The sequence below is a fragment of the Acidobacteriota bacterium genome, from assembly GCA_018001935.1.
GTDB lineage: Bacteria > Acidobacteriota > JAAYUB01 > JAAYUB01 > JAAYUB01 > JAGNHB01.
In genome coordinates this window covers 7,501-64,442 of sequence record JAGNHB010000028.1, presented here as the reverse complement: position 1 = coordinate 64,442, position 56,942 = coordinate 7,501, and the positions used below count along the sequence as shown (strand labels likewise).

The 56,942-nt window shown below is 67.2% G+C and carries 41 protein-coding genes; 28 read left to right on the top strand and 13 right to left on the bottom strand.

Features of this window, described 5'->3' with window-relative positions; translation table 11 throughout:
* Nucleotides 1-184, top strand: a 184-nt coding sequence (locus KA419_11960; GenBank protein MBP7866651.1) for a hypothetical protein, incomplete at its 5' end; no start/stop codon positions are given.
* A gap of 894 nt (nt 185-1,078) precedes the next feature.
* Here KA419_11960 and KA419_11955 read toward each other — a convergent pair.
* On the bottom strand, nt 1,079-1,471 hold the full coding sequence (locus KA419_11955; GenBank protein MBP7866650.1) for a GxxExxY protein: 393 nt from the start codon (nt 1,469-1,471) through the stop codon (nt 1,079-1,081).
* A gap of 1,029 nt (nt 1,472-2,500) precedes the next feature.
* On the opposite strand from KA419_11955, the gene nuoF reads away from it, so the two are divergent.
* The 13 genes from nuoF (at nt 2,501) to KA419_11890 (ending at nt 19,603) form a co-directional block, all read left to right on the top strand.
* Nucleotides 2,501-3,772, top strand: a complete 1,272-nt coding sequence (gene nuoF / locus KA419_11950) for an NADH-quinone oxidoreductase subunit NuoF (protein MBP7866649.1) — start codon at nt 2,501-2,503, stop codon at nt 3,770-3,772.
* Nucleotides 3,773-3,809: 37 nt separating this feature from the next.
* A complete protein-coding gene (locus tag KA419_11945; GenBank protein ID MBP7866648.1) occupies nt 3,810-4,430 on the top strand; it encodes a UbiX family flavin prenyltransferase in 621 nt (206 codons plus the stop codon).
* Nucleotides 4,427-5,353 carry a putative 4-hydroxybenzoate polyprenyltransferase gene (gene ubiA / locus KA419_11940; protein ID MBP7866647.1) on the top strand — a complete coding sequence of 309 codons (927 nt, stop codon included), beginning with the start codon at nt 4,427-4,429 and terminating at the stop codon, nt 5,351-5,353. The genes KA419_11945 and ubiA overlap by 4 nt, the downstream gene beginning before the upstream one ends.
* 538 nt (nt 5,354-5,891) lie before the next feature.
* Nucleotides 5,892-6,986 carry an aminofutalosine synthase MqnE gene (gene mqnE, locus KA419_11935; protein MBP7866646.1) on the top strand — a complete coding sequence of 365 codons (1,095 nt, stop codon included), beginning with the start codon at nt 5,892-5,894 and terminating at the stop codon, nt 6,984-6,986.
* Between the two features lie 542 nt (nt 6,987-7,528).
* Nucleotides 7,529-8,569, top strand: coding sequence for a homoserine dehydrogenase (locus KA419_11930; protein ID MBP7866645.1), 1,041 nt, complete (start codon nt 7,529-7,531; stop codon nt 8,567-8,569).
* A 100-nt stretch (nt 8,570-8,669) separates the two neighbouring features.
* The gene (bamA, locus tag KA419_11925; GenBank protein MBP7866644.1) at nt 8,670-11,255 is read left to right on the top strand and encodes an outer membrane protein assembly factor BamA; all 2,586 of its coding nucleotides are present in this window, start codon (nt 8,670-8,672) and stop codon (nt 11,253-11,255) included.
* A 27-nt stretch (nt 11,256-11,282) separates the two neighbouring features.
* Nucleotides 11,283-11,831, top strand: coding sequence for an OmpH family outer membrane protein (locus KA419_11920; protein ID MBP7866643.1), 549 nt, complete (start codon nt 11,283-11,285; stop codon nt 11,829-11,831).
* Between the two features lie 69 nt (nt 11,832-11,900).
* A complete protein-coding gene (gene fabZ, locus KA419_11915) occupies nt 11,901-12,356 on the top strand; it encodes a 3-hydroxyacyl-ACP dehydratase FabZ (GenBank protein ID MBP7866642.1) in 456 nt (151 codons plus the stop codon).
* Nucleotides 12,353-13,144 carry an acyl-ACP--UDP-N-acetylglucosamine O-acyltransferase gene (gene lpxA / locus KA419_11910; protein MBP7866641.1) on the top strand — a complete coding sequence of 264 codons (792 nt, stop codon included), beginning with the start codon at nt 12,353-12,355 and terminating at the stop codon, nt 13,142-13,144. The genes fabZ and lpxA overlap by 4 nt, the downstream gene beginning before the upstream one ends.
* The gene (lpxI, locus tag KA419_11905; GenBank protein MBP7866640.1) at nt 13,141-13,980 is read left to right on the top strand and encodes a UDP-2,3-diacylglucosamine diphosphatase LpxI; all 840 of its coding nucleotides are present in this window, start codon (nt 13,141-13,143) and stop codon (nt 13,978-13,980) included. The genes lpxA and lpxI overlap by 4 nt, the downstream gene beginning before the upstream one ends.
* Nucleotides 13,981-14,432: 452 nt before the next feature.
* The gene (locus KA419_11900) at nt 14,433-15,071 is read left to right on the top strand and encodes a hypothetical protein (GenBank protein ID MBP7866639.1); all 639 of its coding nucleotides are present in this window, start codon (nt 14,433-14,435) and stop codon (nt 15,069-15,071) included.
* 1,084 nt (nt 15,072-16,155) lie between these two features.
* On the top strand, nt 16,156-18,240 hold the full coding sequence (locus tag KA419_11895; protein ID MBP7866638.1) for an oligopeptide transporter, OPT family: 2,085 nt from the start codon (nt 16,156-16,158) through the stop codon (nt 18,238-18,240).
* 13 nt (nt 18,241-18,253) lie between these two features.
* Nucleotides 18,254-19,603, top strand: a complete 1,350-nt coding sequence (locus KA419_11890) for a rhomboid family intramembrane serine protease (protein ID MBP7866637.1) — start codon at nt 18,254-18,256, stop codon at nt 19,601-19,603.
* Nucleotides 19,604-20,851: 1,248 nt separating this feature from the next.
* On the opposite strand, the gene glgX is transcribed toward KA419_11890, so the two are convergent.
* Nucleotides 20,852-23,008 (bottom strand): glycogen debranching protein GlgX, encoded by a 2,157-nt coding sequence (gene glgX, locus KA419_11885; GenBank protein MBP7866636.1) that lies wholly within the window; start codon nt 23,006-23,008, stop codon nt 20,852-20,854.
* Between the two features lie 158 nt (nt 23,009-23,166).
* Between glgX and KA419_11880 the strand changes: the two genes are divergently transcribed.
* The 3 genes from KA419_11880 to KA419_11870 all read left to right on the top strand — a co-directional run bounded on the left by KA419_11880 (nt 23,167) and on the right by KA419_11870 (nt 25,138).
* Nucleotides 23,167-24,252: a linear amide C-N hydrolase gene (locus tag KA419_11880; GenBank protein MBP7866635.1), complete on the top strand. Its 1,086-nt coding sequence runs from the start codon at nt 23,167-23,169 to the stop codon at nt 24,250-24,252.
* Between the two features lie 243 nt (nt 24,253-24,495).
* Nucleotides 24,496-24,744: an AbrB/MazE/SpoVT family DNA-binding domain-containing protein gene (locus tag KA419_11875; GenBank protein MBP7866634.1), complete on the top strand. Its 249-nt coding sequence runs from the start codon at nt 24,496-24,498 to the stop codon at nt 24,742-24,744.
* Entirely contained in the window at nt 24,719-25,138 is a 420-nt protein-coding gene (locus KA419_11870) for a type II toxin-antitoxin system VapC family toxin (protein ID MBP7866633.1), read from the top strand. The genes KA419_11875 and KA419_11870 overlap by 26 nt, the downstream gene beginning before the upstream one ends.
* 126 nt (nt 25,139-25,264) lie before the next feature.
* Here the strand turns inward: KA419_11870 and KA419_11865 are convergent, their stop codons facing one another.
* From KA419_11865 to KA419_11835, 7 genes are all read right to left on the bottom strand, one after another.
* Nucleotides 25,265-26,299, bottom strand: coding sequence for a radical SAM protein (locus tag KA419_11865; protein MBP7866632.1), 1,035 nt, complete (start codon nt 26,297-26,299; stop codon nt 25,265-25,267).
* A complete protein-coding gene (locus KA419_11860) occupies nt 26,296-26,931 on the bottom strand; it encodes a hypothetical protein (protein MBP7866631.1) in 636 nt (211 codons plus the stop codon). The genes KA419_11865 and KA419_11860 overlap by 4 nt, the downstream gene beginning before the upstream one ends.
* A 267-nt stretch (nt 26,932-27,198) precedes the next feature.
* A complete protein-coding gene (locus KA419_11855) occupies nt 27,199-28,986 on the bottom strand; it encodes a glycosyltransferase family 39 protein (protein MBP7866630.1) in 1,788 nt (595 codons plus the stop codon).
* A gap of 131 nt (nt 28,987-29,117) precedes the next feature.
* On the bottom strand, nt 29,118-29,696 hold the full coding sequence (locus KA419_11850; GenBank protein MBP7866629.1) for a MarR family transcriptional regulator: 579 nt from the start codon (nt 29,694-29,696) through the stop codon (nt 29,118-29,120).
* 78 nt (nt 29,697-29,774) lie between these two features.
* A complete protein-coding gene (locus KA419_11845) occupies nt 29,775-31,235 on the bottom strand; it encodes an efflux transporter outer membrane subunit (GenBank protein ID MBP7866628.1) in 1,461 nt (486 codons plus the stop codon).
* Complete coding sequence (locus KA419_11840) at nt 31,228-34,416, bottom strand: efflux RND transporter permease subunit (protein MBP7866627.1); 3,189 nt, start codon at nt 34,414-34,416, stop codon at nt 31,228-31,230. Before KA419_11840 ends, KA419_11845 begins: the two co-directional genes overlap by 8 nt.
* A gap of 9 nt (nt 34,417-34,425) precedes the next feature.
* Entirely contained in the window at nt 34,426-35,670 is a 1,245-nt protein-coding gene (locus KA419_11835; protein ID MBP7866626.1) for an efflux RND transporter periplasmic adaptor subunit, read from the bottom strand.
* A gap of 410 nt (nt 35,671-36,080) precedes the next feature.
* On the opposite strand from KA419_11835, the gene KA419_11830 reads away from it, so the two are divergent.
* The 3 genes from KA419_11830 to KA419_11820 all read left to right on the top strand — a co-directional run bounded on the left by KA419_11830 (nt 36,081) and on the right by KA419_11820 (nt 40,829).
* Nucleotides 36,081-38,492, top strand: coding sequence for a DUF4922 domain-containing protein (locus KA419_11830; GenBank protein ID MBP7866625.1), 2,412 nt, complete (start codon nt 36,081-36,083; stop codon nt 38,490-38,492).
* A 308-nt stretch (nt 38,493-38,800) separates the two neighbouring features.
* Nucleotides 38,801-40,198 (top strand): radical SAM protein, encoded by a 1,398-nt coding sequence (locus tag KA419_11825; protein MBP7866624.1) that lies wholly within the window; start codon nt 38,801-38,803, stop codon nt 40,196-40,198.
* Between the two features lie 16 nt (nt 40,199-40,214).
* Nucleotides 40,215-40,829, top strand: a complete 615-nt coding sequence (locus KA419_11820) for a hypothetical protein (GenBank protein MBP7866623.1) — start codon at nt 40,215-40,217, stop codon at nt 40,827-40,829.
* 320 nt (nt 40,830-41,149) lie between these two features.
* Here KA419_11820 and KA419_11815 read toward each other — a convergent pair whose 3' ends face one another.
* The 3 genes from KA419_11815 to KA419_11805 form a co-directional block, all read right to left on the bottom strand.
* Nucleotides 41,150-42,619, bottom strand: a complete 1,470-nt coding sequence (locus KA419_11815) for a nuclear transport factor 2 family protein (protein ID MBP7866622.1) — start codon at nt 42,617-42,619, stop codon at nt 41,150-41,152.
* 527 nt (nt 42,620-43,146) lie between these two features.
* Entirely contained in the window at nt 43,147-44,367 is a 1,221-nt protein-coding gene (thrC, locus tag KA419_11810; protein ID MBP7866621.1) for a threonine synthase, read from the bottom strand.
* On the bottom strand, nt 44,352-44,882 hold the full coding sequence (locus KA419_11805) for a DUF721 domain-containing protein (GenBank protein ID MBP7866620.1): 531 nt from the start codon (nt 44,880-44,882) through the stop codon (nt 44,352-44,354). The genes thrC and KA419_11805 overlap by 16 nt, the downstream gene beginning before the upstream one ends.
* A 173-nt stretch (nt 44,883-45,055) precedes the next feature.
* On the opposite strand from KA419_11805, the gene maf reads away from it, so the two are divergent.
* The 8 genes from maf to KA419_11765 all read left to right on the top strand — a co-directional run bounded on the left by maf (nt 45,056) and on the right by KA419_11765 (nt 55,550).
* The gene (gene maf / locus KA419_11800; GenBank protein MBP7866619.1) at nt 45,056-45,649 is read left to right on the top strand and encodes a septum formation protein Maf; all 594 of its coding nucleotides are present in this window, start codon (nt 45,056-45,058) and stop codon (nt 45,647-45,649) included.
* Nucleotides 45,650-45,662: 13 nt separating this feature from the next.
* Complete coding sequence (locus KA419_11795) at nt 45,663-47,696, top strand: tetratricopeptide repeat protein (protein MBP7866618.1); 2,034 nt, start codon at nt 45,663-45,665, stop codon at nt 47,694-47,696.
* Nucleotides 47,693-48,361 (top strand): alpha/beta hydrolase, encoded by a 669-nt coding sequence (locus tag KA419_11790; protein ID MBP7866617.1) that lies wholly within the window; start codon nt 47,693-47,695, stop codon nt 48,359-48,361. Before KA419_11795 ends, KA419_11790 begins: the two co-directional genes overlap by 4 nt.
* Before the next feature lie 182 nt (nt 48,362-48,543).
* A complete protein-coding gene (gene queG / locus KA419_11785; protein ID MBP7866616.1) occupies nt 48,544-49,587 on the top strand; it encodes a tRNA epoxyqueuosine(34) reductase QueG in 1,044 nt (347 codons plus the stop codon).
* Between the two features lie 130 nt (nt 49,588-49,717).
* Nucleotides 49,718-50,434, top strand: a complete 717-nt coding sequence (locus KA419_11780) for a lipid-binding SYLF domain-containing protein (protein MBP7866615.1) — start codon at nt 49,718-49,720, stop codon at nt 50,432-50,434.
* Nucleotides 50,431-51,108: a hypothetical protein gene (locus KA419_11775; protein ID MBP7866614.1), complete on the top strand. Its 678-nt coding sequence runs from the start codon at nt 50,431-50,433 to the stop codon at nt 51,106-51,108. The genes KA419_11780 and KA419_11775 overlap by 4 nt, the downstream gene beginning before the upstream one ends.
* An 82-nt stretch (nt 51,109-51,190) precedes the next feature.
* Nucleotides 51,191-51,907, top strand: coding sequence for a hypothetical protein (locus KA419_11770; GenBank protein ID MBP7866613.1), 717 nt, complete (start codon nt 51,191-51,193; stop codon nt 51,905-51,907).
* Nucleotides 51,908-53,327: 1,420 nt separating this feature from the next.
* The gene (locus KA419_11765; protein MBP7866612.1) at nt 53,328-55,550 is read left to right on the top strand and encodes a protein kinase; all 2,223 of its coding nucleotides are present in this window, start codon (nt 53,328-53,330) and stop codon (nt 55,548-55,550) included.
* 253 nt (nt 55,551-55,803) lie between these two features.
* Here the strand turns inward: KA419_11765 and KA419_11760 are convergent, their stop codons facing one another.
* Nucleotides 55,804-56,079 carry a hypothetical protein gene (locus KA419_11760; GenBank protein MBP7866611.1) on the bottom strand — a complete coding sequence of 92 codons (276 nt, stop codon included), beginning with the start codon at nt 56,077-56,079 and terminating at the stop codon, nt 55,804-55,806.
* Nucleotides 56,080-56,942 lie beyond the last annotated feature (863 nt).

Below are 56,942 nucleotides of genomic sequence, written 5' to 3'. Positions count from 1 at the left end.
TCCCGGTGAGACGAGTTCCCTTCTCGCTCCTGCGAAATCCTCTCTCTCTGCCCGGCCGATTGAAAACCAGTCGCTGGCCTCACCCAAAACCGCTGTTTTTGGCCTCATCCCTGACCGGCGCGAACATCCCGTGGGGCGGCCCGGGCTTCCCGTTCCCCTTGGCGACCTTGGTGCCTTTGCGTGAACCGGTCCGGATTGGTCACGCCAAGGCGCAAAGCTCGCCAAGGAAGACGAAATTTTTTTGCAAATATAGCATCGCCCAAGGGTTGCCGATCCCCTCCCCGGATTCTCCGTGTGCTCAGTGCCCTGGTGAGAGCCCTTCCGGAAGGGCTCACACGGAGGCACGGGGGCACAGAGGTGCGGAGAGGACGCTCTTTCGTCATCCCGTGCGGCGGCCCGGGTTTCCCGTTCCCCTTGGCGGGCTTGGCGCCTTTGCGTGAACCGGTCCGGATTGGTCACGCCAAGGCGCAAAGCTCGCCAAGGAAGACGAAATTTTTTTTGCAAATATTGCATCGCCCATGGGTTGCCGATCCCCTCCCCGGGTTCTCCGTGTGCTCAGTGCCCTGGCGAGAGCCCTTCCGGAAGGGCTCACACGGAGGCACAGAGGTGCGGAGAGGACGCTCTTTCGTCATCCCGTGCGGCGGCCCGGGCTTCCCGTTCCCCTTGGCGACCTTGGCGCCTTTGCGAGATCCAATCCGGATCGGTCTCGCCAAGGCGCAAAGCTCGCCAAGGAAGACGACATTCGTCTGCAAATAAATCATCGCCCAAGGGTTGCCGATCCTCTCTCCGGATTCTCCGTGTGCTCATTGCCCTGGTGAGAGCCCTTCCGGAAGGGTTCACACGGAGGCACGGGGGCACGGAGAAAACGCTCCTTCATCATCCGATGCGGCGGCCCGGGCTTCCCGTTCCCCTTGGCGACCTTGGCGCCTTTGCGAGATCCAATCCGGATCGGTCTCGCCAAGGCGCAAAGCTCGCAAAGAGGGACGCGGGACCAATCAACCTCCTCCGAATGAGGAGCTGTGTTCACCGTTTTACATCAGATTGTTTCACGTGTCTTTCCCATCCGCCGGCACTCTCTTCAGGCGATCTGATCCGGGAGACCGTTGACGATCCGCGTGATCCCGTCCCGCATGAGTTCATTGCCGAAATTGAGGAGGAAGCCGAGTCTCAAGCCGGTCAGCTTCAAATAGGTCAAGACCTGTTTCAAGTATACGTTGTGGAGTGTCTCCACCGACTTGAGTTCGACAATCACCCGGTCGCCCACCAGAAGGTCGATGCGAAAACCCTCGTCGAAGACAAGACCGTCAAAGCGGATGGGCACGGGAATCTGACGGGCGAGCTTTAACCCGAAGCCTTGAAGTCGATGCGCCAGGATCACCTCGTAGACCCTCTCCAGCAACCCGGGTCCCAGTTCCTGGTGGAGTTTTACGGCGGTGTCGACGATGATTTTCCCGATGTCGTTCTCGCTCATGGCCAAGCCCTCCTTCCCTGATTTTCGGTTACGCCCCATTTCCGAAACGAAACGGGAGTTTGCCTTCACCTTTACTAACGTTCTCACTGGACCTTTTTCGAGATTATTTTCGGGGTTTTGTCGGATTTTTTTGAGCTGTTCCAGACTGTCTCTCGCGAAGGCACGGGGGCGCGGAGAAGACGCTCTTTCGTCATCCCGTGCGGCGGCCCGGGCTTCCCGTTCCCCTTGGCGACCTTGGCGCCTTTGCGTGAACCGGTCCGGATTGGTCACGCCAAGGCGCAAAGCTCGCCAAGGAAGACGAAATTTTTTTGCAAATATAGCATCGCCCATGGGTTGCCGATCCCCTCCCCGGGTTCTCCGTGTGCTCAGTGCCCTGGCGAGAGCCCTTCCGGAAGGGCTCTCACGGAGGCACGGGGGCACGGAGAAAACGCTCCTTCATCATCCGATGCGGCGGCCCGGGCTTCCCGTTCCCCTTGGCGACCTTGGCGCCTTTGCGTGAACCGGTCCGGATTGATCACGCCAAGGCGCAAAGCTCGCCAAGGAAGACGACATTCGTCTGCAAATAAGCATCGCCCAAGGGTTGCCGATCCCCTCACCGGGCTCTCCGTGTGCTCAGTGCCCTGGCGAGAGCCCTTCCGGAAGGGCTCACACGGAGGCACGGAGAAGACGCTCTTCCGTCATCCCGTGCGGCGGCCCGGGCTTCCCGTTCCCCTTGGCGACCTTGGCGCCTTTGCGTGAACCGGTCCGGATTGGTCACGCCAAGGCGCAAAGCTCGCCAAGGAAGACGGAATCCGCCTGTGGATAAGGCATCATCCATGGGTTTCCGATCTTGTCTCCTCATTCTCCGTGCGTTCAGTGCCTTGGCGAGAGCCCTCCCGGATGGCTCTCACGGAGGCACGGAGGCACGGGGAGGGCGCGCTTCCGATCCTGATTTATACCCGCACATTCTCTATTGAACGTGCTACAATCAAGTTTTGCGAGCGTGATGCCCTTGGCGGGAGCACGACGACGGCGGGAGGGTGCAAGAACATGAGCGAACCGGTGAAAGTGTTGTCGAGACGCTTCGACCTGGAAGGGTCCCACACCCTGGCCGTGTACGAGTCGACCGGCGGGTACGCGGCCCTGCGGAAGGCCCTCCTCACCCTGACGCCGGAGCAGGTCACCGAAGAGGTGAAGAAGTCCGCGCTCCGGGGCCGGGGCGGGGCCGGTTTCCCGACCGGCCTGAAGTGGAGCTTCATCCCGAAGGGCGCCGACAAGCCGGTCTTCCTCTGCGTCAACGCCGACGAGAGCGAACCCGGCACCTTCAAGGACCGCCACCTGATGGAGAAGGACCCGCACCTCCTCCTCGAGGGCACCCTCCTCGCCGCCTACGCCATCGGGGCCCGGCAGGCCTACATCTACATCCGGGGCGAGTACACCCCCCACGCCGCCGCCCTGCGCTCCGCCATCGGCGAGGCCCGCGGGAAGGGTTACCTGGGGAAGGGGATCCTGGGGACGGGTTTCGATCTCGAGCTGGACGTTTACCGGGGGGCCGGGGCCTACATCTGCGGGGAGGAGACGGCCCTGCTGGAATCCCTGGAGGGGAAGAAGGGCTACCCCCGCCTCAAGCCGCCCTTCCCGGCCAACGTCGGCCTCTACGGCGGCCCCACCATCATCAACAACGTGGAGACCCTGGCCAACGTCCCCGACATCGTCACCCACGGCGGCGAGTGGTTCGCCTCCCTCGGGGTTCCGAAGAACGGCGGGACGCGGCTGTTCGGCGTCAGCGGCCACGTGAACCGGCCCGGGATCTACGAGCGCCCCTTGGGCTACCCCCTTCTCAAGCTCATCCGGGAAGATGCCGGGGGGGTCCTCGGCGGCCTGGCGCTCAAGGCTGTCATCCCCGGCGGGTCGTCCGTCCCCGTCCTCCGGGCGGAGGAGTGCGACATCGCCCTCGACTTCGAGAGCGTGGCCGCGGCAGGGTCCATGCTGGGCTCGGCGGGGGTCGTCGTGATGCACGAGAAGACGTGCATGGTGTCCGCGCTCCAGCGCCTGGCGCACTTCTACAAGGACGAGTCGTGCGGCCAGTGTTCGCCCTGCCGGGAAGGCACCGGGTGGATGCTGAAGGTCCTGGACCGGATCCTGGCCGGCCGGGGACGGCCGGAGGACCCGGACCTCCTGGCCGACATCGCCGACGGTATCCTGGGGAACACCATCTGCCCGCTCGGCGACGCCGCCGCCATGCCTGTCGAGTCCTTCGTCCGAAAGTTCCGCGACGAGTTCGACGCCCTGATCAACCGCGGGGCGCGTACCGGCGCCTGAGCCCGCCGGCTGAGCACCCCACCGGCAATTTCACGGGATGAACACCACCTCCACCCGCCCCGGCACCCGATGGATCGACGTCGCCCTCACGGGGGCGAGCGGGGCCGCTTACGGGGTGCGCCTGCTCCAGCGCCTGGACGCGGAACCCTCGGTCGAGCGGGTCCGGGTGATGGTGTCCACGGCCGGTGCCGACGTCTGCCGGATGGAGACCGGGATTGCCCTGGCCGGCCCGGGGTCGTTGCCCGCGATGGGGCTGGCCAAGGCGGAGTGGGTGAGCGTCGATGACGTCGCCGCCGCTGCCGCCAGCGGGACCGGCGCCGCTTCCGCCATGGCGATCGTGCCCTGCAGCATGTCCACCCTCGGCGCCCTGGCTTCCGGGGCGGGCCGGAACCTCATCCACCGGGCGGCGGACGTCATGCTCAAGGAGCGCCGCCCCCTGGTGGTGGTCCCGCGGGAGACGCCCCTCAACGAGATCCACCTCCGGAACATGCTCCGGCTCCACCGGGCCGGCGCCGTGATCCTGCCGGCCTCCCCCGCGTTCTACACGCGTCCGGGGCGGGTCGAGGACCTGGTCGACCACCTCGTTTCCCGCATCCTCTCCGTTTTGGGATTCGACATCCCCCCCGGGCACCGATGGAACGGCCCCCCGTCGAGATGAAACCGGAGGGCGGCCTCCCGGGCCCGCCCCGCCCCGCCGGCTTTTTCCGCCGGGTGGGCGTGGTGCTCGACATGATCCGGTTCGAGCACACGCTTTTCGCGCTCCCCTTCGCCTTCCTGGGGGCCCTCCTGGCCCTGCGGGGGCTCCCGCCCCGCCCGCCCGGCCAGTGGGCGTGGCCGCCCCCCTCCACGTGGCTGTGGATCCTCGCCGCGATGGTCTTCGCCCGGAGCGCCGCCATGGCGTTCAATCGTCTCGTGGACGAGCGCCTGGACCGGATGAACCCGCGAACCCGGGACCGTGCGCTCCCCGCCGGCCTCCTGGGGCGGACCTTCGTGGGGGGGTTCACCTTCCTCTGCTGCGTCGGTTTCCTCGTCTCCGCGGGCATGCTCAACCGGCTGTGCGCCCTCCTCTCGCTCCCCGCGCTGGTGGTGATCCTGTTCTACTCCTTCACCAAGCGGTTCACGGTGCTGTCCCACTTCGTGCTCGGGTACGCTCTCAGCATCGCCCCCGAGGGGAGCTGGATCGCCGTGACGGGGCAGTTTTCGGTGCCCGTCATCATCGTCTGCCTGATCGTCGTGACGTGGACCGCGGGGTTCGACATCCTCTACGCCTGCCAGGATGCCGCGTTCGACGCGCGGGAGCGGCTTCACTCCATCCCCGGGCGCCTGGGGGTGCCCCGGTCCCTGCGCCTCTCCTTTCTCCTTCACCTGCTCACCATCCTGTGCCTGGGGGTGTTCCACGTCATGTTCCGGCTGTCGTGGGTTGCGGCGGGCGGGATGGCCCTCCTCGCCGCGCTCCTGGTCTGGGAGCACCGCCTGGTGGCCCCCGGCGACCTCAGCCGGGTCAACCGGGCGTTTTTCAACGTCAACGCCCTCTTCAGCACCGGGCTGTTCCTGGTGGTGCTGGCCGACGTCACGGTGTAGGTAGGCTGTAGGCTGTAGGCTGTAGGTCCGGAGGGATCCCCGTCGGTATCGGTATCGGTATCGGTATCGCAGTCGCAATCGCAGTCGCAGTCGCAATCGCAGTCGCAGTCGCAATCGCAGCCGCAATCGCAGCCGCAGCCGCAATCGCAGTCGCAATCGCAGTCGCAATCGCAGCCGCAGCCGCAATCGCAGCCGGGATCGGCGGCCCCCCTGGCGACGGCAGCCCGCAGCCCTCGATCTTCTCCCTTCCTGTGTGGAGTGCGGCGCGCAGGCTTCCGGAGCGCCGCTTTGCGCCTTTGAGAGATCACGATCCGGTTTCTTTGCGATCTTGTCGCCTTGGCGAGCGCCGATCCGGATCCTGATCTCGCAAAGACGCAAAGATCGCAAAGAAAACCGTGTCGCCAAGGGGGCGGCCACGAGGTTAAAATGCTCATCGCCGGGGAGGAAAATCCGGGGTTGACACGCGGCGGATCTCCGCATACGCTTCGGGACGACGCCCCGGGCCTTCCGCGGGGACGCCGAAAAGGGAGGTGGGCCGATGAGCGCGGTGGCATGGGGCGCAGGCGAGTTGTCCGACATCGCCGAAAAAGTGGAGCAGGGGAGACGCTTGTCCTTCGAGGACGGTGTGCGCCTGTTCCGGTCGAAGGACCTCCTGACCCTCGGGCACCTGGCCAACCGGGTCCGGGAGCGGCTGAACGGCAACCATGCCTACTTCATCGTGAACCGGCACGTCAACCCCACCAACGTCTGCGTCAACGCGTGCCGGTTTTGCGCCTACCAGCGGCCCGCGGGGCACCCCGAGGCCTTCACCCTCTCCATCGAAGAGGTCCTCGACCGCGTCGACGCCGTGATGCACCCCGGCATCACGGAACTGCACGTGGTGGGCGGCCTCAACCCCGCGCTTCCCTACGCCTACTACCTCGACCTGGTCCGGAGCCTCTCGGAGCGCTACCCGGGCGTGCACCTCCAGGCGTTCACCATGGTGGAGATCGACCACATTGCGGCGGTCGGGGGGCGGACCGTGGAGGAGGCCCTGGAGGACCTCAAGGCGGCGGGCCTGGGCTCCCTGCCGGGCGGGGGGGCGGAGGTCTTCGCCCCGAACGTCCGCGAACTCCTGTGCGAGAAGAAGATCCCGGCGGAACGCTGGCTGGGCATCGCCCGGGCCGCGCACCGGATCGGCCTCCGGAGCAACGCCACCATGCTCTACGGGCACGTGGAGACCCCCGAGGAACGCGTGGATCACCTGATCCGCCTGCGGGAACTCCAGGACGAGACGGGGGGGTTTTTGGCCTTCATCCCCCTGGCCTTCCACCCGGAGAACACGGAGGTCGAGGGGGCGTCCACGACGGGGTGCGACGACCTCCGCACCCTGGCCGTCGCCCGGCTCATGCTCGACAACTTCCCGCACGTCAAGTCGTTCTGGATCATGGTGGGTCCAACCATGTCGCAGGTTTCGCTCCACTTCGGCGCCGACGACGTGGACGGGACGGTGGAGGAGGAACGGATCACCCACAGCGCCGGGGCGAAAACACCCCAGGGGCTGACCCGCTCCCAGATCGTCCGGTTGATCCGGGACGCCGGCCGGGTCCCCCTGGAGCGGGACACCCTCTACAACGTGGTTTCCCGCCCCTGAACTTTCCCCCTCCTCCCGGTATCCAATCGGGGTCGGTATCGGTATCGGAATCGGAATCGGTATCGCAATCGGTATCGCAATCGGTATCGCCCTCGCCTTCGCCGTCGAACCTCTCCGCGGGGGCGGGGAAGGGTCGGAGTGAGGGCGATTGCGGCAGCGGCCCCGAGATCGAGAGCGATGGCGATACCGGTGGCGTCTGCGGCAGCGATACCGATAGCGGCAAGTTCTGACTGATTTCAGGGAAAACTCGGCGACGATATCCCGTCAGGGGTTCAAGGTGGGAGATCCGTCAAGGCGCCATTCGGCATCATTGTGCGCTCCGGTTCTGAAAGCAGTCAGCACTTACCGATACCGATTGCGATACCGATACCGATACCGATACTCATCGCGGGGGGAGACTTGGGGAGAGAGGGAGGGAACCGCGACATTTTCCGGTGCATTTCGGGAGGGGGGAGAGTAGAATATGCCGGCGCGCCCAGGGACGTCCCGGGAGGATTCGCCGGGAACGGGGCGCACGCCGAATCGAGGGCCAAGGAATCGCCATGGACGTGAAAATTGCGTTGATCGGCGGCGGGTACGTGGGGCAGGGTTTCCTCTCCGTGCTCCGGAAGAAGCGGGAACTGATCCGGAGCCGGTACGGGATCTCCTTCGAACTCGTGTCCATCTGCGACCGGCTGAGCGGTTCCATCCTGTCCCCGACCGGTCTCCGGATCCACGAGGTGCTCCCGCTCCTGGAAGACGGCCAGGGGCTGCTGGAGTACAGCCCGGCCGACCAAACCTGCATCAAGGGCCTGGACGTGCTGGCGGGGATCGAGCTCAGCCAGGCCGACGTCATCGTGGAGTGCACCTACTCCGATCTCACCACCGGGGAGCCCGCCACCACCTACATCCGGAAGGCGCTCTCGGGCCACAAGCACGTGGTCACCTGCAACAAGGGCCCCGTGGCGCTTCACTTCAACGCCCTCCGGGAACTGGCGCGGTCCAGCGGGGTCCAGTTCCGTTTCGAGGGGGCGGTGATGAGCGGGACCCCCGTCATCAGCATGCTCTCCACCAATTTCCGGGTGGACACGGTCCTGGAGGTCCGGGGGATCCTCAACGTCACGACGAATTACATCCTCCAGAGCATGGAGCGCGGCAAGCACCTCGAGGACGTCCTGAAGGAGACCCGGGAGAAGGGCATGGCCGAGATGAACCCGGACCTGGACATCGACGGGTACGACTCCATGGCCAAGCTTCTCATCCTCATGAACGTCATGACGGGGGGCGAGATGCAGCCCGGCAACATCCGGCGCGAGGGGATCCGCAACGTCACGCTTCGGGACATCGAGTCGGCCCTGGAGAAAGACCTGCGCTACCGGATGGTCGCCCACGCCTGGCGGGACGAGGACGGTTCCTGGAAGGGGCACGTGGGGCCCTTCAAACTGAGCCTGAAGGACCCTCTCTACGCCGTGAAGAGCACCCGCAACGCCCTGCACATCCGGACCGAGGACCGGGGCGAGATCTACCTCGAGGGCCCCGGGACCGGCAAGCTCGAGACCGGCGCCACCCTGCTGTGCGACCTCACCTCCATCTTCATCCCCTGAGCCTTCCATCGCTGCCCGAAAAAATGATGAAATTCACCGGCACTGATGTTATAATGGCGAACTTTCGTGGACTCGAGTCACGAAATCCGACGGAGACTTCATGAACCACAAGACCATCTTCCGGATATTCGCGGCGATCGCGGGGTTGGCGTTCTGCTCGATCCCGTTGCCGGCCGCGGCGCAGTCCATCGAAAAAATCGAGATCCGAGGCAACCACCGCATCCCGCAGGACACCATCCTCTACTACATCATGAGCCGCGAGGGGGACGTCTACGAGGACGAAAAGGTCCGGCAGGATTTCCAGGCCCTTTACAAGACGGGTCTCTTCAAGAACGTCAAAGTCGACGTCACCGACGGCCAGACCGGGAAGGTGGTGACCTTCATCGTGGAGGAAAAGCCCATCATCCGCTCCATCGAGTACGAGGGGGTGAAGTCCTTCAAGAAGTCCGACATCCTCGACAAGTTCAACGAGGCGAAGCTGGGGTTGACGGTGGACTCCCCCTACGAGCCGACCAAGACCCGGAAGGCCGAGCGGATCATCAAGAACCTGCTGATCCTCAACGGGCGGCCCCTGGGCACCGTCACCGCGGTGGTGGAGGAGATCCCCCCCAACTCCGTCAAGCTGGTGTTCCAGATCCAGGAAGGGGAGAAGGTCCGGATCGGGAGGATCCTTTTCGAGGGGAACACGGTCTTCAAGTCCAAGGAACTCCGCAAGTCCCTCAAGCTCAACAAGGAGCGGGGGATCATCAGCATCTTCAAGGGCACGGACAAGTACCACCACGACAAGCTGATCTACGACCTCGAGGAGAACACGAAGTCGCTTTACCAGGAGCACGGCTACCTCAACATGAAGTACGGCGAGCCCCAGGTGAAGATCGTCGAGGGCCCGCGGGGCTTCATCCCCCTTCTGCGGAAGACCAAGAAACAGTTCTACATCACCATCCCCGTCGACGAGGGCCCGCAGTACAAGCTGGGCAGCATGACCTTCGAGGGGAACACCCTGTTCAAGAGCGAGCAGCTGACCGCCAACATCGGTCTCAAGCCGGGCGCCACGGCCAACTACAAGGCCGTGAAGGACGGCATGCAGAACATCAAGAAGCTCTACGGGATCTACGGGTACATCGACTTCGACATCACCCCCAACATCAAGATCGACGAGGCGAAGCAGTCGGTGGACATCCACTTCACCGTGGAGCAGGGCCGCCAGTACCGCGTCAACCAGATCGAGTTCTTCGGGAACACCCGGACCCGCGACAAGGTCCTCCGGCGCGAGTTCCAGCTGGTGGAGCAGGAAGTCTTCTCCCAGCAGCTGCTCGACCTGAGCATCCAGCGGATCAACCAGCTGGGCTTCTTCGAGAAGATCGAGGAGAAGGACTACGAGATCAAGCGCAACCCCGAGGAGGCCAGGGTCGACATCATCGTGACCGTCAAGGAGAAGGGGCAGCAGTCCATCGGCCTGACAGGCGGCCTCAGCGGCTACCAGGGGAGTTTCATCGGGCTGAACTACAGCACCAACAACTTCCTCGGGTACGGTGACCGCATCGGGTTCGACGCCATCTTCGGCACCAAGATGCTGAACTTCTCCTTCTCCTTCACCAACCCCTATTTCCTGGACACGAACAGCCTCTTCGGGTTCTCGGTGTACAACACCAAGACGCGCTTCGACGTGGACGACTACACCTACTACACCACCATGGACTCGACCCAGCTCTTCGTCCGGAAGACCCGGGGGTTCAACGTCACCTTCGGCCGGCCGCTGTCGCTGTTCTGGCGGTACTTCATCACCTACGAGTTCCAGAACATCTCCTTCCCCATCGACGAGATCAACGAGGAGTACCGCTACCTGGTCGAGGCCCAGATCTTCGGCATCAACCCGGGCATGACCCCGGAGGAAGCCCTCCAGGGCCTGCTCCGGTCCCAGATCACGGCACGCCTCAGCTACAACTCCACCGACGACTTCTTCTTCCCCACCCGGGGGAAGGAGATCGACCTGTCCTGGTCCCTGAGCGGGAGCATTTTAGGCGGCGACTTCAACCTGATCAACTCGCGCGTCGAGGCGAAATGGTTCATGCGCGACAAGTGGCTCTCCAAGGGAAGGCACGTGTTGGGGATGCACTTCATGGGCGAGTACATCCACCCCTTCGGGAAGACCATCGCGGCGCCCTTCTTCGAGCGGTACTACCTCGGCGGGGAAAACGACATGCGCGGGTTCGACCTGCGCTCCGTCTCCCCGTACGCCATGATGTCCTACCTGAAGAAGGACGCCCAGGGCAACCCCCTCATCGACTTCGACACCGGGCTCCCGCTCCGGTACGACTCCATCCAGCCCATCGGGGGCGACCTCGCGCTGCTGGGCCAGGTGGAGTACCGCATCCCGATCGCCGGCCCCATCCACGTGGCCCTGTTCGGGGACGTCGGGCTCTCGACCGTCATCAAGAAGGACAAGCTCGGGTTCTCGACGGACACCAACATCTACCTGATCGAGTCCACCAACAACAAGTGGCGCGCTTCGGTGGGGGCGGAGATCCAGTTCATGCTCCCCATGATCAACGCGCCGTTCCGCCTGATCTTCGCCTACAACCCGGTGCGGATTTCCCAGTGGTTCTACACCAAGGACTTCCCGCTGGGGATCGAGTACAAGGAACCCAAGCGGAACATCCAGTTCACGATCGGAAAGAGCTTCTGATAAAAATCACTCAAGGAGTATGAGGATATGAGTCACAAACGCGTTCTTTTCATGGTTTGCCTCGGCGCGGCGTTGACCCTGGGCGTGGTGGCCCAGCAGGGCAAGATCGGCTTCGTGGACTCCACCAAGGCCATCCTGACCTGTGACGAGGGCAAGGCCGAGTACGAGAAGATCAACCTCTGGCTCAAGAAGCAGGACGAGCAGATCCAGGACCTCCAGAAGCGGCTCGGCGAGAAGCAGAACCAGTTCCAGACCCAGCAGAGCATGCTGTCCGACGAGAAGAAGGAAGAACTCCTCAAGGACATGGATCGCCTCGACACCGAGATCAAGCGGCGGACCGAGGACGTGAAGAAGGAGTACGCCCGCAAGCTGGACGAGTTCGGGGCCGCCATCACCAAGAAGATGACGCCGCTCTTCAGCGAATTCGCGAAGACCAACAACTACTCGCTGATCCTCTACCTCAACCCCCAGGTCATCGCGTACTACAACCTGGAAGCCGACATCACCGACGAACTCATCAAGCGCTTCAACCAGTCGTACCCGTACACGGCCAAGCCCTCCGAAGACAGCAAGTAGCGGAAACGAACCCGGAACACCGGACTTGCCCCCCCCAGGGGCAGGTCCGGCTTTTTTAGGGAACAGATCATGGAAAACCAGAACATACCCGACGTCCGGGGGATCATGGAGTTGCTGCCCCACCGTTACCCCATGCTCCTGGTGGACAAGGTCCTGGAAATGGAGCCGGGGGTCCGGATCAAGGCGATCAAGAACGTCTCCTTCAACGAGCCGTTCTTCCAGGGGCACTTCCCGGGCGCCCCCGTCATGCCCGGCGTCCTGATCATCGAAGCCATGGCCCAGGCGGGCGGCATCCTGGCTTTCGCCTCCAAGGGCGACGAAGCCCGGCGGAAACTCGTCTACTTCATGGGGATCGACGGGGCCCGTTTCCGCCGCCCGGTGGTCCCCGGGGACCAGTTGGTGATGGAGTGCAAGGTCCTCAAGCTCAAGACGCGGTTCTGCCAGATCGAGGCGAAGTCCTGGGTGGACGGCGAGCTGGCGGCCGAGGCCGTCCTGATGTCCACCATCATGGAGAGAGAGGGATGACCGAGGTACACCCCACCACCCTCGTCTCCGGCGAGGTGGACATCGCGGAGGGCGTCCGGGTCGGGCCCTTCACCGAGATCATGGGTCCCGTCCGCATCGGCGAGGGGACCTGCATCGACGGACACTGCCGCATCGAGGGCCCCGTCGAGATCGGGAAACACAACCGGATCCACGCCTTCTGCTCCCTCGGCACGCCGCCCCAGGACCTGAAGTACGGCGGTGAGCCAACTCGCCTGGTCATCGGCGACCACAACACCATCCGCGAGTTCTCCACCTTCAACCGCGGCACCGTCGGGGGCGGCGGCATCACCACGGTGGGGAGCCGCTGCCTGTTCATGGCCTACTCCCACGTGGCCCACGACTGCCACGTGGAGGACTTCGTCATCTTCGCCAACGCCGGGACCCTGGCCGGGCACGTCCACGTCGGCCACCACGCCACCATCGGCGGCTTCTCCGCCGTCCACCAGTTCTGCCGCGTGGGCCCCTACGCCTTCGTCGGCGGTTTCGCCGCCCTGACCCGCGACGTGCTCCCCTACATGAAGACCCTCGGGATCCGCAACGGGTCCCGGACCTACGGCCCCAACCTGATCGGGCTGCGGCGCCAGGGTTTCTCGGAGGAACGCCTGGACGCCCTGAAGAAGGCCTACCGGGTCCTTTTTCGCCAGACCGACAAGGTCAAGAACCTGAGCCTCGCCCTGAAGGAACTGGAGGAGACGGTGCCCCTCACCGAGGACGTCCGCCTCCTGGTGGACTTCATCCGGTCCTCGAAGCGCGGGGTGATCCGATGACGGGGTCGTCGCTGCCGGACAAGATCGGGCTGATCGCCGGCAACGGCGACTTTCCCATCGTCATCCTGCAGGCCTGCCGGAAGCACGGGATCCGCTCCGTGGTGGCCGCCGCCAAGGACGAGGCCTCCGAGGTCCTGGACCAGTACGCCGACCGGATCGTCTGGATGGGCGTCGGCCAGATGGGCCGCATGATCCGCTACTTCAAGAAGGAGGGGGTCGCTCACGCCATCATGGCGGGGCAGATCCGCCACGTCCGCATCTTCGGCAAGGACCACCCCGACCTCCGGATGCTCTTCCTGCTCACCCGCCTCAAGCAGCGGAACTCCGACGCCATCCTCCTGGCCGTGGCCGACGAGATGGCCCGGGAGGGGATCACCCTCATCGACTCCACCCTCCTGCTGCAGGACCTGGTGCCGAAGGTGGGCGTCCTCACCCGCCGGTCGCCCAACGAGGAGGAGCGCAAGGACATCGCCTTCGGCCGGCGCATCGCCAAGGAGATCGCGCGCCTCGACATCGGGCAGACCGTGGTGGTGCGCGGCCAGGCCGTCCTGTCCGTGGAGGCCATGGAGGGAACCGACGCGGCCATCGAGCGGGCGTCGGGGTGCTGCTTCGGCAAGAAGACCGTGGTGGTCAAGGTGAGCAAGCCCAAGCAGGACCTGCGCTTCGACGTTCCCGTCATGGGGCCCCGGACCATCGAGGTCCTCAAGAAGTGCAACGTGTCCACCATGGCCATCGACGCGGGAAAGAGCATCATCCTCCACCGGGAGCGCGTCCTGCAGGCCGCCGACGAGGCGGGCATCGCCATCGTGGCCTTCGACCCCGACGACCTGGGCTGAAAACGGCGCCCCGGCCGCCGCACGGTTCGTGGAGACGGTTATGGACATCCTGTACAAGCTGATCCGCGGCATCCTCTTCCCCTTCCGCTTTCTCTACCTCCTCGCTTACAGCGGCCGGATGCAGCGCCGCCGGGACCGCTACCTCCGCGACCACGCCCTCCCCATCGAGTGAGGCCCTGACAACATGTGTCATCGTCCGCCGGGCGATGGCTCAACCCAAGGTTTTTCAGACACGTTTCCGTTCGTTTCCCCGGTTTTGGCGAGCCCCGCAGTTTTGAGTTGACATTGCACCGCCGAGGGTGATACGAAGGGGCTATCGATGCCTGGTTGGAGGGGGGCGGAAAAGACGACGCCAAATCCTTTTGATACAATGAATTATTGGCACCCTCCCCCGGGGGCGCGGTGACGTCGAGTGAATTGATCCTGATAATTTTTCATTCATAGGAGGCATCATGCGGAGGATTCTACTGATCGGGTTGTGCGCGATGGTCCTGGCGGCCATGGTCCCGGCCGTCCTGGCGGCGGACGAGAAGAGCCCCGACACCCGGAACTACAAGGGGGCGGTGACGTCGGGGACCCAGGCCGGGAACCTGGTCAACACCCAGGTCTTCGACCGGCGCTATCTGGTGACGTACACCGGCAACTGCGCCGCCACCAGTTCGGATTCTTCCCAGAACGGAACCGGCTACCAGGTTTTCCAGTTCCACAGCCCCGGCGGCCAGATGGCCGACATCTGGACCACCCAGTCGGGCACCCTGACCGACTCGGTGATCTTCATCTATTGCGACCCCTTCAACCCCTTGTCGCCGGACCTGAACCTGGTGGCCTGGGACGACGACGACGGGGCCGGCATGATGAGCGCCATCACCACCACGGACGGCGTGGCGCTTCAGCCCAACACCACCTACAACCTCGTGGTCACCGGGTTTTCCCCTACCAGCCTGGGGACCTACACGGTGGACCTGGGCGGCGACCTGGTCTTCGGGCCCGCGGCCCCCATCCCCTCGGTGAACACCTGGGGCCTTGCCGCCCTGGCGGCCATCCTGGGCGCGGCCGGTTTCCTCGTGCTGCGCTCGCGCCTGTGGGCCTGATCGCCTGGCGGTTTCCACGGGCCGTCCCGGCCCAAGGGGAAAACAGCCCGAGACGAACAACCGGTGATACGCGTCACCGGGCACTCATTCCAACCACGGACACCCGCCACCCCCAGGACGGCGGGTGTCCTGTTTTTATGAACACGGACAATCCGGACACGCCGGGAGCCAACCGGGGAAGCGGTTACCCCCTCGTCTCCGCCCGGGGAGTTCGGCCTGGGACGGACCCGCCTTCCCCGCACCCTTTCAGGGTGCGTTTGCATACTCCGTTGCCGTGTTCCGGGGGCGGCGACGCGGGCGCCCCAAACGAGCGGCCCGTTGCATGTTCGCGGCCGGCGCCCGCGTCTGGCCCCCGGCTGGGACGACCCCTCCCCTTCGGGGAGGGCAGATCCCTTGAAGCGCCTACTCCGGCTGAGTTCCGCGAACGTTCAACCCCGGTTGGGCTCCGCGAACGTCCGATCCCGATTTGATTTTTGTTCTCCTCCCCGATTCCCCGAAGGGGAAAGGCGTTTGGGCCCGGGGCAAGCCGCGGACGCCGGGGAACCCAAGCCGGGGCGCGAAAAGGTAACGGGCGTCCGCGGCGCCGCCCCGGGACAAGACGTCGCAACGCAGGGACAAACCCGCCCCGAAGGCGGCGGGAGCAAAGCGTTCTTTCAGATCTTGCTCATTTTGCCAAAGATCTTACTTCGTAGGGACTAAGCTCTTCCCGGGACTTCGCCCGGCAACAGTGGCCTCGGAAGGCAACCGGGAACGACAACATGTTGGTAAGAACGCAGCCGCTACAGCGCCTAAACCCCTTTCGACTGCGATTTCGACTGCGATTTCGACTGCGACTGCGATTGCGACTGCGATTGCGACTGCGATTGCGATACCGATACCGATACCGACCCCGATGGGAACCCCTCCGGACCTACAGCCTTCAGCCTATAGCCTACAGCCTGCAGCCTCCAGCCTTCAGCCTCCAGCCTTCAGCCTCCAGCCCAACCCGCTAATCGCCGGTTCACACCTCGCAAACCCCTTGACATCCCGCCGTAAATTCCGGAAAATCAGCTTCGATTCGACAGATTCGGGAAGGAGAAGCTTCATGAGCCAGGACCCCAGTGGTGAAACCGGAGGCGGCGGCGCACGGCAGTTGTCCCCCGCGGCTTACCGCGAATTGAAGCCCGGCGAGACGTTCGAGCCCTACATCGCGGCCCGGGAGCTGATCCCGGAATTCACCGCCCGGGCGGTAACCACCGGCATCGCGATGGCGATCATCTTTTCGGTGGCCGCCACCTACTCCGGCCTGAAGGTGGCCCAGGTCTTCGAGGCGGCCATCCCCATCGGGATCCTCACCGTCGGGCTCTCCGGCCTCTTCCGACGGCGAAACACCATCCTGGAGAACGTCATCGTCCAGAGCGTGGGCGCCGCGTCGGGCCTGGTGGTGGCCGGTTCCATCTTCACCCTCCCGGCCCTGTACATCATGAACGTGGCGCCGTCCACCGGCCCCATGCTCCTGACCATGTTCATCACCTCGGTGCTCGGCTCGCTCCTGGGCATCGTGTTCCTGATCCCCCTGCGCCGCTACTTCATGGTGGAGCAGCACGGGAAGCTGCCGTTCCCGGAGGCCACGGCCATCAACGAGGTCTTCGTGACGGGCGAGGCGGGCGGCGAGCAGGCCCGGGTCCTGGTGCTGGCGGCGGGCGTCGGCGGCATCTTCGACTTTCTGGCCACCTCCGTCAAGGCCTGGAGCGAGATCGTCAACTTCCAGTTCATCCCGGTGGTCAAGAACCTCGCCGTCTCCGCCAAGGCCACGGTGAGCCTCAACGCCGTCAGCCTCATCCTGGGGCTGGGCTTCATCACCGGGCTGCGCTACTCCGCCATCATCTGCGCGGGCAGCTTCTTCTCGACGCTGGTCCTGGTTCCGCTGATCTACCACCTGGGGCAGGGGTACCTGTTCCCGGTCCCGCCGGCGCCGCTCCCCAACTACCACGTGCTGATCGGCGACATGAGCGCCACGGAACTGTTCCGGCTCTACGCCCAGCGGATCGGCGTGGGCGCCATGGCCGGCGCGGGCATCATCGGGATCATCAAGAGTCTGCCCACCATCTGCAGCGCGTTCTCGCTGGGCTTTCACGAGATCTTCCACCACAAGAAGGCCGGCGCGAAGGAAACGGCCCGGACGGACCGCGACCTCAAGATGAGCACCATCCTCCTGGTGATCGTGCTGACGCTGGCCGCACTGCTGGCCTTCTTCTTCATCCTGATGCGGCAGGACCCGAATTCCGCCGCGAAGGCCCCGCAGATCGCCCTCACCGGCCTGGCCATCGCCTTCATCTTCTCCTTCCTGTTCACCACGGTGGCGGCCCTGGCCACCGCCATGACCGGCAACAACCCCATCTCGGGCATGACGCTGGTGACCCTCATCGTGGGGTCAACCCTGCTGGTGTCCGTCGGGTTGGCGGGCGACTTCGGGAAGTTTGCCGCCATCGTCATGGGCGCCGTGGTCTGCTCCGCCCTGGCCATGAGCGGCGGGTTCGTCACCGACCTCAAGGTGGGCTACTGGCTGGGATCCACGCCCCGGTACCAGCAGATCTCCAAGATCATCGGCACCCTCTTCGCCGCCGTGGGCGTCGCCCTCACCGTCCTGCTGATCCACACCGCCTACGGGAGCGTGGACTCCGCGGGGGCCTTCATCTCCGGCTTCAAGAACACGGCGGTGGTGCCCGCGCCGCAGGCGAACCTCTTCGCCACCATCCTCTCGGGCATCTTCGACAAGGCGCCGGTCACCTGGGCCCTTTACGGGATGGGCCTGGCCCTGGCCGTCATCCTCGAGATGATGAAGATCCCGCCCCTCGCCTTCGCCATCGGGATGTACCTGCCCATCGAGATCAACACCCCCCTCTTCGTCGGCGGGGTGATCTCCCACTTCGTGGCGAAGAGCAGCAGGGACAAGGCCGTCTCCGAGGACCGGGTCCGGCGCGGGACCCTCCTGGCCAGCGGATTCATCGCCGGGGGCGCCATCATGGGCGTCGTGGGGGCGCTCCTGGTCCTGGCGGACTGGGCGAAGTACATCGACATGGAGCACCTGCGGTCCTCGGACGTCGGACAGATGATCGGCGCGGCGGCCTTCGCGGGCCTCTGCCTTTTCCTCTACCTGAACTCGAAAAGGGCTCGGCCCGTTTCCTGAGGAGACACCGACGATGATATTCCCGGTTGCGCACGAAAAGCAGGTCGTCCGCCGGATGCCCTGGATGAGCATCCTCTTCATCGGGCTGAATTTCGTGCTTTTTCTCCTGTCACACTACAGCGCGCAGGGAACGGAGAAAAAGGCTGAGGAGCAGCTTCAGAAGGTCCTTGATTACTGGCAGGCGCACCCTTGGACAAAGCTCCCACCGGAGGTAACGAAAAACGCCGGCGAAGAGGTGAAACAGTTCGCCTCGTTGATGGAGCAGATGTACAACGAGACCGGGTACGAGCCCAGTCTCGCGGAGCAGAAGAATCACCAGGAAGAACTGAACCGGATGGGGAAGGAATTCGAGTCGGCACTTTTCGAACACCCCTTCCTCCGCTACGGTTTCATCCCGGGAAAGCCCACGCTCCTGGCCTTCTTCGCGTGCATGTTCATCCACGGGGGATGGCTGCACCTCCTTTTCAACATGTGGTTCTTCTATTTGGCCGGACCCTCCATCGAGGACGTCTACGGGAGGACCGGCTTCGTTATCTTCTACCTGGGGACCGGCGCGGCCGCCACCCTGACGCACATGGCCATGTTCTCGAGCTCCATGGTTCCGGTCGTGGGCGCCTCGGGGGCGATCGCCGGCCTGATGGGCGCCTTTCTCGTGCGGTTCTGGCACTCGAAGATCACCTTGTTCTACTTTTTCGGGTTCTGGGCCCGGGGGACCTTCGACGCCCCCGCATGGCTCATGCTGCCGCTCTGGTTGATCGAGCAGGTGTGGTTCGCCTTCTTGATGCAAGAGCAGGGCGGGGTGGGTTACTGGGCGCACATCGGCGGCTTCGTCGCCGGGGCCCTGGGCGCCTGGTTGATCAAGGCTTTGCGGGTGGAGGAGCGGGTCATCGCCCCTGGCATCGACCGGCGGATCGAACAGACCCACACGTCCATCTTCGACCAGGGCCTGGACCGCCTGGCCGCCGGCGACCCCATCGGCGCCCGGGAACCGCTGCTGAAAGCCCTGGAGAAGGACCCCTGCAACCCCGACCTCCTCGAGGCGCTCTGGAAAAGCTACGAGGCCGTCGGGGAAACCCGGGAGGGCGAACGCTACATCCTGGCGGCCATCGAGGGGGAGGTTCGAAAGAATGCCTGGCGCTCCGCCTTTCACCTCTGGAGCGAGCTGGCCCGCCTGTCGGAGAACCGGGGCTCGCCCAGCCTCCGCTGGAAACTGGCGAAGGGGATGAAGACGGCGGACCCCTTCATGGCCGGGGACGTCTTCCAGACCCTCGTGGACGACCCCGCCGCCGGCGAACTCGCCGCCAAGGCCGCCGCGGAGATCCGGGACCTGGTGGAGAAGGGGTATTATCGGGAAGGGGTTTAGGCTGTAGGCTGTAGGCTGTAGGTCCGGAGGGGTTCCCGTCGGCATCGGTATCGGTACCGTTATCTCTTTCAGTATCGGTATCGGTATCGCTATCGCTATCGGTATCGCTATCGCCATTGCCATCGCCATCGCCATCGAACCTGGTCTCGGCCTCTCCTGGCTGAACCCGGACAAAGCTCAAGGGAAGCTCGAAATACCCGAAATACTTTTTGCAGGACCGTCGAAAGTGGCCTCGGAAGGCAACGGGAGACGACCGCATGCTGGTGTGGAAGCAGTCACTAAAGCGCTTAAAACGCTTGACGGCGACGCGACGGCGATCGTTGCGGGGCGGTCCCTGGGTGCGGCCTTCCGGTCCGGGGAGCAGCGGCCGGGAACAACCCGCCTTCCCCGCACCCTTTCAGGGTGCGCTTGATCCCCCCGCCGCCCCGGGGCAGGACGTCTCAACGCAGGGACAAACCCGCCCCGAAGGCGGCGGGAGCAAAGCATTCATTCAAATTTTGATGCCCTCGTAAAAAGCCTTGATTGTGATCTCACAGAGGCACAGAGGCACGGAGAAGAATCATAAGATTTGTTGATTCTAATAATTACGATTTGCATTTCTCCGTGCCTCCGTGCCTCTGTGAGAGAAAAGGACTCTTTGTGAACGCATTAAATTTGCATAATTTGACAAAGACTATACAAGGTATGACAGCCTGAACCCCTTTCGATTGCGATTGCGACTGCGATACCGATACCGATACCGATTCCGACCCCGATACCGATAGCGACTCCGATAGCGATACCGACCCCGATACCGATGGGAACCCCCTCCGGACCTACAGCCTACAACCCAACCCGGATAAACCGGAGAGAAACCACGGATGAACACGGATGAACACGGATGAACACGGATCATCCGGACGCTCCAGAAAAAAACAGGCGGTCTTTACCTCTCGCAAAGGCGCAAAGACGCCAAGCCTCGCAAAGCCGGAAGCGGAAAAGGGGGATTCCTTTGCGAGGCTTTTCGTCCGGACGTCTTTGCGAGAGACCGGATACGTCGATTCCGGAACCGGATCAGCACCAGTGGGGCATTTTAATCCCGTGGCATGCCGGACGACGCGGCCGGGATTCCCTCCTCCGTCCCCGCATCGGGTTTCCCCGCTCTGAAAGCGGTGGGAGCCCACCGATGATCTCAAATCTTGCTCATTTTGCCAAAGAGCTTACTTCGTAGGGACTACAGCCTACAGCCTAAAGCCTACAGCCTACAGCCTACAACCTGCGTCCCCTCCGAAGCACCACGGCGGAACGGGGGGCCAGTCGGCAGATTTTACGTTTCAAGGCGGGTTCCGCCCCGGGATCGGCGATGTCGTCGGGGGACTCGCGGGCGGTGTCCAGCACGCGCTTCCAGCCCGAAGCCCCGCCCCCGTCGGGGAGTTCGAAGTCGTGGGGCTCCCAGTGCATGTTGAAGGCGAGGTAGAACTCGTCCGTCCAGGGCTCCCCCCGCAGTTGGACCGCCAGGCAGCGGGACTCCCAGGACCAGTCGGGCTCCCCCACCCGGACCCCGTGCCAGACGAATTCCGGGGCCTGGCTCTCGAAACCGGTCCCCGAGGGCCGGCGGCCGCGAAGGATGGGGTATTCCCGCCGGTGGCGGAGCAGGAGCCGGAAGAAGCGGTGGAGGTCCCGGTTCCGCTCGAGGCGGCCCCAGTCCACCCAGGTGATGTCGTTGTCCTGGCAGTAGGCGTTGTTGTTGCCCTGCTGGGTGCGCTCGAACTCGTCGCCGCCGAGGACCATGGGGACGCCCTGGGAGAGGAGGAGCAGCACGGCGAAGTTCCGCGCCTGGCGGCGGCGGAGGGCCTCCACGGCGGGGTTGTCCGCCGTTCCCTCCACCCCGCAGTTCCAGCTGAGGTCGTCGCCGATCCCGTCCCGGTTCTCCTCCCCGTTGACCTCGTTGTGCTTCCGGCTGAAGCTCACCAGGTCCCGGAGGGTCAGGCCGTCGTGGCAGGTCACGAAGTTGATGCTGTGGTGGGAGGAACGCCCGTCGTCCTGGTAGAGGTCGGGGCTTCCCGCCAGCCGGGTGGCGATGGCGCCCACCATCCCCGCGTCGCCCTTGACAAAGCGGCGGACGTCGTCGCGGAAGCGCCCGTTCCACTCGGCCCACCGCCCCCAGTGCGGGAAGGTGCCGACCTGGTAGAGCCCCGCGGCGTCCCAGGCCTCGGCGATGAGCTTGGCCCCCGCCAGGACGGGGTCGCCCGCGATCTGCTCGATGAGCGGCGGGGAGGCCAGGACTTCCCCTTCCCGACCCCGCCCCAGGATCGAGGCGAGGTCGAAGCGGAACCCGTCCACGTGCATCTCGGTGACCCAGAACCGGAGGCAGTCCGTGATCATGTTGCGGACGACGGGGTGGTTGCACCGCAGGGTGTTGCCGCAGCCGGAGAAGTTGGCGTACTCGCCCGTCTCGGGGTCCACGATGTAGTAGACCATGTTGTCCAGGCCCCGGAAGGACAGGGTGGGGCCCCGCTCGTCCCCTTCGGCCGTGTGGTTGAAGACCATGTCGAGGATGACCTCGATCCCGGCGCGGTGGAAGGCCCGCACCATGTCCTTGAACTCCCGGACCGCCGCGCCGGGTGCGGGGTCGGACGCGTAGGCCGCTTTCGGGGCGAAGAAGGAGACGGGGTGGTAGCCCCAGAAGTTCTTGAGGACCTCGCCGGTGAAGGGGTTGACCCGCGGGTTGTCGTTTTCCTCGAACTCGGTGACCGGCATGAGTTCCACGGCGGTTACCCCCAGGTCTTTCAGGTAGGGGATCTTCTCCGCCAGGCCCGCGAAGGAGCCGGGAGCGGCGACGCCGCTGGAGGGGTGCCGGGTGAAGCCCCGCACGTGGAGTTCGTAGATGACGGTCTCGGCCAGGTGGATCCGCAAGGGGTGCTCGTCCTCCCAGTCGTAGCCCTCGTCGGCCACCAGGGCGTAGCGTTTCCGCACCGACCCCCGGCCGGGGCCGCTGGACAGAAGGTGCAGCGTCTCCCCCCAGCGGGAACCCCCGGAGAGGGCGCGGGCGTAGGGGTCCACCAGGATGTCGGCCGGGTGGTACCGGTGGATCGCGGGCTTGTCGTCGGGCTCCCGGACGGCCCGCCAGCCGTACTCGATCCCCGGGTCCAGCCCGCGGACCAGGAGGTGCCAGACGTCGCCGGTCCGGTTCGCGTCCGGGTCCAGGGGAAACTCCAGGAGGGACTCTTCCTCCCCCGGGAGGAAGAGCACCAGGGTGACGCCGGTGGCGTGCTGGGAAAACACGGCGAAGTTGAGCCCCTCCCGGACCGCGCTGACGCCCAGGGGGAGCGGGTGGCCGCGCTGGATCTCGAAGTCGGGGCCGATGACGGAAAACACGGCGTCCCGGCGGGCCCGCCGGTCGGGGGTGAAGGGGATGGTGCTCATGTGGGGTTCCCTCGCATGAGGGGCAGTATGCCACGCCGGGAAGGGCGATTCAACCCCGGAGCGGAGGAAGGGGAACGCATTTTCCCGATCCTCCCGGCGGCGTTCTTTGCTATCATCCGATTTCCGGCGCCTCGAAGGCCCGGGCAGGAGGTGCGGTGTTGGACAAGCGAATCATGCGGGTGACCTTGTTCGTGTTGGCGGCGATTTTTCCGGCGGGTTTCGCGGCCGCCTGCTCCACCTTCAGCTTCGTCTCGGCCGGGCGAACCTACGTCGGCCAGAACTACGACTGGCAGATCGACGAGGGTTACGTGCTGGTGAACCCGCGCGGGGTGGCCAAGAAGGCGCTGACCCTCGAGACGCCCGCCGCCTGGGTGTCGCGCCACGGGAGCGTGACCTTCAACCAGTACGGGCGCGAGTTTCCCAACGGCGGCATGAACGAGGCAGGGCTCGTGGTGGAGGTCATGTGGATGAGCGAGACCCGCTACCCCGACCGTGACGAGCGCCCCGCGGTGAATTCCTCCCAGTGGGTCCAGTACGTCCTGGACACCTGCGACACCGTGGCGGACGTCCTGGCCACCGACGCGAAGCTCCGGGTCGAGGCGGGCTTCAACTCCCCGAAACTCCACTACCTGGTCACGGAGGCCTCCGGTCGCAGCGCGGCCGTGGAGTGGCTCGACGGCCGCCGGGTCGTCCACACGGGGGAAAAGCTCCCGGTGCCCGCCCTGACCAATTCCCCCTACACCGAGTCCCTCGAGATGGCCGGGCTGGCGCCGGGGGGCGGGGCCAAGCCGACCCCCCTTCAGCTCGTGAACTCCCGGGTTCGCTTCACCCGCCTGGCGGGCTCGCTGGCCCTGGCCACCCCCATGCCCCCGGCGCGGGCCGTGGACTGGGCCTTCGGGCTCCTGGACGGGGTCCGGATGACGGCCTTGACGAAGTGGACCATTGTTTATGACGTCCAGGGCCGGGTCCTCCACTTCCGGAGCCAGCGGGCGCCCGCCGTCAAGACCCTCGCCTTCCGTGACCTCGACTTCGCCTGCGGGAAAACCCAGAAATCCCTCGACATCAACACCAGCCAAGCGGGGGATGCGGCGAAATGCCTGACCGACTACACGCTGGAGGCAAACCGCGCCCTGGTCCGGCAATCCTTTGCCCGGACGAGCTTTCTGACCAATCTCCCCGCGTTCCTCGTCGAGTTGGTGGCCCAGTATCCGCTCACCCTGACCTGCGCCGAAACAGCCCGGTAGGCGCTTTAGCGGCTGCGTTCTTGCCAACATGTTGTCGTTTGCGGTTGAGTGCCGAGGCCACTGTTGCCGGCTGATGTCCCTCGTTCCTCCGGGCCCGGGGAGCTTGTTCGTGTGGTTTGTGTGGTTCGTGGTTCCTTTTCCGGTTTGTCCGGGTTGGGTGGTGTTGAACGACAAGGGTTGTCCTTGACTTTGACCCCGGTTTGTCTTAGTATTTTGTTAGAAACGTAAGACGAGGAGGGGGCCATGGTCTCCACGTTGTCCACCAAGGGGCAATTGATCATCCCGAGCGCCGTCCGGAAAAAGATGCGGCTCGATTCCGGCACCCGTTTCAAGGTGGACATCGTCGGGGACAAGATCGTCCTGGAGCCGCTCCGCGAGGACCCGGTGCAACGGCTCTACGGTCGCTTCAAGGGCGAAGATCTCCTGGGGGAGCTGGAGAGGGAGCACGCCAAGGAGTTGATTGGCGATGACGCCGCCGACCTTCGTCCTTGACGCGTGGGCGCTCCTGGCGTTTCTTCAGGGAGAGGAGCCGGCGGCGGCCCGGGTGGCGTTTCTTCTGAGAGCGCATGCCGACAGTCAAGCCGAATTGTTTGTCTCCGTGATCAACCTGGGTGAGGTCTTCTATCGGTTGGGACGGACAGTGGGGGTTTCCGCCGCCGAGAGAGTGATGGAGGACATCCGGGAGATGGGCTTGAATGTGCTGCCGGCCGACGAGGCAACGGTGTTTCATGCCGCCCGCCTGAAGGCGCTGCATCGGATCTCGTATGCGGATGCCTTCGCCGCCGCCGCGGCCGAATCACGGGGTGGGACGCTGGTGACGGGGGACGCCGAACTCAAGGCTGTCGACTGGCCGTTCCCGCTGGAGTTTCTGAGCCGGGAACGTTGAGCCGTCCGGCCCAAGACGGGTCCCACTGATTCACCCTGTTGAAATTGATGGAAAGCCGGATGATCCGATCGGAGTCATCGCTTCCTCCGGGTTTGCTTCTTCTTCGTCGCGGTCGCTCGGTGACGTTCAGAGCGGGCGGCGGCGGGAGAGGTTGGCCCGGAGGAAGGGTTCGGGGAGGTCGAGGCGGCCGAAGCAGACCTGGGCCGCGGCCTTGCAGCCCCCCTGGCACTCCGCGGCGCGGGGGCACGCCCGGCAGATTTCGGGCAGGGCGGCCCGGAAGGGCGACAGGCGTCCCGGTGCGAGGATGTCCGCCAGCGGCTCTTCCCACACGTTGCCCAGCACCGTGGTGGTGTGGTTGCAGGGGCGCACGTTCCCCGCGGTGTCGAGGGTGTGGTAGGCCCGCTCCGTCCCGGCGCCGCAGAAGCCGGTGCTGACCGAGGGGCAGGCGGAGAGGTCCAGGAGGCAGGGCATGAGGGGCACCCCGCAGGAAACGGCGAGGCCGTACTGCCGTGAGGCTTCCTCGGCGGCGGTCAGGGCGTCCTTCACGGCGTCGAGGTCGGGCAGCAGATCGTCCCAGCGCGCGGCCCCCCGGCCGCCCGGATTGACGCGGTTGAACATGACGCCGCGGGCGCCGAAGGCGAAGGCGAGGGCGAGGGTGTCCCGGAAGTCGGCGATGTTGCGGTGGGTGGCCACGAAGACGGTGACGGCCGGGCCGCGGTGCTCCATCAGGTCGGCCAGGGCGGCCAGCACCGCGTCGAAGGACCCTTCCCGGCCGGACAGCGCGTCGTGGACCTCGCGCCGGTGGCTGAACAACGGGAGTTCGAAGAGTCCCACGCCGGCCCGGACGAGCCCCTCGACCCGGCCTTCCGACAGCCGGCGGCCGTTGGTGACGAGGGTGACGCCGGACCCCCGGTCGACGAGGAAACGGACGAGGTCCTCCAGGTCGTCCCGCAGGAGGGGCTCGCCGCCGGAAAGGGTCACGTGGGGGCACTCCGCCTGGTCGAGTACGCGCCCGAGGAGCGGGCGCAGGTCCGCCGGGGCGGCCGTGGGGATGTCCGGCGGGGCGCCGGGGAGGTGCCAGACGTTGTAGCAGTGGCCGCAGGCGTGGTCGCACGCCGTGGTCACCTCGACGATGAGCGTCAGGAGACGGGGACGGGTCATTTGCCCAGGAGCAGGTTCACGAGGAGCCGGGCGGCCTCGGCGGCGGCGGGGGACGCCTTGACCGTCTCCAGCTTCCCGGGCTTGAGCTGCTTCACCCACTGGTTCAGCCACTCGATGTCGCGCGCGAGGGCCGCCCGGGCCTTGTTCAGGGTCTCGGGGGCGACCTGGCCCTGGGAAGCCACCTTGGCGAGCATCTCGGCCTGCTGCATCAGGTCGTGCCGGGGGTGGTACTCGGGGGGGAGGGCGATGTAGCAGGTGGCCTGCGAACGGCGGATGTGGGCGATCCCCTGGTCGAAGGCGAGGCTCATCTCGTCGGCGACGGCCCGCCGGACCACCCCCGCGGCCACCAGCGCCTCGAGCGCGTCCTGGTGGCGTTTCTTCACCTCTTTCTGGAACGCGTTTTCCGGGTAGGACTGCATCCGGCCGTCCCGCAGGTCGAGCCAGCACTGCCGCAGCGCCTTCCATTGCGGGGTGCCCTGAGGGTCCTGGGGCGGGCGCGGCGCGTAGCAGGTGTGGGGCGGCTGATTCGGCGGGGTCTTCGGTGGCGTGGCGGCCTCCCCCTGGCCGGAGACGACCCAGGACGCCAGCGCGGCGCCCAGCATGGAAATGAACTCCCGGCGGTCAGAGCCCATGGCGACCTCCTCGTGTGAGCTGAGACCAGTGTATCACGGATGGCCCGTTTCTGTTCAAGCCCTTTGGCGGGGTGGGGCGCATGACCCGGTGGGAATCATGGGAATCATGGGAGTAATGGGAATAATGGGGAATTATGGGAGTAGGGGAGTTTTGGGGGGCATGAGAGTCATGGGAGTATTGTGGGCAGGGGAGCGCCGGGTGACGGGGGAGCCGTCCTTTGGGTCCCTTTGGTCCTTTAGGTCTTTTGGTCCTTTCCGACCCATCTCTCAGGGGAGAGGCGCCCCGGGGAGGCCCAGCGACAGGCGGCCGTCGTCCTTCAGGAAGGTGAGCGGCAGCACGGGGAATTTCCGGGGCGGCGCGAAGCGCCGGCTGTCGGCGAGGCGGCGGAATTCCGCCCCGGTGAGGGCGTACACCCGGATCACCGGCCGGTCCCAGAGCTGGATGTCCCGGAAGGGGCGCCGCTTCCCCCACAGGAGGTCGAAGAACTCCAGGTTCTCGTAGTAGACCCGACCAGGCTGAAGGAAGACGTAGACGGGGGTCTCCGGCGCGAGGGCGAAACGCAGGTCCGACAGGTTCACGACCCGCATGTCGGGGCGGCCGTACCGGGCCAGGTAGTAGCGGAACACCGCCGGCGTCTCCCCGGCCACGGCGCTGCCGGGCGGGGCCTGGCGGGCGACGGCGTCGACGGCCTCCCGCAGACGGAGGTCGTAGTACTCGTCGTGGGGGAAGTGGGTGCCCGCCCAGCGTGTCCCGCCGCCGATGGGGTTGAGGTAGAGCGAGAAGAAAGGCTGCACGGCGAGGAGAGGGACGGCCGCTCCCACCGCCAGGACCGCCCCGGCCGCCCACCGCAGTCCCGTCACGGAGAGGGCGCCGCGGCGGCGCAACCGCCCGGCGGCCCACTCCGCCGTCGCCACCGCCCCGTACGCGGCGGCCAGGTAGATCAGGGGCGTCAGGGTCAGGGTATAGCGCAGGAACTTCACGCCGGAGAGGGAGTAGGAAAACAGCCAGAAGAAGGCCCAGAACAGGAGGAAGCTCGGGCCCCGCTCGCGCCACCGGCGGACACTGACGGCCAGGCCCGCGGCCAGCGCCGCGAGGACCGGCAGGGGGAGCTTGACCAGGAGGAAGAGGAAGTAGAAGTACCAGGGCGTCCCGCCCAGGGGCGTCATCAGGATGCTGTTGGGGAACAGCCAGCCGGACATCGCGTAGCCGTGGTGCGTGACGGTGGCCTGCCCGACATAGAAAAAGACCTGGCTCAGGACCTGGGGGCTCAGGACGAGGGGGTTGACCAGCAGGAAGACCCCGGCCATCACGGCGAAGTACCGGAAAAGGTCCCGCCGGCCGTAGCGGTCGGCGGGGTACTGCCCGGGCTGCAGCTTCCGGTGGAGCCAAAAGAAGAGGAGGGTCAGTCCCCAGAAGTGCGGGAAGTACTTCGAGGTCAGCATCAGGCCGAAACACGCAGCCGAAAGGTAGTAGAACCGCCGTTTCCGCCGGGGGTCGTCGTCGGGGGTCGTCTTCATCCGCAGGTGGCAGTAGAACCCCCACAGGAAGAAGAAGACGAGGAGAGTGTCCTCCTTGGCGATGCGGTTGACGGCCGCGGCGTTGAGCCCCAGGGCCCACAGCAGGGCGGCGAGGAAGCCCACGGGGCGGGAGAAGAGGGCCGCCCCCAGGAAGTACAGCGGGAGGGCGGTCAGCGCCCCGAACAGGACGTTGGGGAAGCGGACGGCCGTCTCCTCCGGGATGAAGGGCTGCCCGGCCGGGTCACCGACGCGGGCGTTGCAGAAGTCGGCGAAGGCCACCGAGACCAGGATCAGGTTCTTCATCAGGAGCGGGTGCTCCACGTTCACGGCGAAATCGCCCCGCTGGTAGCTTCGCACCGCCTCGATCTTGTTGACCTCGTCCTCCGCCAGTCCGCTCTGGCTCAGTTCGGGAAGCCGGACGGCGAACCCGGCCAGGACGACGGCCAGAAGGGCCAATACGGTGACCCTTCGCCCGAAGGCGATGTCCTGCTTGCTGGGCTGCATTGTATCCGTCATGACCTGTCTGCCTGTTTTCATGGGGTCCCCTCCCCCTCTTTCCGATCGGCTGGGTGTCGCCCGGTTCATCTCGCCTCCCTCCCTTCGGGGCCTGCGAAGGGCCCCGACAACAACCCGCGGCGTCATCCCCGACGGCCGCCGCGGATTTTACCTTAAATCGGTCCCGGCGTCTTCCCCCTTTTTCGAGGGGGTGACGCGGAAGCCGCTTCCCGCTCGAGCCCGATTTCGCCCCGCTTCTCCCAGAAGGGGACCAGGAGGTTGGCCACCCGGAGCAGGCTGTCCTGGAGTTGACGGAGTTCTCCGGGGGCGACAGGGGAAAGGATGTTGTGCAAAAACCCCGCACAGTCCGGGATGAAGGACCCCATCATCTCGGTTCCCTTGTCCGTCAGCCGGGCCAGGCGTTTGCGGCGGTCCATGGCGTGCTCCACCCGGCTCACCAGGCCCTTCCGGACCAACCCGTCCACGAGCCCCGTGATGTTGGCGGGGCTGACCCCCAGTAACTCGCCGATCTCCCCGAGCGTGCATCCGTCCTTGTCCCGGACGAAGAGGACCACCATCACGTCGAGGGACGGGGGAGTGACTCCGTAACGGACCATGGCCCGTTCCATGACGGCGTAAAGGAGGTGGTAGGCGTTGGACAGCGCGCCGACCATCCCGACCGTGGTGTGGTCGAGGTCGGGAAAGCGTTTTGCAAAGACCTGCCGGGCCTCCTCGAAGAGTTTATCGCGCATGCGTCCCTCCTTTGTCGCCAGGCTCGACGGACGGGTGCTTCTGGTCGTTCGTGTTTCCGGTGAACAGGTGCAATTCCTTCACTCCCCCGGCTTTTTCGTGGGAGGGGCCGACGTTTCGGCACTTTTCCCCGGCGATTCCGCCGGTCCGGATGCGCCCCCGCCCAGCACCTTGTAGAGGGAGACGAGATTGACCGCGCGGGCCAGGCGGAGGGTCAGCATGCGCTGCTGGGCCACGTAGAGCGCCCGCTGGGCGACCAGGACGACCAGGTAGCCGTCGATGCCTTCCCGGTAGCGGGCCTCGGACAGGCGAAAGGTGGCTTCGAGGGAATTCACCAGCGCCTGCTGGGCCTCCTGCTGGGCCAGGAGGGACTTGCGGAGTTCCAGGGCGTCGCTGACTTCCCGGAAGGCCGATTGGATGGCTTTCTCGTAGGTGGCGACATAAATTTCGCGATCCACCTGGACCGACTGGTAGTTGGCCTTCCGGGACCCGTAGTCGAAAATGGGCAGGACGACCTGTGGGGCGAAGTTCCAGGTCCGGGACCCGAACTTGAACAGGTCGAGCAGGTCGCCGCTCATGAAGCCCAGGCCGCCCGTCAGGGTGATCCGGGGGAAGAAGGCCGCCCGCGCCGCCCCGATGTTGGCCTCGGCGGCCTTCAACTGGTGCTCGGCCAGGAGGATGTCGGGACGGCTCAGCAGCACCTCGGAGGGCAGACCCGGGGAGACGTCCTTCACCTTCCCGGCGGTCTCCAGGTCCTCCGGCAGCAGGTCGTCCGGCACGGCCGCGCCGACCAGGAGGTCGAGGGCGTTCCGGTCCAGTTCGATCTGCCCGGTGTAGCGGGCGATGTCCACCCGCGCGGCTTCCACCTGGCTCTCCGCCTGGCGGAGGTCCAGTTCGGACGTCATCCCCATGTCCACGATCTTCCGGATGAGGTCGCGGGAGGCCTGCTGGGTCTCCAGCGTGGCCCGGGCGAGCCGAAGGTTCTCCCGGTCGGCGGCCAGGGCCAGGAAGGTCTCGGCGACGGCGGCCACCAGCGAGACCTGGGTGGCGGAGCGGGCCTGTTTCGTGGCGAGGTACTGTTCCAGCGCCGCGCTCTTCAGGCTGCGGATGCGCCCGAAGAAATCCGGTTCCCAGGCGGCCACGCCCAGGTTCACGTTGTACTGCTGGACGGTCTCCCCCTGGCCGGTGGCGGACATCCGCCCGGGCAGACGGTAGAACTCGGCGCCTCCGGACACGCTGACCGTCGGGTAGCTTTCGGCGCGCTGGATCCGGTACAGCGCCTGGAACTTGTCGATGGCGAGAGCGGCCGCCCGCAGGTCGCGGTTGTTCTTCAGCGCCAGGTCGATCACGGCCCGGAGTTTGCCGTCGACAAAGAACTCCCGCCACTGCGTTTCGGCGGCCAGGGGTGCGCCTTTTCCGGCGGCGGCCCCGGTGTCGGGCCAGGCCGAGGGAACCGGGACCTCCGGGCGTACGAGCTTCGGGGCGCGCGGGCACGCGCTCAGGAGAAGCATCATTCCGAGGAGGGGAAGGTATTTATGCATCATGGGAGGCCTCCTCCGACAGGGTCTCCGCCGTCGTGCCGGGCGGGACGGTTTTTCTCCCTCTCCGCCGCCCGAAGATCTGGACGACCAGCACGAAGAAGAGGGGGATGAAGAAGACGGCCAGGAAGGTGGCGGTGATCATTCCGCCCAGGACGCTGGTTCCGATGGCCTGCTGGGCGCCGGCCCCGGCTCCCGCGGCGAGGGCCAGGGGCAGGACGCCGAACCCGAAGGCCAGGGACGTCATGAGGATGGGCCGGAGCCGGAGCTTCGCCGCCTCGAGGGTGGCCTCCACCAGGCCGGCGCCCGCCTCGATGCGGATCTTGGCGAACTGGACGATCAGGATGGCGTTCTTGGTGGTCAGGCCCAGCACGGTGAGCAGACCGATCTGGAAGTAGACGTCGTTGGGCAGGTCGCGCAGGGTCGAGGCCGCCACGCCGCCGATGACGCCCAGGGGAAGGGCCAGCATGATGGAGATGGGGATGGTCCAGCTCTCGTACAGGGCCGCGAGGACCAGGAAGATGACCAGGATGGAGAAGGAGTACAGCAGTCCGGTCTGGGCCTGGCCCATCCGCTCCTGGTAGGAGATGCCGGTCCAGTCGAAGCCGAAGCCCCGGGGCAGCTTCGCCGTGATCTCCTCCATGGCCTGCATCGCTTCGCCCGAACTTCTCCCGGGAGCGGCCTCCCCCTGGAAATTCAGGGCCGGGAACGCGTTGTAGCGCTCGAGGCGCGGGGATTCGTACACCCAACGGCCCGTGGCCAGGGCCGAAACGGGGACCATGGCGCCCCGGTTGTTCCGGACGTAGAGCCGGTCCAGGTCCTTCGGGAGCATCCGGTAGGGGGCGTCCCCCTGGACGTACACCCGCTTGACCCGCCCGCCCTGGATGAAGTCGTTGACGTAGGCGCTGCCGAACAGGGCGGAGATCGTGGCCTGGATCGCACTGACGCTCACGCCCAGCGTGCCGGCCTTCTCCCAGTCGATATCCACCTTGTACTGGGCCACGTCCGGCATCCCGTTGGGCCGGACGGCGGTCAGGCGGGGGTCCTTGGCGACCTCGCCCATGAGCTGGCCGCGGGCTTCCATCAGCCGGGCGTGGCCGAGCCCGCCCCGGTCCAGCAACATGAAGTCGAAACCCTTTGCCGAACCCAGTTCGACGACGGCGGGGGGCGGGAACGCGAAGGCCAGGGCGCCCCGGATCCTGCCGAACTCGCCCATGGCCTTCCCGGCCACCGCCTTCACCTTGAGGTCCGGGCGCTGGCGCAGGTCCCAGTCCCGGAGCTTGATGAAGGCCATGCCCTGGTTCTGGCCCCGGCCGGCCATGCTGAAGCCGGAGATGGTCATGACGGACTCCACGGCCTCCTTCTGGTCTTCGAGAAAATGGCGGCGGAGCCGCGTCATCACCGCGTTGGTCTGCTCCATGGTGGAACCGGGGGGGAGCTGCACCAACGACAGGAGGATGCCCTGGTCCTCGTCGGGAAGGTAGGCGGTGGGCATTCGCCGGAAAAGGTACCCCAGTCCGCCGACGATGAGGAGGAACACCAGGACGTAGGGAAGCTTGACCGCGATGAAGTGCCCCACGACGCCCGTGTAACGGTCCCGCAACCAGAAGAAGCAGCGGTCGAACAGCCGGAAGAAGGGCCGGAAGAGCCGGAACCCGCCCTCCGCCGCCTCGTGCCCCTTGGGCACGGGCTTGAGGAGGGTGGCGCAGAGCACCGGGGAGAGGACCAGGGCCACCACCACCGAAAGCAGCATGGAGGCGATGACGGTGATGGAGAACTGGCGGTAGATGACGCCCGTGGAGCCGGGGAAGAACATCATGGGGGCGAAGACCGCGGACAGCACGAGGCCGATGCCCACCAGCGCGCCGGTGATCTGCTCCATGGACTTGCGGGTGGCCTCCTTCGGGGAAAGGCCTTCCTCGCCCATGATCCGCTCCACGTTCTCCACCACGACGATGGCGTCGTCCACCAGCAGGCCGATGGCCAGGACCATGGCGAACATGGTGAGCATGTTGATGGAGAACCCGAACAGGGCCAGGACGCCGAAGGTCCCCAGGATGACCACGGGCACGGCGATGCTGGGGACCAGGGTGGCCCGCAGGTTCCCCAGGAAGAGGTACATGACCAGGAACACCAGGACGATGGCCTCGATGAGGGTCTTGATCACCTCGTCGATGGCCACTTTCACGAAGGGGGTCGTGTCGTAGGGGTAGATGACCTTCATCCCCGCGGGGAAGTAACGGGACAGCTCCTCCATCTTGGCCTTCACGGCGTCCGCCGTGTCCAGCGCGTTGGCCCCCACTTCCTGCCGGACGGCCAGGCCGGCCGCCGGCTGGCCGTTGTAGCTCACCTTTGAGTCGGCGAACTCGGTGCCCAGCTCCGTCCGCGCCACGTCCCGGACCCGCACCACCGACCCGTCGGGGTTGGTGCGCAGGGGGATGGCCCCGAATTCCTCCGGGGTCTTCAGGAGGGACTGGACCAGGATGGAGGCGTTGAGACGCTGTCCCGGCATCGACGGCTCGCCGCCGAACTGGCCGGCGGACACTTCCACGTTGTAGGCCCGGATCCCCGTCACCACGTCTTCCGGCGTCATGTGGTACTGGATGAGTTGCTCGGGGTTGAGCCAGACCCGCATGGCGTACTGGGACCCGAAGGCCTCCACCTCGCCGACGCCCGGCACCCGCGCCAGGGAGGGCTGGATCTGGGAGATGGCGTAGTCGGACAGGTCCCACTGGTCGATGTCTTTTCGCTCGGAGGTGAGGCCCACGATCATCAGGTAGTTCCGGGTGGACTTGCTGACGGTCACCCCCTGCCGCTTGACCACCTCGGGCAGCATGGGCAGGGCGAGCTGGAGCTTGTTCTGCACCTTGGCCCAGGCCAGGTCCGGGTCGGTGCCCGGGGCGAAGGTGAGGGTGATGGCGCCGGCGCCCGAGGAGTCGCTGGTGGAGGACATGTACAGCATCTTGTCCAGCCCGGTCATCTTCTGCTCGATGATCTGGACGACGCTGTCCTCCACGGTCTTCGCCGAGGCGCCGGGGTAGAAGGCGGTGATGGCGATGGACGGCGGGGCGATGGGCGGGTACTGTGAAACGGGGAGGTTGTGGATCGCCAGGCCGCCCGCCAGCATCATGCAGAGGGCGACGACCCAGGCGAAGACCGGACGTTCGAGGAAGAACCTGGACATGACGGCCCCCTAGCGCTTCGGCGCGTCGGCAGGGGTGTCGCCGCCTTCCGTCTTCGTGCCGGGGGCTGGCCCGGAGAAGGGGACCACCTTCACCTTGGCGCCCACCTTGGCCTTCTGGAAGCCCTCGACCATCAACCGGTCGCCGGCGGCCAAGCCCCGGGTGACGAGCCACTGGTCCCCCATGGCCCGGTCCAGAACGAGTTCGCGCTGCTCGATCTTGTCGTCCGCACCCACGACCCAGGCCACGGGCTTCCCCTTGGGGTCCCGGGTGACCCCCTGCTGGGGAACGAGGATGGCTTCCTCGCTCGTCCCTTCCTCCACCACTGCCCGGACGTACATCCCGGGCAGGAGGACCTGTTTCGGGTTGGGAAACGCCATCCGCAGCGTGACCGACCCGGTCGTGGGGTCCACCGTCACGTCGCGGAACTGGAGGGTGCCTTCCTCGGTGTAGGGGGACCCGTCCTCCAGCAGCAGCTTCACCGTTCGCCGGCTCTTGCCGTCCTGCTTGAGCTGGCCGCTCTCCAGCTTGCGGCGCAGGCGCAGCAGTTCCGTGCTGGCCTGGGTCACGTCCACGTAGATGGGGTTCAGTTGCTGGATCACCGCCAGCGGGACCGGCTGGTAGGCGTTCACCAGCGCGCCGACGGTGATGTCGGACTTGCCGATGCGCCCGGAGATCGGCGCCTTGATGGGGGTGTAAGACAGGTTGATCCGGGCGTTCTCCACGGCGGCCCGGGCGACCCCCGCGGCGGCCTTCCGGGCCTCGAGGGCGGCCAGGGCCTGCCTGAGCGCCGCGTCGGCGTCGTCGGCGTCCTGCTGCCCCACCGCCCGGATAACGGCGAGCCCCTTGAGACGCTCCGCCCGGGAGCGCAGGGCGGGGAGGTTCGCCTCGGCCACCTTCAGGTCCGCCTCGGCGGTGACGAGGGCGGCCTGCGCCTGGTCCAGCGCCGCCTGGTAGGGCGTCGGGTCGATCTGGTACAGCAGGTCGCCTTCCCGGACGTTCGCCCCTTCCGTGAAGTGGCGCTTGAGGATGATGCCGTTCACCTGGGGGCGGATCTCGGCCACCAGGTAGGCCGACGTCCGGCCCGGCAGCTCGGTGGTCAGCACCACCGGCCCGGTGCGGACGGTGACGACGGCGACCTCGGGGGGTCCCGGCGGCGGCGGGGGGGCCGGCTTCTTCGCACAGCCGCACAGGAAAAGCCCGGCGAGGAGGATCCCGGAAAGACCGACACGCTGGATCCTGGAAAAAATCGTCATGGGGGCGCTCCTTTCGAGCCTCTGGATGCCGGTTGAACCGGCCTCCGACACCCGGTGCCGGGACCTTCCCGCCGCCGGGCGGTCGAGGCGCCAGAATATTGCTACGTATACGAAACGTCAAGGGAAAAAATATCAAGGAATAAAATTTAGTATTTCCCTCCGGTTTACAGTGAAAGCGAAGACGCTCCGGGGCATTTCGCCGCCGCGGGGCGGGCAAATCAAGTCCGACCGATCCGACCGGTCCGACAAGTCCGACAAGTCCGACAAGTCCGACAGGTCCGACAGGTCCGACAAGTCCGACTGGTCCGACCAATTCACCCGACCCGGGTCTTCCCCCGCTCGGCGACGGTGCAAAGGGTCCTTGTTTTTGGTATGCTACCCTCTTGAATCCCCGGGTTCGAGGAGGGCCAATGAGCGGATGGGCGAAGCGGATCGTGGAGACACCAGCCGGGGTGGACCCCCTCCTCGCGCTGGCGCGCCGGCAGGAGGCCGAGTGGCCGCAGTTGGCCGGGGCGCGCCGGCGGTGGGTGGAATCCCGCTACCGGGAAATCCGCCTCGGGGCCTTCTCGGTTTTCCTGCAGTTCAACCCGTCCCGCGAGGTGAACGTGCTGGCGGACCCCTCCCCGGCGTCGGTCCGGGAGCGGCCCTGCTTCCTGTGCGAGGTCAACCTGCCGCCCGAAGAGCGGGGAGTCGACCTCGGGCACGGTCTGCTGGCCTTCCTGAACCCTTTCCCGATCTTTTACCCGCACCCCACGCTGATCCACCGGGAGCACCGCCCGCAGGCGATCGCGGGGTTCATCGGGCCGATGCTGGACCTGGCGGCGCGCTTTGCGGGGCGCTGGACGCTGCTGTACAACGGGCCCCGATGCGGGGCTTCCGCCCCCGACCACCTGCACTTCCAGGCCTTCCCCCGCTACGCCACCCCCCTGGAGACGGACCGGTACCACGTGCGCCGGAAGTCCGCGCAATCGGCGTTTTTGGACCCCCTTCCCCCCCTCCGGGGGGCGGAGCTTTACACGCTCCGGGACTACAACCGCCTCGTGCTCGTCCTGGAATCGCCCTCCGCGAAGGTCCTGGCGGAGGCCTTCACCGCCCTGGCGGACGCCCTGCCGCGCCTCCCGGCCGGGGGCGACGCCTGGGCCCCGGACGAGCCCCCCGTGAACCTGGCCGCCTGGGCCGAGCCCGGGGGCGGCCTCGTGCTGTGCGTCTTCCCCCGCACCCGGCACCGGCCGGCCGGCTACCACCTCCCGCCGGAAGCCGGCGGACGCCTGGTCAGCCCCGGCCTGATCGACCTGGCCGGGGTGGTGGTCACCCCCCGGCGGCACGATTTCGAGACCCTCACGGCGGCGGAGATCGAGGGGGTCTTCGCGGAGGTCTGCCCGCCGGTGGAGGACATCCGGGCCGTCGTTGCCGCCGCCGCACGGCGCGGCGTGGCGGCGGGCGGCGAACCGGCCCCGCCGGCGGATCGGCGGCTTCCCTCGACGCCGTCGGCGGAGCCGGAGCTTCGGGTGGGGCTGGCGGAAGACCGCGAGGCCCTGTCGATCCGGTTGGACGGGGCGTGGAGGTTGGGCGGCGAGACCTTGCCGCCCGGGGCTTGGTGTGTCCGGCCCGCGGACGGGCGTCTCCGCCTGGAGAGCCGCGACGGTTGCCGGCGGGTAACATCGGCCCCCGCCCGGCTGGAGCCGGCGGGCCCCCAAAGCCGTTTCCTGCTGGAAAGCGTGGCCGTGGGGCTCGATTTCCACTGGGAGTTCCGGGAGGACCTGGTCTTCGAGGGCGCCCTGGAGGTCCTCGAACGGGGCGGCCGGCTCACCGCCGTCAACCGGGTGCCCCTGGAGCGCTACCTGGAGAGCGTCATCGCCTCGGAGATGCACCCCGACGCCCCGGAAGCGTTCCTGGAGGCCCACGCCGTCATCTCCCGGAGTTGGGTCCTGGCGCAGCTCCTGGGGCGGGCCGAGGGGGAGGGCTTCAACCCGGCGATCCTCCCTCCGCTGGACGTCCTCCGTTGGCGGTGGACGGACCGGCAGCGCCACGGGGACTTCGACGTCTGCAACGACGACCACTGCCAGCGCTACCAGGGCGTGCTGCGCGTCTCCAACCCCACGGCGTGCGGGGCCATCCGCGCGACCCGGGGGCAGGTGGTCCACGACGGGGTCTCGGTGGTGGACACCCGCTTCTCCAAGTGCTGCGGCGGGGTCAGCGAGGTCTTCCGCAGCGCCTGGGGCGACGTGAACCTGCCCGGCCTGGTCCCGGTGCGGGACGACTGGCCGGGGGGGGAGGCCGTTCCCGACCTCACCACCGAGGGCGCCGCCCGGGCTTGGATCGAGGCGTCTCCCGAAGCCTGCTGCAACACCCGGGACGAGGCGGTCCTGCGGCGGGTCCTCCCCGGCTTCGACCGGGCCACCACGGACTTTTACCGCTGGGAGCGGACCGTGCCGCGGGGCGAACTGGACGAGCTCGTCCGGTCGAAGGGCGGCTGGGACCCGGGGCGCCTGCTGGCGATCGTCCCCCTGCAGCGCGGCGCGTCGGGGCGGCTGGTCCGCGTGCTCCTGCGGGGCGAAGCGGGGGACCTCGTGGTGGGGAAGGAACTGGAGATCCGCCGCGTCCTCTCGCGAACCCACCTGTTCAGTTCGGCTTTCACGGCGGAGGCCGTGGGCGACGACGGGGGGGCCCCCGCCGCCTTCCGTTTCCGGGGCGCGGGGTGGGGCCACGGGGTTGGCCTCTGCCAGATAGGCGCGGCCGTCATGGCCTGCCGGGGCGCGGACGCCGCAACCATTCTCGCCCGCTACTTCCCGGGGACGACGGTGGAGAGGCTCTATGACTGAAAGGAACTCGGGGAAGGACGAAAGGACCAAAAGGACATAAAGGACCAAAGGGACCCAAGGAACCCATGGAACCCATGGAGCCAAAGGGACCCTTGGAACCCGGCTCCCGGGGTGACGCTTCGGCCGCGGTTTCATTCCGGAGAACCCCTTGCGTCTACACGCTCCGCCACCCTCTGCCGCCATGCCCGATCTTCCTGCAGGCGGGACGGCGGGTGGGATGCTATAATATTTCATGCCAAGTCTCGCCCCGGGACGTGCCGAAGCCTTGCGCCCGCCGATTTCCCGGAAGGGGGCTTTTCGGAGAACCCATGAAGACGCTTTTCTCCCGCCTTCTTGATCACCCCCTGGCCCTGGTCCCCCCCGACCTGGAAGGCTCACGGGAGGGGCGGACGCTCCTGGTGTGGGGGAACGTGCCCCACTGGATGGTGGTGGACGGGGAGATGCGCGACTACCTGTTCGCGCTGGACGGGTCGGGGACCGCCGGCGAGGCGCTCGGGGCCCGCCCCGGGTCGACCCGGAGGGCGGTGGCGGGCGTGTTGCGGACGCTGATGCGCCTCGGCATCGTCCGTGAGCCGGCGGGGCGGGGGAGACGGGCCGAACGGGAGCCGGATTTCCCCCCCCGCATCGAGAACGCGGCCTGGAACGTCACCGCGGCGTGCAACCTGCGTTGCCGCATGTGCTATTTCCAGGCGGACGACCCCGAAGCGATGGGGCCCGAGCTGGAGGCCGACGAGGTCCTGCGGGTCCTGGACGGGGCCCGACCCTTCCTGGTCCGGTGTCCGTGGCTCTTCCTGCTGGGGGGGGAGCCCCTCCTCCGCCCGGAGCGGGTGCTGACCGTGGCCGAGGGGTGCCGGAAGCGGGGCATCCGGGCCCAGGTGTCCACCAACGGGCACCGGGTCACGCCGGCCTTTGCCGACGGGGCCCGCACGGCCGGGCTGGAGGTGCAGGTGTCCCTCGACGGGCCCGACGCCGCCCTGCACGACGCCCTGCGCGGGGAAGGGAGCTTCGCACGGGCCGTGGAAGCGGTGCGGACCCTGGCCCGGCACCGGGTGCGGGTCCTTGTCAGCATGGTGTGCACGGCGGACAACCTCCCGCACCTGGAGCGCTACTTCGAGTTGGCCCGGGATTTGGGGGCCCGGGAGGCCCGGTTCATCCCCCTCAAGCACATGGGGCGCGCCCCGGAAGCGGCGGTCCGGGAGGCGCCGTTGCCCGAGGCGGTCCGGGCGGCCGCGGGCCTGTTCCGGCGCCGGAAGGACCTGGCGGGCCTCGCCGGCCGGGACCTTTTCTCCATCCTGGCTCACACCTGCCGTCAGTCGGTCCGGCGGGAGTCCTGCGGAACGGGGAGCCAGACCTTCCTCCTGGATGCGGACGGTTCCCTCTACCCCTGCCTGAACACCCGTCACCTGTCGATGCGCCTGGGGAACGTCCGGGAGCCGGGGTTCGACTTCGCCCGCTGGTGGCGCGCGTCGGAGGGCCTGGCCCGCCACCGGGGGAAGACCCGGTTCGCCGCCCTGGATGCGTCGTGCGCCTCGTGCGCGGTCCGGCACTGGTGCCTGGCGGGGTGCCGGGGGGAGGCGTTCGCCTGTACCGGCTCCCTGGCCGCCCCGCCGCCGGGGTGCGCGGGGCACCGGGAGGCCGTCCTGGAGATGTTCTGGACCCTGGCCGGAAGCCCCGGCCTGCCGGGTGGGCCCGGCCAAAGCTGCTGAAGAGGAGGCGAACACCATGAAAGTCCATGCCCAGGGAACACCCGTGACCAAGGCCGTCCAGCTCCACCTGGCTTACGTGGCCGCTGCGGTCACCACCGTCAACCCCGTCGTCTTCGGCTCGGGTTTGGGTTTCATGATCGCCGCGGTCTGGCTCGCGCTGCACGGGCGGTGGCGGGGACGGAAAGAACGGGCGGTGGTTCGGCAGGTGCGGCGAGGACTGTTTTACCTTCTGATGATGATCGGCCTGGCCCTGGGCTTCCTGGCTTTCGGGCGCGAGCCCCCCCCGCCGGGGCCCATCCGGATCGAGCAACTCTACCGCCTGGTGAGAGCGGGCCTGGCGGAGCAGCGCTATCTCCAGGGGCCAGGGGAGGGGAGACGCTTCGGAAGCTTCGAGGAACTGGTTCAGGCGGGCCTGCTGACCCCCGACTTCGGGAACGGGGGCGCCGAGAACGGGCGAAGCATCGTGTCCATCACCTGTCATGAGGGGTTCATATGGATATTGTCCGGATACCAAGGCAACTTGGAATATTCTTTGTCTTTGAACAACGAGGGGGTGATTTGCGACTATGCCCGCACCGAGTTGTTCAGAATTCCGGGATGGGTCTCGCCACGGCCCCTGCCGGCGCCTTGAGCCCGCCGGATCGCGAAGGGCCCCACGGAGGGTTTATCGTGGGACAGGACACCCAACCGGTCGCTAAAGTACCCTCACCCTCCGGGTGAGGGCGCGCTTTCGTGCACCTTGGCAGCTTCTCCGGCGATCCGTTTTTCTTTGCGAACCTGGCGCCTTTGCGAGATCAGGATCCGGGCCGGCTCTCGCCAAGGCGCCAAGCTCGCAAAGGCAGTAAGACAGCAGGAAGACAGCAGGAAGACAGGACCCCCACCTTGCCAGTTGAGTGGGTGTCCTGATCTTTTCTGTTCGTGTGCTTGGTGTGGTTCGTGGTGTCGATGCCGCTACGGCAGCGGCGGCAGGGTGAGCCCGGGGCCTTTCAGGGTCAGGACGAAGCCCCAACCGAAGGGCTCAGAGGCCTTGATCTCGACGACGATCTCGTGGGTGCCGGCGGGGAGGTCCTTCCGGACGGTCTGCGCACCCGGGGTGACCCACCCGCGGGACGGGAGGTCGGCGAAACCCTTGAAGCGCTTCGTCCCCTGGAACACCGATTCCCCGTCCACGCGCAGGGCCACCTCGTCGCTGAAGCCCAGGCCGATTTCCACCTCGCCCGCCTCGGCCAGGGTGAAGGTCCGGCGGAGACGGACCGGCTCCGTCGAGGGCGGCAGGAACCGGCCCAGGTTGACGACCCCGCCCGGTTCCGCAGTGACGACGGCGCCGTCGGGGAGTGTCCACCGCGTCACGGCGTCCGCCGGTTCCACGGGGCGCTCCCCCTTCTCCCGGATCTCCCCGGCCGGGAAAACCCGGAGGTTGCGGAAGTACGCCGGCTGGTAGGTCCACAGGCCGATCCCCCCGGCACCGGGCCCGTGCGCCAGGGTCTCCACCACCAGCGGGGGCTGGTCCCCCACCTGGATCCGGGCACGCCCCTCCCGGACCGTCACCAACAGCGTGAACCACGTCCCCTTGGGGACGGAGGCCGTTTTCTGGTAGGCCGGGCCGTTGAAGAGCTGCCAGGTGTTGGCGCCCCGAAAGACCGGGTCGTACTGGATCGCGTCGGGGAGGCCGGATGCGTGGGGGACGGCGTAGGCCAGTTCGTAATTCGCCTTGTCCCGGGCGTGGAACACGATGCCGGGGTAGCAGGCCCCCTCGGCCAGGACCTCCACCTCGGCCCGGAAGTCCGCCCGGCGGAGGTCCTCGATCAGCACGAGGCCGTCGAGCCGGAGGGCGGGCGTGCCGTCCTTCTCCACGACCTCGGCCGTCCGGGCCTCGAGCTTCAGCCCCGCGACGCCGTCGAGGGCGTGCTCCCAGAACGGCCGGCGGGCGGCCACCTGGTCCTCGGCGAAGGAGAAGTGCATCTGGACCACGACCCACCGGCCCCCGCGCTTCTCCAGGACGCCCGTCCACCGGCAGTCCTTCCAGCAGCCCTTCTTCCCGTGGTAGGTCGCGCAGTCGTCCAGCAGGGCGCTGAACCAGGCCGTGTCGCCGGCGCGGGAACGGCGGATCCGAAGGTCCCGGATCGTGTGGCCCGCGTAGGTGAACTCCGGGTCGTCGAAGATCTTCGCGTAGGCCCGGAACGCTTCGATGCCCCGGACGGTGGAGGCCGAGTCCGGGTGGAAGATGAAGAACGCCGGGTCGTCCGCCAGGGCGTCGTAGAGCCGCTTGAAGTCCTTGGTTTCGAACCAGCCGATGGTGTCGTCAACCGCGGCGGCGATGGCGACTTCGTCCGCGTCCGCCGCGGATGGAGCCGGCGGCGACGCCGGAAATGCGGTCGCGATGGCAGCGAGTAAACACAGTGACCAGGGTGCGGTTTTCATCCGGGGCCTTCCTTTCCCGGCGACGGGCCGGGGGATCACGGTTCACCTTGCGATTACGCGTCATGGCACACCCAAGTGAATCCCGGCCGGGGTCCGACCGTGGCGATCCATCCCTCAACGGACGATCAGGAGTAAGGAACCACGAACCACACGAACCACACGAACGGGAAAGTCAGGGGTCAGGAGACAGAAGTCAGGATGTGACTGAGGAACCACTGATTGCACTAATGTTCACTCATGAGGAGAGGTTCTTGTCAGGCCTTCCGTCTATTAGCCTTCAGCCTATCGACCTTCGACAGCGAGATCGATTCCGATAATCCCGCTCTGCCGGAGCGGGGTCTTGAAAACCGGGTCTGCCTACCAAAATCGCGCTCCGGAGCGGGGGCCGTAAACCGGGTCGGGCTGTCATGACTGCGCTCCTCCGGAGCGGGAACACGCGTTTCCACCCGTACGACCCACTCGCCCGGCAAGGCGGCACGACATCCTCTTTCCGGGCCCTTCCGGCCCATCGGCATCCCCTGGTTATCTCAATCCTCGAGTTCCTCGAGCGATTTGATGGCCCGGTCGGGGAAGGGGACCGACTTCGCCGCCGAGTCGGCGTCCTTAAGCCCGTTGCCGGTGGCGATGACGACGATCTGCGCGTCGCGGGGGAGGTCCTTCCGGACGGCGAGGAAACCGGCGAAGGCCGCCGCCCCGGCGGGTTCGCTGAACAACCCGGTCCGCGAGGCCAGGAAGTGCTGGGCTTCCAGGATGGCCCGGTCGGAAACCGCCACGCAGCGCCCGTCGTTCTCCCGGAGGCGCCTGACGGCCAGGTAGCCGTTCCGCGGGACGTCCACGGAGATGGAGTCGGCCACGGTGGAAGCCGTTCGGGGTTCCCCGAAATCCCCGCTCTCGAAGGCCCGCCTGACGGCGTCGCTCCCCTCCGCCTGCACGGCGTAGATTCGGGGAACACGGGGGATGAAGCCCATCTGGACCAGGTCCAGGAAGCCCTTGTACACGCCCGCCAGGATGACGCCGTCGCCCACGGAGACGAAGACGGCCTCGGGGGCGCGCCCCAGCTGGCGGGCGATTTCCAGCGCCACGGTCTTCTTGCCCTCGATGGTCAGGGGGTTGTAGGCGGTGTTGCGGTTCAGCCCGCCCCGGGCGCGGGTGAACTCCAGGGAAAGGTCGTAGGCGCGGTCGTAGTTGCCGTCCACCAGCACCAGCCGGGCGCCGTACTGCAGGGATTGAATCATCTTGGCGCGGGGGGCGGTCTTCGGGAGGAAGAGCGTGACGTTCAGCCCCGCGGCGGCGCCGATGCCGGCCATGGAGGAACCGGCGTTCCCCGTGGAGGCGGCGGTGACCTCCTTGATGCCGTGCTTGCGCGCGAAAGCCGCCACGAGCCACGAGGCCCGGTCTTTCAGCGAACCGGTGGGGTTGAGCCCGTCGTCCTTGATGAAGAGCCGGGGGAAGCCGAGTTCCTCCCGCAGACGGGCGGGGGCCCAGAGCGGCGTGTTCCCCACGGGGACGGGGGGGTAAAACGCCGGCCCCACCGGGAGGAAGCTTCCGATGTCGACTTCCGCGGGGGAGAGGGGCGACGTGATCTCCCCTTCCGCCGAATCGAGTCCGTCGGGGGTGAGGCGCACCTCCAGGACGCCCCGGAGCGGGCGGTGCGGGAGTTGCCCCGCGGCGCAGGCCGGGCAGACCGTACGGTCCGGGGCCAGGTCGTAGACGGTGTTGCAATCGGTGCACATCAGGTCGAATCGCATGGGGTCTCCTGTGGGGCCGCGGGCTTTTCGCCGGCGGCCCGGTCTTGTTCGTCGGGGGCCCTGCCGGCCGCCGCCGTTTCGAGGTCGAGCGCCATCCGGGCTTTGAGCGCCCGGAGGAAAACCTCCCGGAGCGCCTCGTTCCGGATGGCGGCCGCGCACCGGCCCGCCCAGAGCAAATCCTCCTCGGGCAGGGCGGGCGGGGCGCCGGCGGGGGGCTCCGCAAACCGGCCCGGCATCGATCGGAAGAGGATGTCGCGGACCGTTCCCGGCGGCAGGAAGGCTTCCAGGCGCTCGCGGAAGACGGGCTCCATCCCGGCCAGGTTTCGCTTCCAGGCGGCCCCGCGGACCAGGACCGTCAGGCGCCCCTTGAGGAGCGGGCCCGGCCGCGTGACCTCGAAGAGCTTGACCCCCACGACCCGCCGCCAGAGGGCCGGCAGGACGGCGGCGTAGAACTCCTCCGGCGGGGGGCCTTTCGTTCGGATCAAGTGTTCCAGGATGCCGGCCAGTGCTTCCATTCGCGACTCCCGCCCCATTATCGCACACATCCGCCGGCTCCGGCCGGCAAAGTTGGGGGAGCGGCGGCGGGCTCCCGCCGCCGTCGGGGCGGGGGCGTCCGTGCGGGCCGGAATTGTGTCGAATTCGCCGGACTCATCATCTATAATGGGCCTTTCGGGAGGGCGTCCGCGACATGCAGCTGTACCTGGCTTCCCAGTCCCCGCGCCGGCGGAAGATCCTCGAGGACCTCGGCCTCCGCTTCGGCGTCCTGGACAGTGCCTACCACGAGGTGATCCCTCCCGGGCACCCCGACCCCCCGTCCCTCGCCCGGGAGTACGCCCTGCGGAAGTGGGAGCACCTCCCCGCGGGCCCTCCCCCGCCCGGCCTCGTCATCACGGCCGACACCCTGGTCTACCTGGGGGAGCGGGTGTTCGGCAAGCCCGTCGACGAGCCGGACGCGCGCCGCATGATCACCGCCCTGGCCGGCCGCTCCCACCGGGTGGTGACGGGCCTGTGCCTGCACGCGCCGGACCGGCCGGGGCCCGCGGTGGTCTCCGAGGTCACGGCGGTCCGCTTTGACCGGATGTCCGCCGCGGCGGTCGACCGGTACCTGGCGCACGGCGACTGGCGGGACAAGGCGGGGGCCTACGCCATCCAGGGGTACGCCTCCCTCTTCATCCGGGAGATCCGGGGGTGCTACTTCAACGTGGTGGGTTTCCCGGTGAACCGTTTTTTCCGAACGCTGGCGTCGATGGGCATCCCCCTCGACGCCTTCGACCAACGCTGAACGCGAGGTGAGCATGACATACCGCAACTTCTTTCGTGGGGCCGTTTCCATCGGGCTCTCGGCGCTGCTGGCCGCGGGCGCCGTTTTCGCCGCCGGGACGCCCGGGGCCCCCGGCACGGAGACCCGGCCGCCCGCGGCCGGCCCGGAGTCCGAGGCCGGGATGTCCTATTACTATTTCCTGCGGGCCCGCGACTGCGTCGAGGAGAACGACCCGGCCTCGGCGGAGAAGCTGTTCCGCAAGGCCCTGGCCCTGGACCCCGACAGCGACACCCTGGTGGTGGAACTGGCCATCGCGCTCCTGACCCAGGACCGGAAGCCCGAGGCCGAGACGCTGCTGGGCGACATGCTCAAGAAACACCCCCGGTCGATCCCCGTGCGGAAAGTCCTGGCCGGCCTCAGCGTGAACGCCATCGGGGGCGACTATGCCGCCACCCCGGAGTCGCGGGCCGCCTGGCAGAAGGCGGTGGAAGCCTACAATGCCATCCTCGAGATCGACCCCCGCGACAAGGAGTCCCTCTTCTTTCTCGGGCGCCTCTACTACGCCGCCAACCTCCTCGACCGCGCCGAGGAGTACCTCAAGCGCTACCTGGAGGTGGACCGCAACTCGCTGGACGGCGCCCTCTTCCTGGCCCAGCTGTACCTGAGCCGTGAAAAGTCCGCCGAGGCCCTGGAGGTGCTCAAGCAGGCGGAGACGACCTACCCCGACGTCGTCCAGATCCGCCTGCTCAAGGCCCGCATCCAGGAGAATACCCAGAAGGTGGACGACGCCGAGAAGACCTACCAGGACCTCATCGCGCGCAACGCCTTCGACCCCAACGCCTACCTCAACTACGCCCGCATCCTGCACGAGCGGGGCCTGGACGCCAGGGCCGTCGAGGTCCTCGACGCCGCCATCGCCAACCACGTCCGCAACGCCGACATCCTGACCCTGCTGGGGATGGCCTGCCAGAAGCTGAACCGGCACGACCGGGCCATCCAGGCCTTCCAGGACGCGGTGGAGGAGGAGTCGTCGAACCCGGAGAACATCTACTACCTGGCGGTGGCCTACAGCATGGCGGGGGACTCCATGACGGCCGCCCGGACGCTGGAGCCCGTCCTCACCAAGCTGGACAGCGACCCCTCCCTCTTCGACATCCAGAACGCGGGCGTCTTCAAGCGCGCCGTGGTGTCCGCCATGGTGACCTTCAACCTCGAGGCGGGGCGCGACACCGAGGCCCTCAGCCTCCTGGCGAGGCTCCTCAACGAGTACCCCGAGAGCGTGGACGACGACGTCTACGTCCGGATGGCCGGGGTTTACCGGAAGCGCGGGGAGACCGACAAGGCCCTGGAGACGCTGGCGAAGGGCGACAAGCAGTTTCCCGGCAACCTGGCGATCTTCAACGCCCGGGGCGAGGCCCTCGCGGCCGCGGGCCGGTTGGAGGAGGCCCGGAAAGCCGTCGCGGAGCGGATGGAGAAAGCGGACGACAAGGACAAGGCCAGCCTCTGTTTCGGCCTGGCCTCCGCCCTGATGGAAGCGAAGCGTTGGGACGAGGCGATCGAGGTCGTCAACCGCGGCCTCGCGGCCGACCCGAAACGGAAAGCGCTCCAGTTCCAGCAGGGGGCGGTCCTGGAGCGGGCCGGAAAGTACAAGGAAGCGGAAGCGGTCCTCACCGCTTTCCTGCGGGAGAACGCCGACAACGCCGTCGCCCTCAATTACCTGGGGTACATGCTCGTCGACCTCGACCTGAACGTGGCGAAGGGGATGGAGTACATCCGGAAGGCGCTGGAACTGGAACCCCTGAACCCGGCGTACCTGGACAGCCTGGGGTGGGGCTACTTCCGCCTGAAGGAGTACCCGAAGGCGCTGGAGTACCTTCTCAAGGCCGCCCGGGGCATCGAGGGGGACGCCACCGTCCTCGACCACGTGGGGGACGCTTACCGGGCGCTCAAGGACGACCACAAGGCCCGGGAGTTCTACGAGCAGGCGCTGCGGATCCAGCGCGACCCGGCGGAGCGGGAGAAGATCGAGAAAAAGCTCCGGGAACTCCGGCCGCGGTTGGTGAAGTGACGGCGCGGGGGGAAACGTTCCGGGTCCCTTCACCGGCGGGCTGCCTGGAAGCGGTCCTCCAGTCGCCGGCGTGCGCCGTGCCGGGGTGGGCGGCCGTGGTCTGCCACCCGCACCCGCGGTACGGCGGGACCTTCCTCAACAAGGTGGTGGCCCGGTCCGCCGAGGCCCTGCTGGCCGTCGGCCTGCCCGTCCTGCGGTTCAACTTCCGCGGCGTGGGGGCCAGCACGGGGGTGCACGACGAGGGTCGGGGGGAGGTCGAGGACCTCCGGGCGGCCGCGGAGCACGCACGCCAGGCGACCGGGGCGGCACGCCTCGTCCTCGCGGGGTACTCCTTCGGCGCCTGGGTCGGCCTGCGGGCCATGCCGTCGGTGGAGGGCGCCCGGTTTTTCCTGGCCGTCGGCACCCCCGTGGCGGTCTACGACTTCGGCTTCCTGCGGGGGCAGGCGTTCCCCGCGGGTTTCATCCAGGGCGACCGGGACGAATTCGGGGACCCGGAGGCCGTCCGCGAACTGGTCCGGGACGCCGGGAGCCTGCGATCCCTCGAGATCGTCCCGGACGCCGACCACGCCTTCACCGGGAAACTGACGCAGCTCCAGGCGGCGGTGCAGCGGCTGGCGGGGCGCCCGATCGACCCGGGCCCGTCGGCCGGGGGGGAGAGCGCGTGACCGGGCCGGACCCCAACCTGCCGCAACCCCGGGACACTCACGGGCCGAAGGGTCCGGAAATTAACCTGGGCAACGGGTCTGCGCCCGGTGTCCCCGGCCCGCAGCTTCAGGACACTCACTTTCTGCACGTTCAGGACACTCACGGTTCGGATGGCCTGGAGACCCGCCCGGGAGGCGATTCCGTGCCCGGTCCCCACGACCTGGAGGCGGCCGTCGCGGAAGCCTGCCGGGGCGCGGGGATTCCGGCCTGGGGTGCGGCGCCCGCCCTCCCGATCCCGGGGGCCGACGCCGCCCTGGCCCGCTGGGTCGCGGACGGCTTCCACGCGGGGATGGCCTGGGTGGAGGCGCACCGCGCGGTCCGTGCCGACCCGCGGCGGCTTTTCCCCGAGGCGCTGTCCGTGCTGGTCTGCGTCTTTCCCTGTGAGGACGCCGGCGAGGGCGGGCGGCTCCCGGGTGTTTCCCGCTTTTACCGGGGGGAGGATTACCACCACCGGGTGCGGCGCGCGCTGGAAGGGGTCCTCGACGCCCTTCGGCATCGCTGGCCGGGGCTCCGCGGCCGGGTCTGCGTGGACGCCGAGCCGCTGCACGAGCGGGCGCTGGCGGTCTCCGCCGGCCTGGGCTGGGTCGGTCGGAACGCCTGCCTGGTTCACCCCGCCCTCGGTTCCTTCCTCTGCCTCGGGGAGATCCTGCTCAACGCGGCGCTGCCGCCGGGCGAGCCCGTGGCGGACCGCTGCGGCGACTGCCGGCGTTGCCTGGAGGCCTGCCCCGCCGGTGCGCTGGACGGGCAGCGCCGTGTGGACTGCCGCCGCTGCGTGGCCTGGCACACCGTGGAGAACCGCGGGGTGATCCCGCGGGGGTTGAAGGGGCGGCTCGGCGGGATGCTCTTCGGCTGCGACCGTTGCCAGGAAGCCTGCCCTTACAACGCCGGCACGGTACCGGGGGTTGGGGCGGGCGGGTTCGCGGGGGTCCCGCGGACGTTTCCGCCGGGCGTGGACGATCTGGCCCGGATGAGCGGAAAAGCCTTCCTGCGCGCGTATGGGAAGACCGCCCTCGCCCGCGCGGGGCTCGCGGGGCTGCTGCGGAACCTGGTGGCCCTGTCCGCGGAACTCCCCGGGTGGCCGGGTCACCCGGTCCTGGGGGAGATCCGCCGGCGCCGGCCGCTTGCGGAAAGCCAGTGGCGGGAGTTCTTCGATCCCGGCCCCGCCGGCCCGGGAATCACGGGTTGACGAAACCGGCCGGGATTCCCGGCCTCTCTACTTACGGGGTTCTTTTCAGCGTATTCAGCGTGTTCTGCGGTTGAACCGCGGAAGACGCGGAAAAACGACAATGAACGGACTATTTCTGGAGGGAATGGACATGACGTTATCAAACGGACGGAATCGGCGGAGAACGGCACTTCTCGCGGCCCTGGCCCTGCTGCTGGCGGCGGGGGCGTCCACACCCGTCCTGGCCCTCGACCGGGCCAAGACCGTGGACCGGCTCCGCGAGTCCGTGGAGGTGCTCGGCGAGATCGTCAACATCCCGGAGGACGGGATCCCCGACTCCCTTCTCCGCAAGGCGGAGGGCCTCGTGGTCATCCCGAACGTCATCAGCGGCGCCTTCCTCGTGGGGGCCCGCCACGGCTACGGGATCATGGTTCACAAGCTCCCCGACGGGAAGTGGAGCAACCCCTGCTTCGTGTCCATCTCCGGCGGCAGTTTCGGTCTGCAGATCGGGGGGCAGGCGGTGGACCTCGTCCTGGTGATCCAGAACCCCCGGGGCTTCGAGTCGGTCCTCAAGGACAACTTCACCCTCAGCGGCGACGCCAAGGTGACGGCGGGTCCCGTGGGGCGCAACGCCGAGGCGGGGACCGACCTCCTGCTGAAGGCGGAGATCCTCTCCTACTCCCGGAGCAAGGGCCTTTTCGCCGGGATCTCCCTCAACGGCGCCGTCCTCAACATCGACCAGAAGGCGAACACCGCGTTCTACCAGAAGCTGGTGGGCCACCGGAAGATCCTCTTCGACGCGAAGATGCCCCGGCCCGTCGAGGTCAAGCCCCTGCACACCCTCCTGAAGCCGTACGAGGGGAAATGACGCCCCCCGTGCCCCAGGGGGATCACGGGGCCCGGGACTACGACCTCCCGGACGCCGCGCTGCTCGCGCCCGAGGGCCCCGCCTTCGAGCGGCTCGCCTGGCGGCCGGCGCGGCTCTGCGTGGTCATTGGGCGGGGCAACGACCCCCGCCTGTCGGTGGCGGCGGAGGCTGTGGCCTCCCGGGGCATCCCCGTCTACCGGCGCCCCTCGGGCGGGGAGGCGGTGGTCTTGAGCCCGGCAACGGCCGTCCTTTCCCTGGTGTCCCGGCCCGATCTCCGGCGGCCGTCGCGGGAGTATTTCAACCGGCTCAACGAGGCCGTCCGCCGTGCGCTGGAGGAGTTGGGGGTCGGGGGCGTCGGGACCGCGGGCATCTCGGACCTGGAGATCGGGGGGCGGAAGATCTGCGGGTCCGCCCTCTACCGGAACCGCCACCTCGTGTTCTGCCACGCGGTCCTCAACGTCGCCGAGTCCCCCCTGACCCTCGAGGAACTGCTCCCCATGCCGGGCCGGATGCCCGACTACCGGCGGGGCCGGCCGCACCGGGACTTCGTCACGTCGCTGCACGCGGCGGGGTTCCCCCTCCCGGTCGAGACCGTTGTCGACGCCCTGGTGAAAGCCGTTGACAACCCCGGGAGCGCGGGACGTTCGCCGGCGGGTTCCCCCCAAGCCGGATAGACCGGGGAAATGATTATTGACAACCTTGTGTGTGCGGAGCTATCCTGAACGCGACGATCACTCAAGCAGGCAGGAGGGCCTTATGCCCATCACGCGATGCGTCAGCTTCCCGGTGGCCCTGGGGGCGTCCCTGTCCCTGATCCTGCTGTGGCAGGCCCTGGCCCAGGAGACGAAGCCGGCGGGCTACGTCTCCTCCGCCCGCTGCCGGTCCTGTCACGCCCCCCAGGCGGCGGCCTACGCGAAATCCCGGCACGGGCGGGTGAGGGCGAAGAGCAGCTCCGACCCCCTGTCGAACTTCAAGCGATCGACCGGCTACGACCCGGCCACGGGCAAGTTCGCCGAGGACGGCATCGGCTGCGAGGCCTGCCACGGTCCCGGCGGCAACCATGCGGGGAAAGCGGGCATCGTGAGCTTCGGGGCCCTCAAGGCCGACCGGGCGGCCATGGTCTGCGGCCAGTGCCACTCCCGGGGGAAAGCGAAGGACGGCCGGGCCTTCCCCGCCGGTTACCGGGCCGGGGCGGACCTGAACCTCTTCTGGGTGGCGGAGCGCGGCGCCGCCGTCGACGAGGAATACAACCAGTGGCTGGACAGCAAACATGCCCGGAAAGGCGTCTGGTGCGGGGACTGCCACGTCGTTCACAGCGCCGACCCGCGCAAGCCCCTCACCCCGTCCGATCCGACGCGGTTCTGCGGGTCCTGCCACGAGGGGGCCCGGAACCTGAAGGAACACGCCCCCCACGCGGGCCCGAAGGACACCTGCCTCACCTGCCACATGCCCGACGGCTCCCACCGGTTCTGACGATCTCCCGAGGAGATCGGGCCAGGAGCGGGGGGACCTCGCGGATGGGGACGGTATCCGCGGGGCGTCGCTCCGCTCGCCCCGGGTACTCAGGCCGCTGGCCCGGGCAAAGGGATGATGCGCCTTCGGCGCATCCCGGGGGCTGGAAACGGGGGGGGCACCGCGATCTACTGAAGTGCGGCGGCTGTGGCTGATGTCGGGATACAGACACCCATCTCGGCGAAGGAGCGGGTGCCCTGATTTCCTCCCTCACGCGTGTCCTGATGGGTATTTCAGAGGGGAGTGCCTCACGCGTCAATTGCTGAAATAGTGGATCCTCTTCACCCCATTGGTGATTGTGAAATCAAATACAACATTGGCCTTGACATGAGCGATGCTCGTCTCCTGAAAGCCGAAATTCGGCACGAATCTCCACTGTGTGACGGCTGATTCCGCACAAGATACGACGCTTTTCATCCATTGTCGACGCGTGTTCTCCTCTTCAACACAGTGAACGGCTTCAGCGTCTGCACAGGTCTTGACGACTCGTCCTTCTCGATTTACGATGAAGACAACTCTCGCACGTAAGTGTGTTCCTTCTCTCCTGATCTCTCCGGGAAACTCGGGCAGAATCCTTTTTGACAGACAACAATGCACGAAGTTCGAAAGTGTGACAGGTCTGAATTCCGAGAAATCGCATAGGGTTCTTGTCTCCGGCGTTACATTTTCGTTGCCGGTTGACGGTGGCCTCTTGTCTTCCGTGCCTCTGGCGTTCCCTCCGCATCCCAAAGCGAACAATATCAATGATATATATGCACAGATAGACAAGTCCCGACACAACTTGTTCATCATCTCGCACCGATCCATCGCATTTCAGCTTCACCGATGGTTGTCAGGCATCCGAGGAGCATTATACACCCCCGGCGGCGCGCGGGGGAAATTTAAAACAACCGCTTTTGCTACAAATATTTCACCCCTAACGGGGTGAGGGCGCGGAGGCGCGGGGGAAATGGGTGTCCTGGCCCTGAATCGCGGGTGGGAGTCATGGTCCTGAATCCGGGTGGGTGTTCTGATCCTGAATCCGGGTATCGCGCAGAGGCGCAGGGACGCAGGGCCAATCAAAGCACCCATTTCCACCGAAAACCTCTGCGGGGTTTCTCCGCGCCTCTGCGAGAGACTCAGGAGTCAGGGTCCGGCAGTTGGTTGCTTTCGCGCCTTCGCCCCGCGACGCTCCACAGATTGAACTCCTGACGGAGTTCGGGAGACGACTTCAACCCGCACCTCCACAACGCTTGAATTCCGGGGGGGGCGTCCTCGGGCTTTCCCCTACCCCCGCGCCGGGACGGCGCGTGCGAACGTCTCCGCTGGACGCGTCCCGTTGACTTTTCCAGGGCGGGCGTGTAGGATCGCTTTTCGAGAACGCCACTGCAGGGAGGCCCGCATGCTCGTCCCCGGAGGCCGGATCGGACCCTACCACCTGGTGAAGCGCCTCGGCGAGGGGGGCTTCGGCGTGGTGTGGCTGGCGGAGAAGCGGACGACGCTGGCGGTGACCCGCTTCGCCCTGAAGGTTCCGCTGGTGGAGGACCCCGACGTGGAGGCGGTGCGCCGGGAGGCGGCGGTGTGGCAGCGGGCCGCGGGGCACCCCAACGTGCTCCCCCTCATCGAGGCGGACATCTTCGACGGCCGCCTGGTGATCGTCAGCGAGTACGCGGCGGGGGGCTCCCTGAAGGACTGGCTGGCGGCCGGCGGCGGCCGGGCCCCCTCCGTCGCGGCGGCGGCGGAGATGGCCCTGGGGGTGCTCGAGGGGCTCGAGCACCTGCACGCGCGGGGGATATTGCACCGGGACCTCAAGCCCGCCAACGTGCTGATGCAGGCGGGGCGGCCGCGCATCACCGACTTCGGGCTGGCGCGGGTGCTCAGGAGCAGCGGCCACAGCGCCACGGTGACGGGGACGCTGCCCTACATGGCGCCGGAGGCCTTCGACGGGGAGCGCAGCGAGCGGACGGACGTCTGGTCGGTGGGGGTCATGCTGCACCAGATGCTCTCGGGGCGGCTCCCGTTCCCCTACGACGATATGACGCGGCTCTTCAAGGCCATCCTGAAGGACCCGCCGGGCCCGCTCCCGGAGGGGATTCCCCCGGAACTGCAGGCGGTGGTTTCCCGGGCGCTGGCGAAGGAACCGGCGGAGCGCTTCCCCTCGGCCCGGGCCATGCGCGAGGCGCTTCGCGCCTGCGCCGGGGCCGGAAGTGGCGCCGCCTTCCAAGGCGGCGAAAACCACGGAAGGATCGCCTCCTTCCCAGGCGGCACACTCCCTGAACCCGAACCGCTCCCCCCACCCCCAGCCCCCGACCCCGACGAGACGGGGGAGATGTCGAAGACCCTCCCGGAGCCCGAGGTGGGGGAGACCCTGGTGGCGTGCGCGGTGTGCGGCCGCCCGGCGGAGTCGGGGAAGCTCTTCAGCTGCCCCGACTGCGGCAAGGGCCGGCTGTGCCCGCGCCACCGGGACCCGGAGTGGGGGGTGTGCCTGGTCTGCGCCGGGGAACGGCGGGAGCGGGCGGTGGCGCTGGAGGCCGAGGCGGCGGCGCTGGTGAAGGCGGGGCGCTTCGCCGAGGCCGCCGAGCGCACCGACGACCTTCACCTCCTCCACCCCGCCCGCGCGGAGCGCCTCCGGGAGAGCGTCCGGGCGGCCGCCCAAGCCCAAGCCGCCGCCAAAGGGGGTGCTGCCGGCCGTGGCGCCGCAGGAAGGAACGCCGCCTTCCCAGGTGGCGACTCCCCCAAACCCGAACCGCTTCCCCAAACGCCCCTCACCCCCCCACCGGCCCTACCCCCGGCGCCGAAGCCGGCCCCCAAACCGCCTTCGCCGCCGCCTCCGGCGCCAAAACCGCAGCTCGGGCCGTCTCCCGCCCCTTCTCCGTCGCCAACGATTCCGGCGCAGGCCAAGAGCGCGGCGAAAGCCCCCCGGTCGAGGGGTTCCGCCTGGGGCGTCTTTGCCCTGATCCTGGCCGTGGGCCTGGGGGTCTACCTGCTGGTGAAGATGATGCCTGGGACGGGCGCGGGGGAACCGACCCCGCCCGCGCCGCCGGCTCAAGCCGGGCCGGAAACCGGGACGCCCCCCGCGGGAGCCGTGGGAACGGACGCGGCACCCGTTTCGAAGGTGAAGGTCCCCGCGCCGTCCACAGCGCCGGTTCCAGCCGCCGGCGAAGCCTCTCCGGAACCGCCCGCTCCCGAGAGGAACGTGAAGTACGGCCACTACGTGGACAACGGGGACGGGACGGTGACGGACACGAAGACGGGCCTGATGTGGACGAAGACGGACTCGCGCAAGGCCGCGGGGCGGGGGATGAACTGGGATGAGGCCAAGGCCTGGGTGGACGGCCTCACCACCGGCGGCCACACGGACTGGCGGATGCCGAGCATCAGGGAACTTCAGTCCCTCTTTGACACCTCGTACAAAGTCTTGGCTTATGATAACGATGCGTACGCGCCGCTCAGAATGTGTCCGCTTTTCGCCGCTGGGGGAGCCTATTGGTTCTGGTCGAAAGAGGAGAGTAGCCCGGGCGTTTTCCGCGACATGAGCTTCTACGATGGGAACGTCGGCGAGTACCACCGCGACGTCCGCAACGCCTCCTACGGGGCCCGGGGGGTGCGCTCCCCCGGAAGATGATCGCGAACTCTTCTCTTTCCGCAACCTCCACGCGGCGTACCTCTCCTGCCGGAAGGGGAAGGGGATACACGCCGCGGTGGGGCGGCTCCAGGCCTTCATGCGAAGGGTCACCGCCAACAACTCCCGAAGAGCCTGGTTTTTGAAGCTGGACGTCCGCTCCTTCTTCATCCGGATCGACAAGTCGGTCCTCTGCGACGTCCTCGTGGGGCGGATGGACCGGCGAGGGGTCCCCTGGCGCGAGCCCATGGCCCGGCTACTTGAGGCCGTCCTCTTCACGGACCCCGCGGAAGGGGCCGTCCGGAAGGGGAGGCTGCCGCTGAACCCCCGGGGCCGGGTGCTGGCCCCGGGTCTCGAATGGTTGCGACTTTCTGGGGTACGTGGTCCGCCCCCCCCACCTGCTGGTGCGGCGGAGGGTGGTCCGCGCCTGCCGGGAAAAGCTGGTTGCGCTGGGGAAGGAGTTGGTCCGCCCCTGGCGGGGCAGGGTGTGGGAAAGCCACGACACGGCCGTCACGGGGAGGCTCCGCGCCACGCTGGCCTCCTATCGGGGCCACTTCCGCCACGCCGCCTCCCACCGGATCGTCACGTCTCTGTGGGAACGATTCCCCTGGCTGGAGAGGTACTTCGGGCGGGGTCCCCATGAACGAAGTTCCCACGGGTCGTCCCGGCCCGGGAACGGCAGGGCGGGAACGCGTGAGCGCCCGCCCGGGCTCGGGCCGGGACGAAGGTCGCCGGGCGCGGGAATACAGGCAGCAACACGGTTCCTGGACGACGTCCCCCGCTTTCGGTGTTTCCGCGACCAGGTCGGCTGGTTCAGCCGCCGAATCCAGGAAAACGACACCGGGTCCGGGAAAACGAAGAAGTTCCCGTGTCCGGGTCCCACAGGGTTCGGCAGTTGGTGGCCTTTCGCGCCTTCACTCCGCCGGGATCATACCCGCTGCGTTCTCGTCCTACCTGGATCGTGCCCTTCGCGTCCTCACCCCGTCAGGGGTGAAATGTTTGTAGAAAAGGCAGTTATAAAGATTGTCCTCCCCCGCGCGCCGCCGGTCCGGGAGGGCGCTCCGGAGAACGCTTCACCCCCGGCGGCGCGCGGGGGAAATTAAGATAACCGCTTTTACTACAAACATTACACCCCTGACGGGGTGGGGACGCAGCGGCGAGCGACTCCCGAAGGCGGGAAAAACCGACCCGGAGCTGCAATGCCCCGCTTGTGCCGATCCGGGTTTGGAATCGACGAGAAAGGTCTCTCGCAAAGACGCCAGGATGCAAAGCCTCGCAAAGGGATCTTCCTTTTCCGGTTCCGGCTTTGCGAGGCTTGGTGGTTTTGCGTCTTGGCGAGAGGTTGAGACCGCCTGTTTTTTTTCTGTCTTCTTCGTTCGCGTGGTTCGTGGTTCT

Bases quoted from the DNA above. Each gene is read 5' to 3' on its own strand.
- KA419_11955 (MBP7866650.1), bottom strand. From the start codon at position 1,471: ATGAGCGAGAACGACATCGGGAAAATCATCGTCGACACCGCCGTAAAA.
- nuoF (MBP7866649.1), top strand. From the start codon at position 2,501: ATGAGCGAACCGGTGAAAGTGTTGTCGAGACGCTTCGACCTGGAAGGG.
- KA419_11945 (MBP7866648.1), top strand. From the start codon at position 3,810: ATGAACACCACCTCCACCCGCCCCGGCACCCGATGGATCGACGTCGCC.
- ubiA (MBP7866647.1), top strand. From the start codon at position 4,427: ATGAAACCGGAGGGCGGCCTCCCGGGCCCGCCCCGCCCCGCCGGCTTT.
- mqnE (MBP7866646.1), top strand. From the start codon at position 5,892: ATGAGCGCGGTGGCATGGGGCGCAGGCGAGTTGTCCGACATCGCCGAA.
- KA419_11930 (MBP7866645.1), top strand. From the start codon at position 7,529: ATGGACGTGAAAATTGCGTTGATCGGCGGCGGGTACGTGGGGCAGGGT.
- bamA (MBP7866644.1), top strand. From the start codon at position 8,670: ATGAACCACAAGACCATCTTCCGGATATTCGCGGCGATCGCGGGGTTG.
- KA419_11920 (MBP7866643.1), top strand. From the start codon at position 11,283: ATGAGTCACAAACGCGTTCTTTTCATGGTTTGCCTCGGCGCGGCGTTG.
- fabZ (MBP7866642.1), top strand. From the start codon at position 11,901: ATGGAAAACCAGAACATACCCGACGTCCGGGGGATCATGGAGTTGCTG.
- lpxA (MBP7866641.1), top strand. From the start codon at position 12,353: ATGACCGAGGTACACCCCACCACCCTCGTCTCCGGCGAGGTGGACATC.
- lpxI (MBP7866640.1), top strand. From the start codon at position 13,141: ATGACGGGGTCGTCGCTGCCGGACAAGATCGGGCTGATCGCCGGCAAC.
- KA419_11900 (MBP7866639.1), top strand. From the start codon at position 14,433: ATGCGGAGGATTCTACTGATCGGGTTGTGCGCGATGGTCCTGGCGGCC.
- KA419_11895 (MBP7866638.1), top strand. From the start codon at position 16,156: ATGAGCCAGGACCCCAGTGGTGAAACCGGAGGCGGCGGCGCACGGCAG.
- KA419_11890 (MBP7866637.1), top strand. From the start codon at position 18,254: ATGATATTCCCGGTTGCGCACGAAAAGCAGGTCGTCCGCCGGATGCCC.
- glgX (MBP7866636.1), bottom strand. From the start codon at position 23,008: ATGAGCACCATCCCCTTCACCCCCGACCGGCGGGCCCGCCGGGACGCC.
- KA419_11875 (MBP7866634.1), top strand. From the start codon at position 24,496: ATGGTCTCCACGTTGTCCACCAAGGGGCAATTGATCATCCCGAGCGCC.
- KA419_11870 (MBP7866633.1), top strand. From the start codon at position 24,719: ATGACGCCGCCGACCTTCGTCCTTGACGCGTGGGCGCTCCTGGCGTTT.
- KA419_11865 (MBP7866632.1), bottom strand. From the start codon at position 26,299: ATGACCCGTCCCCGTCTCCTGACGCTCATCGTCGAGGTGACCACGGCG.
- KA419_11860 (MBP7866631.1), bottom strand. From the start codon at position 26,931: ATGGGCTCTGACCGCCGGGAGTTCATTTCCATGCTGGGCGCCGCGCTG.
- KA419_11855 (MBP7866630.1), bottom strand. From the start codon at position 28,986: ATGAAAACAGGCAGACAGGTCATGACGGATACAATGCAGCCCAGCAAG.
- KA419_11850 (MBP7866629.1), bottom strand. From the start codon at position 29,696: ATGCGCGATAAACTCTTCGAGGAGGCCCGGCAGGTCTTTGCAAAACGC.
- KA419_11845 (MBP7866628.1), bottom strand. From the start codon at position 31,235: ATGCATAAATACCTTCCCCTCCTCGGAATGATGCTTCTCCTGAGCGCG.
- KA419_11840 (MBP7866627.1), bottom strand. From the start codon at position 34,416: ATGTCCAGGTTCTTCCTCGAACGTCCGGTCTTCGCCTGGGTCGTCGCC.
- KA419_11835 (MBP7866626.1), bottom strand. From the start codon at position 35,670: ATGACGATTTTTTCCAGGATCCAGCGTGTCGGTCTTTCCGGGATCCTC.
- KA419_11830 (MBP7866625.1), top strand. From the start codon at position 36,081: ATGAGCGGATGGGCGAAGCGGATCGTGGAGACACCAGCCGGGGTGGAC.
- KA419_11825 (MBP7866624.1), top strand. From the start codon at position 38,801: ATGAAGACGCTTTTCTCCCGCCTTCTTGATCACCCCCTGGCCCTGGTC.
- KA419_11820 (MBP7866623.1), top strand. From the start codon at position 40,215: ATGAAAGTCCATGCCCAGGGAACACCCGTGACCAAGGCCGTCCAGCTC.
- KA419_11815 (MBP7866622.1), bottom strand. From the start codon at position 42,619: ATGAAAACCGCACCCTGGTCACTGTGTTTACTCGCTGCCATCGCGACC.
- thrC (MBP7866621.1), bottom strand. From the start codon at position 44,367: ATGCGATTCGACCTGATGTGCACCGATTGCAACACCGTCTACGACCTG.
- KA419_11805 (MBP7866620.1), bottom strand. From the start codon at position 44,882: ATGGAAGCACTGGCCGGCATCCTGGAACACTTGATCCGAACGAAAGGC.
- maf (MBP7866619.1), top strand. From the start codon at position 45,056: ATGCAGCTGTACCTGGCTTCCCAGTCCCCGCGCCGGCGGAAGATCCTC.
- KA419_11795 (MBP7866618.1), top strand. From the start codon at position 45,663: ATGACATACCGCAACTTCTTTCGTGGGGCCGTTTCCATCGGGCTCTCG.
- KA419_11780 (MBP7866615.1), top strand. From the start codon at position 49,718: ATGACGTTATCAAACGGACGGAATCGGCGGAGAACGGCACTTCTCGCG.
- KA419_11775 (MBP7866614.1), top strand. From the start codon at position 50,431: ATGACGCCCCCCGTGCCCCAGGGGGATCACGGGGCCCGGGACTACGAC.
- KA419_11770 (MBP7866613.1), top strand. From the start codon at position 51,191: ATGCCCATCACGCGATGCGTCAGCTTCCCGGTGGCCCTGGGGGCGTCC.
- KA419_11765 (MBP7866612.1), top strand. From the start codon at position 53,328: ATGCTCGTCCCCGGAGGCCGGATCGGACCCTACCACCTGGTGAAGCGC.